Genomic DNA, 52,810 nt, shown 5'->3' with positions numbered 1-52,810 from the left:
AGCAGCGCTCCTCCCGCGCCCGCCAGAGGCACCGCGATGCCGCGCGCGTACATGGCGCCGATGAGCAGGCACCAGCCACCCATGTAGGGCACCGCCACGGCCTTCACCATGAAGTGCCGTGTCTCGGCGGGGAAGAAATAGGTGCCGGCGGCGCTGGCTAGGAAGGTGAGGGTAAAGGCCAGCGACTCGGCGCCGAAGAACCACAGCATCACCTCGGGGGTTTGGAAAGAGAGCGGCAGGAACGGGAACACGCCGCCCCACACGCTGGCGGCGTTGATGGCCAGGAACAGCCCATAGCCGAGCGAGGCCGTATTCGGCCGCAGCAGGCTGAGCAATGCCGATGCCCTCACAGGATTCCCCCTCCCTTTTCGTCTCTGCTTAGTATAGCGCCCTGCGTGGTCGCGCGCTTTGCAGAGCGGGGAAACAGGTGACGCATCCCAAGGCTATGAACAGGCATAACGCGAAATTCACACGGAGTATGTGACACGCTTTCCGCCCACAGCGGGCTATGATGCAGCCCGTCGGCGAGGCCGAGGAGACCCCCGCCGACCGTTCCGCCGACGCTCTGTCGGGCGTTGCCGGAATGCTCCATACTGTTTCGAGAGAAGAGAGGGAGGGACCATGACGAATACGAAGGAGCTTTCGTTGTCCCGTCGCACGTTCATGAAAGGCTCGGCGCTCGCTGGCCTCGGCGCTGCCGCCGTCGGCACGGCCGGTCTGTTCGGTTGCGCGCCTGCCGCCGACACCGGCGCCGATGCCGAACTGGCCGACACCGCCCCGGCCGAGGAGAAGATCTGCTGGGGTCATTGCTCGGTGAACTGCGAGACCCGCTGCGCGCTGCGCTTCCACGTGGTGGACGACGAGGTGAAGTGGGTGGAAACCGACAACACCGGCAACGACGAGTACGGCGACCACCAGCTGCGCGCCTGCCAGCGCGGACGCTCCATTCGCCGTTGGCTCAACCATCCCGACCGCCTGAACACGCCCATGAAGCGCGTGGGCAAGCGCGGCGAGGGCAAGTTCGAGGAGATCAGCTGGGACGAGGCCATCGACACCATTGCCAGCGAGTATCAGCGCATCCTAGGCACCTACGGCCCCGAATCGGTGTATGTGCAGTATGCGTCGGGGGTGAACGCCGGCAACATCGGCGGCTTCCTCAACCGCCTGGTGAACATGAACGGCGGCTGCCTCGGGCGCTACGGCTCCTACAGCTCTGCCCAGATCTCCCAGGCGCTGCCCTTCCTCTACGGCGGGCGCGCGGCCAACGGCAATTCGGATGTGGCCAACTCCAAGCTGGTGGTGCTCTTCGGCGACAACAGCTGCGAGACGAAGATGTCTGGTGGCGGCCCCACCTATCACTACATGCAGGGCCTGGAGAAGTCGGGCGCGAAGGTGATCGTCATCGATCCGCGCTACACCGATACGGCCGCCGTCCACGCCGACCAGTGGATCGCCATTCGCCCCGGTACCGATGCGGCACTCGTGGACGCCTGCGCCTACGTGATGATCACCGAGGATTTGGTGGATCACGACTTCCTGAGCACCTACTGCATCGGCTACGACGACGCTACCATGCCCGAGGAGCTGCGCGGCACGGGTGCCTCCTATGTGGACTACATCACCGGCAAGGGCGTCGATGCCACGCCCAAGACGCCCGAATGGGCCGCCTCCATCACGCTCGTGCCCGCCGCCACCATCGAGGAGCTCGCACGTGAGATTGCCACGGCCAAGCCCTGCGCCATCTACCAGGGAAAAGGCCCCCAGCGTCGCGGCAACGGAGAGCAGACGGCCCGTGCCATCTGCATGCTCGCGGTGCTGACGGGCAACGTGGGCATCAACGGTGGTAACACCGGCAGCGATCTGGACGGCTACTACATGCCCGCCTGGTTCGGCGTGCCGGCCGAGGACAATCCGGTGGAAGTGTCCATCGCCTCGTTCACCTGGACTGATGCGGTCGACCACGGCGAGCAGATGACAGCCGTGCGCGACGGCGTGCGCGGTGCCGACAAACTCTCGGTGCCCATCAAGATGATCTGGAACTACGCCGGAAACTGCATGACCAACCAGCATGGCGACATCAACCACGCCCACGAGGTGCTCTCCGACGAGTCGAAGTGCGAGTTCATCGTGCTGTGGGACACGTTCATGACCGACTCCGCGAAGTACGCCGACATCCTGCTGCCCGACCTTATGGCGGTAGAGCAGCCTAACATCATCCAGAGCGAGTACGCCGGCAATATGGCCTACTACATCGCCGGCGACGCCATCACCTCCCCGAAGTTCGAGCGGCGCACGCTGTACTCGGTGCTCACCGATGTGGCCGACCGGCTCGGCCAGAAGGATGCCTTCACTGAAGGGCTCGACGAGATGGGCTGGCTGCGTCGCATCTACGAGGAGCAGGCCCTTCCCGACGATCCGGACGCTCCCACCTTCGACGAAATGATGGAGCAGCATATCTATAAGAAGCAGTGCCCGGAGGGCGAGCACGTGGCCTTCAAGGACTTCCGCGACGACCCCGAGGCCAACCCGCTGGAGACGCCGTCGGGTAAGATCGAGATCTACTCCCAGGCCCTCATGGACACCGTGGCCGACTGGGAGCTGGCCGAAGGCGATCTCATCCATCCGCTGCCGGTGTACTGCCCCGAGGTGGAGGGCTACGCCGATCCGCTGGCCGAGAAGTACCCGCTGCAGTTGACGGGCTTCCATTTCAAGGGCCGCACCCATTCCTCCTACGGCTGCATTGAGGTGCTGAAGGCGGCAAACCCGCAGGAACTGTGGATGAACCCGCTCGATGCCGAGGAGCGCTCCATCGCCGATGGCGACACGGTGCGCGTGACCAACGATCGCGGCACCGTGGAGATTGTCGTGAAGGTGACTCCGCGCATCATCCCGGGCACGGTGGCCATGGGCCAGGGCGCATGGCACGACGCCGATATGAGCGGTGACAAAGTGGACCGCGGCGGCTGCATCAACACGCTGACGTCCCACCGCCCGTCGCCTTACGCGAAGGCCAACCCGCAGCATACCAACCTCGTCGAAGTGGCCCGCGCCTAAGCGCGTTGTGAACGGAGGAGAGCTATTATGACCTACGGATTCTATTTCAACGGCACGCGCTGCACCGGCTGCAAGACCTGCGTGCTGGCCTGCAAGGACAAAAACGATCTGTCCGAGTCCATTAATTTCCGCAACGTGTACGAGTACGGCGGCGGCACGTGGACGAAGGGCGACGACGGCTGCTGGACGAACGACACCTTCGCCTATAGCGTGTCGGTGGCCTGCAACCATTGCGACATGCCCGTGTGCATGGCGAACTGCCCCCAAGGCGCCATCGAGAAAGACGCCGACACCGGAGAGGTGCGAAGCGACCCCGAGAAGTGCATTGGCTGCGGCACCTGCGCGAACGCGTGCCCCTACGGCGCGCCCAAGGTTGATACCGAGGCCATGAAGAGCGTGAAGTGCAATATGTGCGCTGACAAGGTGGCCGCCGGCGAGAAGCCGGTGTGCGTGGAGGCCTGCCCCCTGCGCGCACTAGACTTCGGCGAAATCGATGAGCTGCGGGCCGCCTACGGCGACGTGTCCGAGCTGGCCCCGTTGCCGGCTGCGAGCGAGACGAGCCCCAACTTGGTGATCACGCCGCCGGCGGCGGCCAAGCCAGCAGGCGACGCGACCGGGGCCGTGCTGAACCCACGCGAAATCATGTAGCGTTTCGCCAGAATACTGGCGGAGGGGAGGGTGGTCGCAAGGCCGCCCTCCGTGGTAGTATGCCGAGGTGAGGTGCCGCTCACAGTGGTCGAGGGGAATGCGGAAGGGAGGCGGCCATGCAGTACGGATTCCATTTCAACGGCACCCGGTGCACGGGCTGCAAGACCTGCATACTGGCCTGCAAGGACTTCCACGACCTGCCGTCTGACATCGCGTTTCGCCAGGTGTACGAGTACGGCGGCGGCACCTGGCGCCGGGCGGCCGACGGCACCGTCTCCCACGATACCTTCGCCTATCATCTGTCGGTAGCCTGCAACCACTGCGGGAACCCCGCCTGCGTGCGCGTGTGCCCTACCGGTGCCATGCACAAGGACGAGCGCGGGCTTGTGCGGGTGGATGCCGACCGCTGCATCGGCTGCGGTTACTGCGCACTGTCGTGTCCCTACCGCGCCCCGAAGGTCGACCGCGTGGCGGGTCGCTCGGCGAAGTGCGACGGCTGCGCCGAGCGCGTGGAAGCGGGGGCTGCCCCCGTCTGCGTGGAAGCGTGCCCCCTGCGTGCGCTCGATTTCGGGCCGGTGGATGAGCTGCGGGCCGCGTGGGGCACGGTAGCCGATGTGCCGCCGCTGCCGGCTGCGACGGCTACGGCGCCGAATCTGGTGGTGTCGCCGCCGCGCGTCTTCAAGAATGACCCCGAGCGAGTGCGCGCCGAAGGCCGTGTGCTGAACGCGCGGGAAATTGTATAGGAGTCTGTCATGACCTACTGTGCTGATGCCGCTTCTGCGACAACGAGGCCAGCTGCCGATCCTGCCACCGAGGAGGCCATCGCCTTCGCGGGTGCGGCCCTGGCTCCGTTCTTCCTGAACGATCCGCGCACCGGCGAGGCCCCCGATGCCTTCGCCGCCCTGGCCGACCTGGATGTGGACGCCGCCGCAGCCGAGTGGCCCTTCGCCTGCGAGGCCGAGGCGCGTGAGGCCCTTGGGCTCATGCGCGCCGGTTTGGCCGCAGGCGCCGACCATGACGATCTGGTCTGGGAGTACCGCCGTCTGTTCGTGGGGCCAGGCCATCTTCCCGCGCCGCCCTGGGGCTCGGTCTACACCGACCACGACTGCGTCATCTTCGGCGAGAGCACCCTGGCGCTGCGGGCCTGGATGCGCGCTCGGGGCATCCAGCGCCTCGGCGACGAGCGCACGCCGGAAGACCACATCGGCCTCATGCTGGCGCTGCTGGCCTTCCTCGCCGCCGAGCGCCCCGAACTGGCCGACGAGTACCTGCGCGACCACCTGCTCACCTGGGCGCCCCATTACTTGGAAGCGCTCGCCGAAGCGGCCGAGCATCCCTTCTACGAAGGCCTTGCCCGTCTGACTCGGGCGACGCTGCTCGGTATGCAGGAAGCGCGCGAGCTGACGGTGAGCGTGCCGCGTTTCTACCGCTAGGGGCGCTCTGTGACCGGCTTCTCCACCGCCTTCAGCGAGATTACCCTGGTGCTGTTCACCACCCTTGCCCCTTCGGGTGCGGTGGCCTACCTCCTCATGAGCCTGCCGGTGCTGCTCGGCCGGGCGACCGGAGATGCGGCGCGCCGCCTGAACCAGCTGACGTGCCTGCCGCTGGTCATTGCCATGGTGGGGCTCGTGGCCTCGGCAACGCATCTGGGCAACCCCTCGAATGCGCTCTATGTGTTCACCGGGGTGGGCCGCAGCCCACTTTCCACCGAGGTGGGATGTGCGGTGGCGTTTTTGGCGCTGGCGGGCATCTACTGGCTGTACTCGTTTGCCGAGCGGCCGCGCACGGGGCTGCAGCGCGGGCTGCTCGCGGCCATCGACGTTGCCATCGTCGCCTTCGTCGCGGCTGTGGCCTTCGCCTATCATGTGGACACCATCGTCACGTGGAGCTTACCCCTCGTGCCGGTGAGCCTCGGGCTGAACGCTCTCGTAGGAGGCCCGCTCATCGCGCTTGTGGGTTTCGCGCTGGCCCAATGGCCCGCATCACGCACCGCGCTGTGCGGCCTGGCCGCTGGAGCGCTCGTGGCGAATACGGTGGTGTACGCCGTGCTGGGCGCATGGCTGCAACCGTTGGCCAACGAGCTTGCGACCGTCGAGCAGCTCGTGCCAGCCTACCCGGCCTTCGTGGCGGCCTTCATCTTGTTGGGCGCGTGCGGCATTGCGCTGTCGTGGCGCGCGGCTGGCGAAGCGGCCGCCGCGCCCGCCGTTGCCGCAGAGCCCCGCCGTGTCGTGGGCCTCTCCGCCGGCGCCCTACTCGCACTCGCCGGCATCTTCGTCATGCGCTTCGTCTTCTACATGACCCACCTCACCGTCGGCCTGGGAGTATAGCGCGGAAGCTGCACTATCCCGTCCTGGCCGCCTAGCACGCCTCCGGGTCGAGCCGGTAGCCGATGCCCCAGACGGTCTCGATGATGCGCGGCTCGGTGGGATCGTCCTCGATCTTCGCCCGCAGCTTCTTGATGAACACGGTGATCGAGCTGGTCTCGCCCACGAACTCCGGGCCCCATGCCGCCTCCACCAGCTGCTCGCGAGAAAACACGGTGCCAGGGCTCGATGCCAGGGTGGCCAGGATCTTGAATTCCTTGGGTGTGAGTGCCACATGCTGGCCGCTCAGGCTGGCGCGGTGCTGGGCCATGTCGAGCTCCAGGCTTCCCACAGCGATGATGCCCGTCGCAGGCGCGCCACTGGTCGGACGCATGGCGGCGCGACGCAGGTGCGCCTCGATGTGCATCATCAGCTCTCGCGGGTCGAAGGGCTTCACCATGTAGTCGTCCCCGCCTGCTGCGAATCCGACGCCCTTGTCCACGATGTCGCCTTTGGCCGACAGGAAGATCACCGGCACCGTTACCCCGCGGGCGCGCAGCTCGCGGCAGGCGGCGAAGCCGTCCATCTTCGGCATCATCACATCCATGATGATGAGGTCGGGCGCCTCGCGGGCTACGACCGCCAGGGCCTCCGCACCGTTCTCAGCGTAGGCAAACGCGAGTCCCGCATCCTGCACCATATCGCGCACGAGCCGCTCGATGCGCGGCTCGTCATCGACAAGCAGAATCTTCGCTGCCATGGGTCTCCTCTCCTCTTCCATTCGCCTTTCTCGGGGCACAGCGCGCTACTCCTCGTCCTCTTCCGGCACGGGAACGGCGGGAATGCGCACGGTGAAGGTGCTACCCTCCTTCACGCGGCTCTCCACGGAGACGGCGCCCCCGTGCAGCTCGGTGAGGTCGCGCACCACCGCCAGCCCGAGTCCCGTGCCCCGGTAACGGCGGTTGGCCGACTGCCCTGCCTGCTTGTACAGGTCGAAAATCTCGTCCACCTCGTCGGACGCGATGCCCATGCCGTCGTCGCTGACCCGCATGACGATGACGCCGTGCTCGCAGTCGCCCTGCCGCTCGATGAAGCCGTCGGCATCGAAGGAGATGGCCAGCTTCACGAAGCCGTCGCGATGGGTGTATTTGACGGCGTTGTCCACGAGGTTCTCCAGCACGCGGCGCAGCTTCTCCCAATCGGCCATGGACAGCGGCACGTCGGGGGCCACCGTGCACGTAAGCGCCACGTCCTTGCCGGCGGCGATGGGGTCGAGCGCCTTCTTCACGAATTGCGCCACATCGACGAAGTCCACCGGCTCGGGCACCAGCTCGTCTTTCTGCGCGGCGTGCTTCGATATGACGAGGATGTTGTTCACCATGTTCAAGAGCAGCGTGGCGTTCGACTCTATCTCGGCCACGGCGTCGCGGGTCTTGGGCGCGAGGCTCGCATCGTCGTTCAGAATGCGCGCGTAGGCCAGGATGGAGGTGAGCGGCGTGCGCAGCTCGTGGCTCACGATGGCGAAGAACTCGTTTTTGTAGGCCACCTCCTCCCCAAGTCGGTCGAGGGCGCATTTCAGCTCGCGCTTCTGGTAGTTCAGCAGATCGTTGAGTAGCATGAGATCGTCGGTCTTGCTGCGCACCTGACCCTCCAGATCCTCGTAGAGGGCCTGCAGGTCGCGGGCCATGCGGTCGAACTCGCCCGACAACTCGGTCAGCTCGTCGGGGCCGCCCCATGTGCGCCGGACCGATGGCGCGATGCGGCCCGCGGGGCTTGTGCCGAGCGCTGCTGCGCCGTCTGCTGCGGCGGCCTTTCCGGTCGGCGCCAGGTAGCTGAAATCGCCCTCGCCCACCGATTTCGCCGCACGGCGCAGCTCGTCGAGGGGGCGCAGCACGAGCCGGCTCGTTACCGCGTACACGGCAGCGAAGGCGGCTACCATCACGAACAGCACCATGATCACCTGCTGCGCCACGCTGGAGCGGATGCCGTCGCCGTAGATGTCCATGGGTTCGGTAATGGACATGGCGCCGCCCACCTGGCCCACCTCCATGCCCTCCTTGGCGTACCCGTACTGGTCGGGTTCGCCTGCCGGGTCGCCGTGGCATTCCAGGCACGACTCGGTTACGTAGAGCGGTTCGGTGTAGCGGAACACCCGCGTCCCGTCGGCGGCCTCCTCCACGCGATAGAACGAGGCAAGGGCGGCATCGGCGTTGAATGCGTCGAGCGCTTCCTGCTCGAAGGCGTCGGGTGCGTTGGCGGCCTGACGCGGGGTATCGTTTGTGAAGCGGATGGAGTAGTCGGTCTCGGTGGTGAACAGCATGGAGATGGACTTCGCCGCCACCACGCACACGAGGTGCTTCGTGCGGAAGCTGCCGTCCTCGGCACGGTTGATGACGTTCTGGTTCATGTCGACGAAGTCCCATGCGGCGCGCATCTCGGCGGCGAGCACCTCGGCCTTCTCGCGGGCCTCGTTCTCGGCTTGGGCGGTTTGCAGCGAGAGGTTCCACGCGATGTCGACGCCCATGAGCGCCACCATGATAATGCCGATGGACACGGCGATCTTAAAGCGTATGCCAAAGCGAATCGATCGTTTGCCTGGTGCGTCCGACATGGCTCCCCCTCGTCGTCAACCTCTCTATTATGCCCGATGACAGCCCCTTTGGGCATCGTCGAGCGGGAAGGTAATTCTTTTTTAATATTTGCCCCGAATTCTTAATGAAAAGTTCCACGGAGCGCCATTGCAATGGCACGGGGGCGGCGGCAGAATACATGGCAGCGAGCGGGGTTTCGGCCGAGGAGGGCCGCCCCGGGCGCCGACCGGCAATGCGACCGGATGCGGCGCGGCTCGCGGAGGAGAACCGTATATGAGGGAGGAGAGTTCTATGACGAAGAACGTCGAATGCGCACGCGATCCCAAGATCAGCCGCCGCGCCTTCGTGGGCGCCGCCGCGGCCACCGCCGCCGTAGCGGGCCTGGCCGGCTGCGCGCCGGCCGGCGAGGGCGAGGGCGGCGCGCCCGCAGCCGAGGAGGGGCTGCCCGTGACCGGCGAGGATCCCTTCGCCGACGCGCAGGTGTTCTATTCCACCTGCCCGCCCGAGTGCCAGCACCACAATCTGAAGGGCTACGTGAAGGACGGCAAGCTCGTGAAGGTGGAGTCCTCCGAGCTGAACGACTGCGCCGCCTGCGCCCGCGGCATCGCTCGCGCCTACATGACCAACGACCCCGAGCGTCTCACCGTGCCGCTTCTGCGCGACGGCGACAAGGGAACGGGGAAGTTCAAGGAGATCACCTGGGATGAGGCCTTCGACCTCATCCAGGAGAAGTTCGACGACGCCATCGCCTCCGACGGCGTGGAGTCCATCTGCTACGTGACCGGCTCCGGCAACTTCGGCGCCATGCACGGCCCGGTGGCCACGGCCTTCTTCGCCCATTTGGGCGGCGCGTCCACTACGGTGGGCAGCCTCTGCTGCGCCGGCACCACGGCGGCCATCACGCCCATCTATGGCCAGCGCTTCCTGGACACGCGCAACCAGATCGAGAACTCCACCTATTGCATCATCTGGGGCAACAACCCGGCCATCTCGAAGCAGGGCTATTTCCAGCGCTTCGAGAAGGTGGTGGAAAACGGTGGCAAGCTCGTGGTGATCGACCCCATCTACACCGAGTCGGCGGCGAAGGCCACCGATCATATCGCCCCGTGGCCGGGCACCGACGCGGCCCTCGGCCTCGCCATGCTGAACACCATCATCAGCGAGAAGCTCTACGACGAGGAGTTCCTGCTCGCGCATACCTGTGCCCCTTGCCTGGTGGACAAGGCGGCTGGCGCGCCGGTGCTTTTGGATGCGGAAGATCCGGCATCCTTCGCTGTGCTCGACACGACCAGCGGCGAGGTGGTGCGCCACGATACCACCGGCATCACGGTGGCCCTCACGCTCGAGGGCACGCCCCAGGCCGAGCAGTACAACACCGAGTTCGAACTCATCGCGGCCAACGCGGCCCCGTGGACGACGGCGGCGGCCGAGGCCGAATGCGGCGTGCCGGCGGCCGACATCGAGCGCATCGCCCGCGAGTACGCCGGCGCCGAGCACGCCATGATCATCCAGAACATGGGCGGCTTCATGCGTACCGAGAACGGCACCTACGCCACGGCCGTGGGCGCGTACCTGGCGGCCTTCTGCGGCCAGGTGGGCCACATCGGCGACGGCGTGTCTGATGCCGGCGGCATGAACGAGGTGAAGACCGGCGCCCCCATTCCCGTGCCCGAGCTCGATCATAAGGTGCCGGCTATCCCGCGCTTCAAGTTCGGCGAGGCCGTGTTGGCCGAGGATCCGCTCAAGGTGAACGTACTGTGGTCCATGACCGGCAGCCCCATGACCCAGTGGCCCAACACCAACATGGTGCGCGAGGCCCTGAAGAAGATCCCCTTCGTCGTCACGGTGGAGCACTATCTCACCTCCACCGCCCTCTACTCCGATCTGGTGCTGCCCTGCACCGGCATGTTCGAGATGGAAGGTGTGCTGGCCAACGCCCGCTCCCACTGGGTGCAGCTCGTGGAGAAGGCCGTGGACGGCCCCGGCGAGTCGAAGAGCGACCTGGAGATCTTCACCGAGCTGGCCCGCCGCTACGGCTTCGGTGAGGCCTTCGACGTGCCCATGGACACGCTCATCTCCAACGTTATCGAGCCGACAGGCGTCACGCTTGAAGAATTGAAGGAGAAGAAGGCCGTCGACGTGGTGGGTCCCGACTACATCCCCTACAAGGACGGCGAGTTCCTCACCCCCTCCAAGAAGGCCGAGTTCTGGGTGGGTGCCTGGAAGGAGGAGGGCTTCGACCCCATCGCCACCTACGCCCGCTCCGAGGAGGACGCCCGCAACGACAACGAGCTGGCTCAGAAGTACCCGCTGTTCAGCGTGCAGCAGAAGACCTATCGCGGCGTGCATTCCACCTTCCATGCGCTGCCCTGGATGGACGAGGTGTGCGACACCGAGCCCCATATCCTCATGCACACCGACGACGCGGCGGCCCGCGGCATTGCCGACGGCGATGCGGTGGTGGTGTTCAACGACCGCGGTGAGCACCGTGGCGTGGCCCGCGTGAACGGCCTCATCAAGCAGGGCGTGATAGGCCTGCAGAACGGCTGGTGGGAGCAGCAGGGCGGCTCTTCCAGCCATGTGACCAACGACAAGTGGAAGACCCTCGGTGGCACCCACTGCTGCAACCAGACCCTCGTCGACGTGAAGAAGGAGGCGTAAACCATGGCCATCGGTTTCTGGATGAACAACAAGAACTGCTACGGATGCAAGACCTGCTCCATTGCCTGCAAGAGCGAGAAGCAGCTGGGTAACGGCGTGCTGCTGCGCGAGGTGACCGCGATCCGCCAGGACGAGCCGAAGGCGTTCTCCTTCATCTCCATGGCCTGCAACCACTGCGAGGAGCCGGCCTGCATGGAGATGTGCCCGGTGGGCGCCTACGTGAAGGCCGAGGACGGCACCGTGGTGCAGGATCACGGGAAGTGCATCGGCTGCCAGACCTGCGTGAGCGCCTGCCCCTACGGCGCGCCGTGCTACGATGAGGAGACGAGCACCACCTTCAAGTGCGACGGCTGCTACGACCGGCGCCAGCGCGGCGAGATGCCGGCCTGCGTGGCGGCGTGCCCCGGCGCGAACTTGGCGCTCGACGAGATGGAAGCCCTCGCCGGCACCCACGCGGCCGACATCGTGTCCGACGAGGCGGCGGGCACCAAGCCGAACTTCGTCATCACGGTGGATGCGGCCCTGACCGAGGAGCCCGACGACGCGGCCGTTGCCGCCGCAGCCGAGAAGGCCTAAGGCTCGAGAGTCTGAGTGCCTCCGGCTGGCGGCACCGGATTAGCCGGCCCCTCGACGAGCCCTCCCGCAAAGCGCCCCGAGCCCTTCGGCCCCGGGGCGCTTTTTCGTTGCCCGTGCCCCAGGGTTCGGGCTCGCGCTGTTGCCCGCGTCTCGGCGCTCCTGGGCTTACGCCGCTGTGCCCGCAGCTCAAGAGTTTGCCAGGCTCCTCACGCCTCCAGCAGTACCTTCCCGTCCAGGCTCTCGATGGTGGTGTGCAGCACGCGGCCGTTTTCCACGACCATCTTGGCGATGGTGCGGCCGAAGTCGCTGCGCGGGCGGAACACCGCGCCCGGACACATGTAGATGCTCGCGGGCCGCGCCTCGGGGCCGACCACCAACTCAGGCACATGGGTGTGCCCGTGCACGATGACGTCGGGGATGGGGTCTCCCGGCCCCAGGCCCCGCGAGGCGCCTCCGCGGTTCACGCGCACGTCGCCGGGCTTGTGTCCCACGAGGAACTTCACGCCGTCGAGCACCGGCCGTGCGAACGGGCCCACCTCGCTTCCGTATTCCGCGAAGTCGTTGTTGCCGAGCACTGCCGTCACGGGCGCGAGGGTTTCCAGCTCGCGCAGAATGGCCGGGCCGCCGATGTCGCCGGCATGGATGATATGGTCGCAGTCGGCCAGCGCCGCGTAGGCCTGGGGGCTTAAGGATCCGTGGGTGTCCGAGATAATGCCGATGCGCATGAGGTCCTCCTTGGCAGTGGGCGGCAGGGCGTCGCGTGGGCGGGCAAGCCGGGCGCGGAATAGCGAATTGGTGGCGCGGGCATCTGCGGCAAGGGCCGTCGCCGCGCTCTGCTATCATAGCCGTAACGGCCCAAGAAGGCCATTGCCCCCACGAGAACAGGAGCATCCATGGGTAAGAAGGACGTTGAGGCGCTGGACATCACCATCGAAGAGTTGCCGACGTACCTGCACACGAATCACGCGGTGTACATGGAGGTGGCCGACGGGCTGTACTACCTCACCGACGTGAACGACCAGTACTGGCGCGCCCAGGATACCAACCAGTTCAACGAGAAGGGCCACTACGTCGATTGCAGCCCGCTCGTGCCCACCATCGCCGAGTTCCTCGACCTGCCCTTCCACGACGGCAAGTCGGTGCGCGCCATGGCGGACGAGGCCACGTTCTACGCATCCGGCGACGGCAAGGACATGCCCGAGGACTTCTAGGGTTTTCTGCCACGCCCATTTTCCCTGGAAATACGTCCGTCTGCAAAGGTCGCCTCCGGCGGCCTTTGTGCTATGATGCCCAGCGAACTACCGAGGCCGCATGTGCGGCCGAACGAGAAGAGAAAGAAGGAACCATGGCAGAAGAATGCACCCACGAGTGCTCCAGCTGCGGTGTGTCCGGCTGCGGCGACCGCACCGCCGAGGCCGGCCCCTCCACCCTGGCGCCCAACAAGCGCTCCAACGTGAAGCACGTCATCGGCGTCGTGTCGGGCAAGGGCGGCGTGGGCAAGTCCCTCGTCACGAGCCTGCTCGCCTCCGAGATGAACAAGCGCGGTCATAAGGTGGCCATCCTGGACGCCGACATCACCGGCCCTTCCATTCCGAAGTCCTTCGGCGTGGATGCCCGCCTGACCGCCGACGCCGACGGCATCAACCCGGCGAAGTCCGCCAGCGGCATCGAGGTCATGTCTGTGAACCTCATGCTGCCCGAGGGCGACATGCCCGTGGCGTGGCGCGGCCCGGTGGTCACCGGCGCCATCAAGCAGTTCTGGCAGGAGGTGAACTGGGGCGATGTGGACTACATGTTCGTCGACATGCCTCCGGGAACCTCCGACGTGTTCCTCACCGTGTTCCAGTCGCTGCCCGTGGACGGCATCGTCACCGTGTCGGCTCCCCAGGAGCTGGTGGCCATGATCGTGGGCAAGGCCGTGAACCTGGCGAAGTCGCTCGAGGTGCCGGTGGTGGGCCTCGTGGAGAACATGGCCTACTTCAAGTGCGACGACTGCGGCAAGGAGCACCACATCTTCGGCGAGCCCCAGGGCGCGGCCGTGGCCGAGAAGTACGGCATCCCCGCGGTGGCCACCCTGCCGATGGATCCCTCCTTCGCCCGCCTGGTGGACGAGGGCCGCGTGGAGGCCTACAACGTGGAAGGCGCCCTGGACGGCATCATCGACGAGGTGGAGAAGGTCGCTGCGGCGTCCGAGGAGGCCGCGGAATAGGCACGGGAAATTTTTTCAAAAAAGTTCTTGCGTCGCCGAGCCGTTGTGTTAATATAGTCCTCGCACTTTTTCGGGGCCTTAGCTCAGCTGGGAGAGCGCATGGCTGGCAGCCATGAGGTCAGGGGTTCGATCCCCCTAGGCTCCACCATAGGAACATTAGCCGAACACCATGGCTCGGCTATTACGTGGCATGGCGCACGCTCGTCATAGTCGCAAAATACAAGAAGACCCCCTGATGCAGGGGGTCTTCCTTTTTCTGGTGTCTGGTGCAGCCTAGACCTTGAGCAGGTAGTCATCCGCAGCGGGGCCGCCTGTAGGCTTGCCGACCGCCACGTACCGCTTCTTGCCGGACGATGCGCCGGTGTAGCGTCCCCACACCCACCCATCGGCGATTTTGTACCAGTCATCCAGCACCACGGTCTGGCCCTTGGAGTAGCTGGCCACAACGTTGCCGCTGAGGCTCGGAGCATCGCGCACGTTCAGAGAGTTGACCTGGCAGCGGTACTTGCCGCCGAATCCCGTTCCGGTCTTCTCGGCCGAGGTTGATGCAGATGGGGCGGCAGGCTGAGCCGCAGGCTTCTGCGCGGTCTGAGAGGGCTGCGGATTGGTGGCCAAGATGCCGATGCCTGCGGCCTCCAAGATGGCATCGGCGATCTCGGTGGTTCGGGAATCGAAGATCGCGCGGTCCTCGGCGTTGGAGATAAAGCCGACCTCCGCGAGGCGGTAGTTGATTCCGCGATTGGCGGCGCGCTTCGGGTTGGCCAAGTCGGTGCGCTTCACGATGGTCTGCGAGCGCCCCGGCAGGATGGCGGCCAGCTTCGAGGCCAGCGCCTTGTCGAAGTCATCGGCATCGAACCCGCCGTAGATGATGACGTGCGCGCCTCGCGCGCTCTCCGCCGCCGAATCGCGGTGAAGTTCCAGCAGCATGGCGCCGCTCGGAAGGGTCAGGCTGTTGATGCCGCCGTCGGCGTACCAGTTGCGGGAGGTGTCCAGTACCTCTACGTCGGAGCCGCCGCGCTCCTTAATGATTTTCGCGAGGTAGCGGACGCGCTCCTCCTCGGTCTGCCCGCCGGCGCATGCGCCTGGGTCGCCAGCGCCGTGGCCGCAGATGATGTACAGCTTTGCCATATCGGCCTCCTATTCGTTCCAGTAGATCGACGGCAGCCCCCAGTCCACGTAGTACATGCCGTCGAACCAGTAGCTTCCGACCCCTGATTCGCGCGCCCACTCCTTCTCCTGTGGGGTAAGGAGGTCGCGGTCTCGCACTTGGTTGGCCAGCGCCGTCACGTCGGGGGTCGGAGGCTTCGGATGCCATTGCGACGTGAGAACCAAGGCGGCGCCGATGCCCACGGTGAGCATGAGCGCCGCGATTGAGTAGAACAGGGCGCGCTTAACCCTCTGCTCCCGTGGCATGGTCTTCCTCCACTTCCACGGTGAGGTCGGGCGCTGCCGGGTCGTGCGGTTTGAGCGATTTGATGACCGGCAGGGCGGCAATATGCGGGTTGAGCGTGCACAGGTTCTCGCACACGCTTACGATCTCTGTGGCCACGATGAAGATGCACGCGCCCGAAACGGCGGGGAGTTCGGGGATGGTCACGCCAAGCCCGACGGCATCTGCCTCGAAGTTCATCCATACGGCGGCCACCTCGTAGATGAACGCCAGGGCGATCAGCCCGAAGAAGCCGGCCTTGTGCCAAAGCCCCTCGCGCATCTTGCCCGATTCGACGGTCTGGTTCTTTGCAGCCCCCGCGAAGCCTGTGACAATATCGAGAATCATCATCACAGAGGCCACGACGATAGGCTGCCATTGGATGGCTAGCTCTTCCATGCTATTCCTCTTTCTGTTCGGGGGTTGCCGGTGCCTCGTCCGCAGGCTCCTCGGTGACGGTCACCACAGGCTCATCGTCCTCGGCCGTCATGGCTTCCAGTTCGTTGATGCGCTTGCGGCAGTCTTTCCGCAGCTTGATGGTGTGGACGATCTCCTGGCCGGCGTTGGCCAAGGCGCTGAGTAGTTCAGCAATGCCCTCCGCCGCGAAGATGTCCTCGATAGCCCGCAGAATCTGGTAGTCGGTCTGGTCGAGGATGTTCTTGTTGGCGTTGATCTCGCCCTCGATTTCCTGGCGCTTCACGTGGGTCCTCCTTTCTGTTCTTCGGATGGACCCACTTTATTGAGGGTGTCGCTTTACGCCGCCAGGGGCAGTTCTCTCACTTCGATTTCAGTGAGACCCCCCCCGGAAAGTGTTTACCGGGTGGAACAATTCGCGGTAGAGCGCGTCCATGCTCTCCACGGTCTTCTGCGCGTCTATGTGCTTCATGCTGCCGCGCCACGATTGATAGGCGGCGTAGGCCTGCTCCTCCGTCATTGCCCCGCGCCCTACCAGCTTGGCCATGGCCTTCAACTTCCGACGCATCTTCGTGATGGAGGAGCGGCATGGCTTCACGACCACCTTGCCGGTCTCGGAGTAGAAGAACCGCTTCTTGAGGAAGGTGAAGCCACGGGACAGCTTCACGATGTGCGTCTTCTTGGTGTTCAGCCTCATGCCCCTGGCGGCGCACAGCGCCTCGATGCAGCCCAGCACCGTCTGCAGGTGCTCCTTGCTCGTGTGGATGGCGTAGAGGTCATCCATGTAGCGGCCATAGGCCTCAACGCCGCAGCACTCGGTGACGAAGTGGTCGATCGGGCTGAGATAGGCCACCGCATGTATCTGGTTCGGCTCGTCTCCGAGGCCGAGGCCAACTTCCCCCTGCCGGTCTACGAAATGGGTGCCCAGCGCCTTGAGGCGCGGGTCATCGAACTGCTCAAGTATCTCCTTGGCATGCTCGTGGTCGATGCTCGCGAAGTATTTGGAGATGTCCACGAGCAGGATGTAGCCGTCGGTTCCGTGCTTTCGGAAGTGCCTGGCCATGTGGTGCTTCACGTGTTGGATGGCGTAGAGGGTGCCGCGCCCCTTCACGTTGGCGTAGTTGTTCGCGATGAGGGTGGGCACCACGGCGGGCACCAGTGCGTTTTGGCAATATGATTTCTTTATCACCCGCTCGTATATCTTCACGGCGGAGATTTCGCGGCGCACGCCCTGCTCGTATATAACGAAGTCGTTGGTCGGCCGGCAGAAGTCCACGCCGTTGAGGATGTCGGCGCGCGCCTTGGTGATGTTCCGCAGGATGTGCACGAGGTAGGTCTGTATGCTCGCCTTCCACTTCACGTTGCGGCCGCACTGCTTGGCGGCGATGTAGAGGGCGTTGGGGTCGGCTATGCGCTCAAGGGTGCAGTTCCTCACGCGCTCGGCTCGCTTCGCCGCGCGTTTCTCCTCGCGCCTCTTGCGCCTTGCCGCACGTCTTTCCTCGGAGTTCATGAGTGCGCCTCGCACGGCTCCCAATGGAGCGTTCTGCCAGCCGCTTGAAGGGTCGGCATGAAACGGCGCGGAACGTCCAACGCACCGCCATGCAAGCAGCGTCCGCCGCCCTCCGCGAGGCGCTTATTGACGGGGGTGACCCCGAAGGTTGCGCATCCCTTCCTCTTTGGCACAGCGTTCGCAAAGCTACTAGGACGGGCCGTAAGTGAATCAGGGCGCCACACCGATCGTGCCATTCGAGCACGTATTGTTGTTGGCATTGCCGTTGGCGTTGGCGTAGCACGCGTTGGTCGAGTTGAGGCCCGACACGCAGCGCAGCCACACGTTAGACGAACTTGCGACGCGCAACCTGCGGCCATTATAGCCGCACCCCGCTCTGCATGGCCACGAGGTCCCGTAGGCGCTGCGCTTCCGCCTCGGCAGCGGCCAACTTGCCCTCAGCGTCTTCCTTTCCGATCAGCTTCACGCCGTTCTTCGCGCCTTGCAGAAGGTCGATCTCCTCGTCAAGGAGTTCCAGCAGGCGGTTGAGCTCGTTGATGTTCACGCCTGCGCCTTTGCGCGGCTTCTGCTCGCCGTCTTCCGTTTCCGCAGGCTTCGCCGGCCCTTGGCGCACCTCGATCAGGCAAGCGATGATGTCATAGAGCGCGTTGGCGTCTCCCATGGCAAGGGCGAGGTGCTTCTTGCGCTCGATCACGCCCCAGGACGTATTGGGGTAGAACGCATCCGACCGCTCGATGTTCTCGACCATCGAGAGGGCTGCGTTGCACATGGGAACGCCGAAGGTGAAGCGGTACGACTTCGGCACCACGCTCTCCTTGTGGGCAAGCCGCGCGGTTTCCGCGTAGATGGCCTGCGCCTTGATGAAGAACTCCATGCGCGAGAGGCTGCGCTTCCTTGCCAGCACTGTCATCGGGGACCTCCAAAAAATGAAAAATTGCAACGACCCGCTTCGCGGGTAAAGACCAGAGGCCGCGCGAGGCGGCCTCTGTAAAGTATAAGGTACGGCTGATTCTCAGCCTATGAGGAAGCAGGGCGCCACACCGATCGTGCCATTCGAGCACGCATAGTTGCTGGCATAGCCGTAGGCGCTGGCGCAGCACGCGTTGGTCGAGGCGAGGCCCGACACGCAGCGCAGCCACACGGTAGACCTTGCTCCGTCGGGGGTGCGGAAGATGCGGTCACTCGGCGTCTCGAAGATGGGCAGCTTCGAGACCATGGCGCTGCCGTATCGGCTGCCCCAGTAGAAGCAGCCGTACATTTCGCCCTCGTCGGGAAGCCACAGGCGTCCGATGTTCTTCCACGACCACGTGGTGGAATCGGTCAGCTTCGAGGATGCGCTGTAGCGGTGCTCCATGAGGGCGATGCGCTCCTTCATCACGGCGCGCACCTCGGCGGGGAACTTGGGGAGCAGCGTGTTGGTGAGGTAGCGGTACACGTTGCTGGCGAGGTAGGGGTTAGGCTCCGCAGCCGTTCCGTTGTTGTCGTTGGTGGTGTTCCACTGGACGCGCTCAGGGAAGGCGAGGTTCGGGACCATGAGGAGGCTTGGGCCTTGCTCAGGGTCGCCGCAGTCGCGGTCGTAGTCGAACGCTCCAATTCTGTAGTTGTAGGTGTTGGATTCGACCTGCAGGGGCACGTAGTCGCGATGGCGGAGGCCTGCGTATGCCTTCTTTCCCACGCTGCCGCTGAGGTCAACGCGGTCGGCAAGGTACTCCCATGCGTTCGCGTAGCCGTTGGCGATCTCGTCCTCGAACAGCACCTCGATATTGCGGCCCTCGAACGTGTTGTTCGCCTGCTGGGTGTTCAGCAGGATGGGGCCGCCACGGAAGTCCTCGTCCACTTCCTCAAGCGCCAGAATCTTGCGCTCCTGCTCGTCAATGAGCGCCCGCGCCTGAGAGTCCACGATCTCTCGCTTCTCGCGAACGCCCTCGGCGTTGATGAATGACAAGCTGTTTACCTGTGCCATGTTGCTACTCTCCAATCATTAGGGTGAAGGTTTCCTCGTCCATGCTGGCCGCCTTGAAGATGGCGGTCTCATCGTCTTCGTAGCCGGCCACGTCGAAGGACGCATACAGCACGTCCATGACCGCCCAGATGTCACCGCTCTCGCGGGTGAGGCGGTTGGTCAGCTGCCCGATGGCCTCCATCACGGAGTCCATATCGAAGCCTGCGGAGTGAATCGCGTCGATGATGGCCTGCGCCTCGCGCGCGAGCACCAGCGCCTGCGCGATGGTCTCGTCAATGTCCCGGCATGCGCTGAGCACCTTCCAGAGAACGTCCTCGGTGACTTCGGGCAGAAGCGTGTCGTACACGTCGCCGCTCTCGTTGATTAGGAAGGGGCGCTCCATCTTCTGGGTGACGATGCGCTGCTCGTCTCCGAGGTAGCCGATGATGGTGACGAAGAGCCGCCCTTGTGTGAGCAGCACGTTGGCCGGAATCTCGCACTGGCCGGATGTGACCTCGATGGGGTTGCTGCGCTCGCCGTCGGCGGCGTTGACGAAGATGGCCACGATGTCGGTCATGTAGTCCCATTCGTCATCCCATGCGACGCGCAGCACGTCGCCGCGCACGCAGTTCTGCACCCATCGGTCGTTGCGCGGGTAGGTTATCTTTCGGTCCACGATGCGCACGTCGTGGGTTCTTGCGTTTCTAGGCATGCCCTTCCTTCCTATAGTCCGAGCATCTTCTCAAGCTGTGCCACCTTGGATGCTAGGGCTGCTGTCGCTTGGGATGACTGCTTCGCTGTGGAATTGCCGAAGTCCACGCTTGAGGCGTGTGGCTCGTTGATGTCGATGGTCTGCTTGATGATCTCAAGAGGCTCATCCAAGCCCACCAGGTGGTTGCGGCACGGGTACCAGTCCAGCAGGCTCAGTTCGTCGGGCGCTTTGTCGATGAGCGAGAGGTCGTAGACGCTCACGGCGGCGGAGTGGGGGAATCGGTTGTTCTCGGCGAGCCACGAGCGCGCGGCGCTCAGCAGGTTGGCCGGCTGGGTCACGTCATCCCAGGTTTGCGTTCCTTCGAGGATGCCGTACTTCGCAAGCGCGTCGGCATCGTCGATGTACTGCCGCCCTCCGTTGACGCTGGCCACCGTGATGCGGTCCTCGCTGTCTTCCAGCTTCGCCCCCAGCGGGTAGAGGCGCGTGATGACCTGGGTGGGGTCCTCGTCCATGGAGACGCTGGCCATGTTGCGCGCTACCTCCACGGGCGTCTCGCGGTCGCGCCCCAGCTTCTTGCTGTAGTCCAGATAGAGCAGGCCGTCTGCCTCGTTGCGGCGCACGCGCATCTCTCCGCCGAACACGTCCACCAGCTTGCCGAACAGGGTCTCGCGCGTGGTATCGCGCTGCAGTCCCTTGTACACGCCGCCGGTGGTCTCGTAGGTCACGAGGTCAACGTTGCCGCGATAGACCCGCTTGTGCGGCTCCACGCGCTCGTTGTGGCGCGCGAGCACGTAGTCGATGAACTCTTGCAGGCCGGTGCGCCCGTTGCCTCCCGACCACTGGCGCTCCGCCAGGTACGGTTGGGTCGAATCGCATAGGTACGCCTCCACGCCCTCGCAGAGCACCGCCTTGGATATGAGGCCGTTGCCGTCCATGGAGCCTGGCGCCTTCACGACGCGCCCGTCGAAGTCCAGGCGGCCGGTTTTGCCGTTGCGCACCTGGATGGTGGTGGTCATGCTATCAAGGAGCGCATAGCCCGGATTGTCCGGGTAGATCGTGAAGGCCATGCTGTCGATGGCGTTGCGCTCCTTCGAGATTTGAGCGCCGGCGATGCGCTCGTAGCGGTCGTGGATGTTGACCGATTCGCTGCCGTTGGTGATGGTGACCGTGTAGAGCATTACATGCGCTCCTCGAACCAGCGGATGAGCGCGGGGCCTCCGTCCACCTCGATCTCCACCATGCCCGCCTCAAGGCAGAGGCTCGTCACCTGCTCCTTGCGGACCGTGGCGCTCTCGCCGCCCACGGTGATCGTCGCCCAGTCGCGCAGCGGCTTGGCGGTCAGGCGCACGGCCCTGCCCTCGTTGATGACGTAGTTGGTGCCGACCTCAAGCGTGGCGGTGCTCTCATCGTCGGCAACCATGAAGGGGTACAGGTCGAAGGTGGCGGTCACCGTCGCGCGCACTCCGCTCTTGGCGTGCTCCCATTTGGTGGATGTGCAGCTGCCGTGGTTGTGGAACTCCTCGAACATGCTGTCGCGGATGTCCGTGTTGCAGATGCCGGAGAGCCATTCGATGAACTCGCGCACGCCCTCCATCAGCTCGCTGATGCCCTTGAAGTCCTTGGCGAAGGTGTACTCGATGGACTTCTCGCCGTAGAACGGCTCGCCGTACACGCCGGTGTAGTCGAGCGCGCCGTTCGCGTAGGGCACCGTCACCTTGGTGGTGCGCAGCTGCGGCGGCGTCTCAACCCTGTCGATGAGCCGCCACCCGAAGTCATCCAGGGAGTGATAGCCCGCTACGCTGATGCCGTGGTTCATATCGCCAGTCCTCTCCTCGCGTTGTTGTATCTGCTGCCGTTGATCTGGTCGAGGTACGGCGCAAGCGCCTCGCCCAGGGTCTTGCCGTCGATCTTGAGCACCGTCTGGCCGAAGCCTGCCGCCATGAGGGCGGCGACGATGGCGGAGGCGAACTCCTCAGGAGACGGGAACGCCATGTTCTCGGAGACCGCCTGCGCAAACGGGAGCATATGCTTGCCGTCGCGCGGAACCACGAACTCGGTGCCCGCCTCGCCCACGCCGATGATGCTGGCGCCGTTGAACATGCCGCCCGTCGCATACCACTCGATCGAGAGCGAGGGAATGGAACCCTTGAGGAGGTCCCCGATCTGCCAGCCCGCCGGCGAGATGGCGAAGTGCGGAAGGTTGATGTGCGGCAGCTGGATGTGGAAGTTCGAGAAGAACCCCTTGATGGTGTCGATGATGCCACCCACTGTGTTCTTCGCCGTCTCGATGGGGTTGGTGATGGCTTCCCTCACGCTGTTGAAGATGCCCAGCACGGTGCCGACTAGGCTGTTGAAGGTGCTGGTGATGTTGTTCCAGATTCCATTGACCACCCCGCCGATGTTTGAGCTGATGGCGTTCCAAATGCTGCTGGCCACGCTGAACACGCTGTTCCAGATGGAGGCCCATACGTTGTAGATGCCCGTGAGCACGCTGCTGATGATCGAGGTGAGCGCGTTGAACACGTTGGCCCCAGCTTGCAGGATGCCGTTCACGATGCTCTCGAATATCTGCTTGATGCCGCTCCATACCGCATCCCAGTCGCCGCTGATGATGCCGGTGACCACTTGGATGATGCCCTGGATTACGCCCATGACCGTGTTCACGGTGTTGCTGATGTTGTCCCAGATGGCCGTGAACACCGAGGAGATAAGCCCCCACGCGCCATCCCACGCAGCTTGGATGACGGGCATGACCGCGCCGATGATTGTCTGGATGACCTGCATGCCGGCCTGCACGATGGGGGCAATCTGCTCCCAGGCGCTCGTCACGTTTGCCACGATGGCATCCCAGAGGCCGGCGAACAGCGTCTGGAACTCTTGGAACTTGCTCACCAGCGGGGTGATGACGTTGGCCATCACCCAGTCGGCCAGGGGCTGGACCGCGGCCTTCACGGCATCCCACACGCCGATCCAGAAGTTGCGGAACTCCTCGGAGGTGTTCCAGAGGTACAGGAACGCCGCCACGAGCGCGCCGATGAGCGTGATGACGATGCCGATGGGGTTCAGCTTCATGGTGCCGTTGAGCAGCTTGGTGGCATTGTCCACCAGAGCGGTGGCCGCTGCCCGCGCCTTCTCTGCCACGGTCACCGCGAGCGAGTAACCCTCGTACGCAAGGAGCGCGCCGCCTGCCGCAGCGAGCACGGGCACCATGCTCTGCACGGTGCTGGCCAGCTGCGAGAGCGGCGAGGCCGTCTCGCCGACCACGTTGCCGAACTCATCGAACTCCTGGGTGCCCGTGGTGAGCCACGCCATGAAGCCCTCGATGCCCGGCACCACCGTCCCGGTGATGAACTGCACGGCGCTGCGCAAGGGTTCCTGCAGCCCGTCGTAGATTTTGAGGCTCAGTTCCTCAAATGCCGAGTTCATAGCTGCCAGGTCTCCGCCAAGGTTGTCCGTCATCGTGGCGGCGGTCTCCTCAGCTGCGCCAGCGCATCCGTAGAGTTCGTCCCTGAATCCGACCATTTCGTCGGCTCCGGCATTGAGGAGGAGGTTAAGGCCCTTGATACTATCGGCCGTGAAGGTGCTCTGGAGGGCTGCTGCCTTCTCAGCGTCGCCCATGCCGTTGGTGGCCTCCTGCACGTCTGCAAGGATGTCCGTGAAGTCGCGGTAGTTGCCCTCTGCGTCCATTACCGCCACGGACTGCTCGCCGATAGCGATGGCACCGTCCTCCATCTTCGCGGTCATATCGCGGAGCACGGCGTTGAGGGCGGTGCCCGCTTCCGAACCCTTCAAGCCCTGGTTGGCCATCATGCTGATGGCGGCCGAGGTGGTCTCCACGTCCATGCCGGCCGCGTTCGCGTTTGCCGCACAGTTTTTGAAGGCCATGCCGAGGCCTTCGACTGTCGTGTTGGCATTGGCTTGCGCGTAGGCGAGAACATCGACCATGCGCGCGGTCTCGCTCGCCTCCATGTTGAAGGCGCTGAGGTAGTCGGTTACGAGGTCGGAGGCCGCCGCCAGTTCCATCTCGCCGGCCTGGGCCAGGGTGAGCACGGATCCGACGCCCGCGAGCATCTGCTCGGTGTCCCATCCTGCGAGCGCCATATAACCGAGTGCATCAGCCGCCTGCGATGCGCTGAACGTGGTGGACGCACCGAGTTCGCGAGCCTTCGCCTCAAGCGTGGCCAGATCGTCGCCGGTCGCGCCGGAGAGCGCGCTCACCTTGCTCATGGAGGTCTCGAAGGTCTGGCCGATCTCCACGACCTCGGAGCAGAAGTCCTTGACCGCGCCGGCAGCCACGGCGATGCCCGCAGTTGCGAGGTTGGCGAGGATTCCCTTGAGTACCGTGAAGCCATCCCCCGACTTCTTGGCGGCGCTCTCGCCGTCCTTCACGCCCTGCCAGTTGAGGGAGCCGTCCGCCTTCTTGATGTCCTCAAGGCTGACGGTGATCTTCTTTGCGCCCGAAACGACGCCCTTCTCGTTCAGCTTTGCGTCGATAGTTACGGTGTTGGCCATGGATTACGCCCCTCTCTGGGCGGCGCGCTTGGCCGCTGCGAACATGTCGGCGGTCGTGTCGTTTGCGCTCAGTTCGGGATCGCGCCCCGATTGGAGGGCGAAATGCTTGCGGCGCGCCTCGAAGGCATCGCACAGGTCTCCGTTGTGCTTGTTGCGCTTCGGGGGTTTGGCCGTGCGGTAGTAGACCGCCTGCGCGAACGGCGTCTCGGCATCGGCTTCCAGCAGCATGCCTAGAAGCGAGCACATGTCGGCGTATGAGAGGGTGCCGGCCACGTCATCCCAATCGAGGCCGAAGCATTGGAGCAGCGAGGCGCGGATTCTCCCCGCGTCCTCTGTGAAGTCGAAGACCGCATCCTCATGCTCCGAGGCGTGGCGGCCGTCGCTCGATATGTCAAGCCCGAAGGCCTCCCACACGATGTCGATGAGGAGGTCCCCAAGGCGCTCGCCTGCGATGGCCAGAGCGTCTTCGGGCTTGGGGAACAGCATGCGAATGAGGAGCGGCGCCTTCTGCTCGGGCGCAAGCTCCTCATCTTGGAACAGCTCTATGACCAGGATGCCGTTGCGTGCTGAATCGCATACGTCAACCCGATGGCCGCCCCATTCGTAGGAACTGACGAGGCGGCCGTTTTCGGCCTTAGTCTTCCGGGTCAGGCTCGGACTGCGCATCATCTACCTCCGCCAGGTAATGCGCAGCCTTCTCGTTGAGGGTGTCTTCCTTACGCTCCTGAACCGTCTGGAAGATAGCGTGGAACACTTTGCCCATGACGATGTTGCAGTCCACCTTGCTGATGGGGTAGCCAGCGCCGCAGGCTTCCACGATCGCGTCGTAGCCTTCCTCGCCGATGCCGGCCTTGACCGCCACCTCAAGAACGTCGGCCGTCTGCTTGTTCAGCTTGCGAAGCTGCGAGACGTTCTTGGACTGCTCGGCCTGGTCCCGCAGCTTTTGGAGCGCGGTCATCTTGCTGTGCGCCTTGTTGCATGCTTCTCCGATGTCGAGCAGGCCGTCCACCGTCACGTTGATGCGGGTCTCCACCACCGCGTTGCCGATCTCGATGGTTAGCGGTTCATAGGGTGCCTTGACTTTGAGTTCCATGGTTTACCTCTTTTCCTTTCGCGCAGTAAAAGGAAAGGCCGGGGAGGCTGCGCTTCCTCCCCGGCCTCATGACCGATATTCCCAAGTGTGTCGCTTGGCTAAGCCTCGGAGACCACCACGTCCACGGTCGCGCGGATGGAGGGCTTGGCGGCGCACTTCACGGAGAGACGCGTCTTGCCCGCCGCGATACCCTCAACGATGCCGTCGGCGGTCACCTTGGCGATGTCGGGGTTCTCGATGGCATACAGGCACCAGTCCGAGGAAGTGGCAGGCTCGACGGTCGGAGTGACCTGCTCGGTCTTTCCCACGGAAACCGTCACGTCCTCCACCGCGATGGTGGCGGGAAGATGGTGCCCCTTGGCCGGCTGGATGAGGGTGGGGGTGTCGTTGCGTGCCATGCCGAAGCTGATGGCCTGCTTGTCGGAGGCTGCGCCGTTCGGGCCGCTCATGTTGATGTCCTTGAGCGTGACCTCCTCCTCGATGATCTCGCCGGTGGGGGACACGCAGCGGTACTGGGTTTCGCGCTCGTCCCCGAAGCACTCCTCAAGGCTGGCCAAGTAGTCCTGCAGAGGGTCGCCGATGCGGCGCTTGCCGGTGACGCTCGTGGTCTTGGTCACGCCCGTCACGGTGGTGACGGTGTTGCCGCCGGTGGAGTAGTCCTCGGTCTCGTCGGTCTTCTCGGAGCGGTCGGGGCTGATGTCCTCGATGCCCGGCCCCATGTAGGCCCAGGTCGGCTCATCCTCCTCCGGGGTGATGTTCAGGAGGTTCGCGTACTGGTAGTTCAGCGCGAACCCGATGTCCACGGTCTTCGCCATTAGAAAAAGTCCTTTCTCGTGTCGATGTAGGCATCGAAAGCCCACACGAACCGCCCGGATTCGTCCCAAGGGAGCGGCTGGGGGTCGGTGGTCTCGAAGCTCTCAAGTTCGTAGCTGCCGTTCTCGGAATCGAGCGGGGAGGTGGCCAAGATGCTCTCGGCGAGCTGAGCCGTGGCCATGGCCTCGTACTCGCTCACCCTCATCACGATCACGGTCACGCGCAGCGGCGAGGTGGTGGTGCCGTCGTAGTAGACGATCTTGCGGTCGGGCACGCCGAAGGCGATGGTCACCGATTCGGGGAAGCGTCTGCCGTCTGGCATGGTGGTGAATACGTCGGTGATGCCGCCCTCGTTGAGGCGGCGGCGCATCACGTCCAGAAGGTCAAGGGCTGCCATCAGTCACCTCCATAGAGGGATTCGGCGTACTTGATGAGCGCGGGCATATCGTTGCGCGCGCACGCCTCGTCCCAATGGTCGCAGGTTCCCGACGTGGTGTGCCTCATGGGGATGCTGTACTGCCTTGCGGCATACGGGGTGCTCCAGATCAGCAAACCCTCGGCGTACTTGGAGTTCAGCTGCTCGGAAGCCCTGAGCGTGTTCTCGTCGCGGGGCACGTACTTGCGCATGACGAAGGCCACGCGCATGGCGTACTCCTCCTGGCGCTTCTTCGCCTCGGCCGGGTCCGCCAGCTTCTCGATGTCCTTGATGTTGAGGATGACCGTCATTTGAGCAGCACCTCCCAATGGTGCAGGTCGCCGAGGTTCGGGACGGCTTGGCACTCATGCACCGTGGCATCGGAGACCTCCCCGTCAATGCTCACCAGGGACCCCGCAGGGATAGCGAAGGCGCCAGTGCTCACCTTGGGGTCTATGTAGAGCGTGCCCTTCAAGGGCGCCTGCAGTTGGTAATCCGTGCGCCTGATCGAGGCGGTAGGCTCGAAGCAGACGCGCTCGATGGTCACAGGCTCCTCGAACTCGCCGCCGTAGGGCGTTCCTGTCTTCGGAACCTTGACCTTCGCAGTGGAGCGCAGCAGCCTGCGCGGCAGGGGCATCATTGCAGCCCCTGGTAGAGGAGGGTGGAGCCGACGAGCTCACGGCGCACGGCGCGCCTCATGTCAACGTCGTAGAGCGATGACGAGCCGGATGCCTGCCCCATGGTCGCGGAGAACTTGCCGAGCGTGACCGATGCCACGCCCTCGCCGATGCCGCCGGATGCCCCGTAGGCCTCGTCCACGTCCACGGCGGCGCACACCGCGCGGGTGTATGCCTCCACGTCATCATCGTCCTGCGGCTCGTTGTAGCCGATCACGTCGCGCACCGCAGATACCGCCGCCCGAAGGGATGCCGCGAAGGCATCCGCTTCGAGCGTTCCGCCCTGAGCCTTGTATTGCTCGTATGTGACGGATGGCAGCGGCATCTACTCGCCCGCCTCCTCTCCGGCCTTGGCGTTGTCAGCCTTGGCCTCTGCCGGCTTCTCAGCGGCAGCCTCGTCCTTGGCAGCGTCTTCGGCCTTCTCGGCCTTCTCCGCGCCCTTGTTCTCGGCCTTGGCGTTGTCAGCCTTGGTCGTGGTCTTGGTGGTCTTCGCCTTGGAGGTCTTGGCCTCCTTCTTCTGGACGGCCTTGCCGTCGATGAGCAGACCCACGGTCTTCATGTTGCTCCTCCTTCTTACTGGTGGCTCAGGTAGATGCCTGCGCGCTTGTTCTCGTAGCCGTCAACCACGCCGTACTTGCGGTACTTCACGATGTCCGCATCCGCATCGGGGTTCTGGTCCGCGCTGATGACGGTGGGGCCGGCGATGTGGCGGTCGAACTTGATGAGCGCGGGCTTGTGCACGATAAGGAAGTTGATCGGCTTAGAGAGCTCCGAGGGCTTCCAGCCGCCCGCGATCTCGTCGCCGTCGCGCCCGCTGAGCAGGTCGATGGCGGTGTTGAAGCGGCCACGGGGCACCTTGATGATGCCGGCGAAGCCGTCAAGCGCCTCGCGGGACTTGGTGGTGTCCAGGGCCTTCACGGACTTGAGCAGCGTGGAGGTGGTGAACAGGTAACGCTGCTCGTCGGGCACCTCGTTCTCGTCCATTTCCGTGGTGGCCGTGAGGATGGCCTCAAGGAACTGGGCGCCGCCCTCGATGGAGTCCGTGTTGTTGGTGATGCCGGTGAGCGCGGCGATCTTGGCGAAGGTGAAGGCATCGCCCTCAGGTGCCACATGCTCGCGCATCAGGATGTTCGCGGCCTGCCCGAAGGCGAGGTCGAAGGATTCCTGGTTGTCCATGGCATCGACCATGATCTTGGTGCCACGGTCGTAGTCGGCCTCCACGGTCTTCCACACGAGGGATACGCCGCTGTTGGAGGTGTAGCCGCTGGCGCGGTCGTAGTCTCCGAGGCCGCCGACCTCCATCTGCGGATAGCAGAACTCGTGGACGTTCTGGGTGGGGCGCACCTGGGAGGGGGCGCTGTCCAGCACGGAGGTGCAGGCCGCCTGGCGGTACACCTCGTCCAAGATGGTCTGGATGCCCTGGGGCAGGGTGATCTGGTTGGGCATTGGTTTACTCCTTTTCGTTGGTCAGCCCGAAGGTCTCGCGCATCTTCTTCGTGCGCTCGTCTTCGGGGTCGGGGGTCCCCTTGGGCTTGCCCCCTGTGGACTTGCTGTTATCGGTGGACGTGAACAGGTAGGGCGCGGCCTCTTTCAGCTTCTCGATGTCGCCATCGAACTCGCCGAGGCGTGCGCTCGCCGCCACCACGTCATGGCATCCGGCCGCCTTGAGCGCGCTCTCGGTCTTCGCAGTTTCCTGCTCGGCCTTCCACTGCTCGAACTCGTCCTTGAGGGCCTTGTACCCTTCGGCCTCGGCCTTCGCAGCGTCGCGCTCTGCCTCCACCTTCGCGATGTCGCGCTGGTACTTGTGGGCGTTCACGGTGCTGCCGGCAGGTGCAGCAGGCTGCGGTGTCGGCTCGGCTGCTGGTGCAGGCTCTGCGGCAGGTGCAGCAGGCTGCGGGGCGGGTGCCGGTTCCGCCGCAGGGGTCGGTGCCGGCGTAGGCTCGGGCGTGGGCGTGGGCGTCGGTTCTGTTCCTGTCATTGCTTCCAACCTTTCCTTCCGGGGTTTGGTTTCCGCGCTTCTCTGCGCGCTTCGGTACCTGATTGCCGCTCAGGCGGGCGATTGAGACCGTTGCCGCCGTCTCTCGCGCAGTTGGAAGTTTCCCCAAGGTGTCGCCTGGGCATGAAAAAGCCCCGCGCTCGGCGGGGCTTCACGGTTTCGCTAGACTATCGCGTCATCCGGCAGGCCGGGGTCGAACGGCTGCCCTGTGTCGAGGCACTGGCGTATTGCCGCAACGACCTCCTCGTCCGGCGCGCTCATCATCATCATACGGGGGAAGATGTCCCCGAACTTCGCCTTGTACTCGTCCATGAGTTCGTAGATCAGGTCATCCATCAGATAGCCCCTTTCTCAATCGCTTCGATTATATCCTCGAATATCTCCGCCGACTTCGGCAGGTACTGCTTGAGCACCGCAAGGCTCTCAGGGTTGCCGATGTGCGCGCTGTAGAACTCCGCGAACGCCTCGCGTGCGAGCGCGCCGCCGCCTTTGTCCCAGTACGATGTGCGATGCCCCCAGCCGCCGTCCACCTTGTTGCCGGTCGCGCCGCCGAAGATGTCAGAGAGGTCGGCCTTCTGGGCATCTGTCATGCCCCTGATCTCCTTGCCAACGGCCTCGTAGGCGCGCTGCTTCTTGACGGCCTCCTTGTACTGCGGGTCTTTCTTGACGGTGGCCACGATGCTCTTCTTGCTGGCCTTGATGGCCTTGACCTCCTCTGGCGTGTAGCCGTAGTCCTCCGGCTTGAAGCCTGGGGATGTCACGCGCTGGTACGCGCGGGCATCGTGCCGCAGCGCGGAGAACGTTGCCTCGGACAGCATACCTGCGTCGCGCATCCCCCTCAGGTCCATGGCGTCGATGAAGGCGGCGGCTTCCGCCTTGATGCGCGCGTGCACCGCATCGACGTAGGCGGTCGCCTCCTCCTTGAGCATCTTGCCGAAGGCGTTTCCCCTGTACTTCGTGGAGGCGTACATATCGCCATAGGGAACGCCTGCGGCACGCTTGGCCGCATAGCCCTGCGCCCCCGTGCTGATGTAGTCGATATGGTGGCCGAACTCGTGGAACCACGTGTTCATGGACGGCCTGCGCGCGTCGGCGTAGGTGTTGGCCACGTTGATGCGCACGCCCACGTCGCTGGGCGAGAAGTGGGCGGTGCTGCGGTAGGCGTGGTCGATGAGGCTCAGCTGGTCCTCGTATCGCAGATATAGCCGCGCCGCCGGCGTGGTGCCCTTGCCGACTAGCTTGGCCACCTTGTCCACGTGTTTGCCTTCCAGCTTCGCATATACGGGGGCGGACCTGTCCACGGCGGTCTTGGCCGCGTGCTGCGCGCCCTTGATCTTGCCGGGGTTTCGCAGCGTGCTCACGATGCTCTTGAAGATGCCCTGCTGGTCGGAGGCTGAAAGCGATGCGAAGTCTGCGGCGGTGCCCCCACGGCTGGCCATTTCCTTGGCTATGGCGGCGCGTGCCGCGCTCTTGGTGATTCCGTTGGCCTTGAGCGTCGCGGATGCGCCCGAGCCTCCCAGGAACTCGTCAACCTTGCGCCCGCTGGCCTTGATGGCGGTGCCCTTCGGCATGTCGCCAGCCCATTCTCTGTTCGGCCTCCTGGTGAGCACGGTGGTGCCGGGCTTCGCCTTGGCGTTGGCGTCGCTGATGAGGTCGCGCATGGCGCTCTGCCGATCTTTCAGCGTGCTCTGGGCCTTGAGCAGGTTGGTGCGGCTCTCAAGGCTGCCCGTCTTATCGTAGACCTGCTGCGCGCCCCTCAGTTCTCGCTTGGCCTCGCGGATGCGCCGCTCAAGGTACCGCTGCTGCTGTTCCAGTTCGTACACCTCCGAGCCTTCCAGCCCGCTGGGGTGCTGCGGGTTCTGCTCGTATGCCCTCGGCGCTCCGTGTCGGTACGGCCCGAAGCTGTGGCGGCAGTTCGCGCCCAGGAGGCCGTCCACGCTTCCGTAGCGCGTGGCCTCGTAGAAGTCGGCGTACTTGTGGCCGTCTATCTCCACCTCGCCGTGCAGGCTGTAGACCTGCCCCTGCCATGCGGCATGGCTCGGCCTGCTGTCCTCGTGGCTCGATACCTCCACAAGCGTGACCTCGCCGCGCTCCATCCGCTCCAAGGTCATGCGCGCGCCGTCCTGCGCGATCTGTGTGCGGATGTGACGGCGCACGGCCACGTCCACCTTGTTGGCCACGGTGACGATGCCGGTGCTGGCGTTCTGGTATGTGATGATCGGGATGCCCTCGCGTTCCAGCTTCCTCACGGCGGAGTGCAGTGCCCGCTCCGTGGTCATGGTGCCGGTGTTCACGCGCGTGATGGCCTCCACTGAGGCCGAGAGGAAGGCCTGCTTGGCGCCCTCCACCATCTGGATGTTGTCGCGTGCCAAGATTCTGGCCACGCCGTCAACGGTCGCGGTGACCTGTTGAGGCCATAGCGGCGTGCCCTTGCCCATCCGCCTGATGTCATCGGCATCGGATGCCTCTATCAGGCGCTCGGCGGTCTCGCGCACCCCGGCCGCGATGACCTCGCGCTCGTCGTTGATGTAGTCGCGAAGCTGTTGGGTGTGGGACTGGGCGAGGAGGTTGAGCTCCGTCATGGTCATCTGGTCAAGTTCCTCCACGTTGATGAGGGCGATGACCAGGTGGTCGAGCATCTTGGCCTCTATGTCGTTGTAGACGGCGGCAACCGCGTCGCCAGCCGTCTCGATCTGCTCAGGGGACAGCATTAGAAGCCCGGATCTATTGCTGCGGCCTGGTCGGGCACGGCGGCCGCTGCATCCTCCTCGTTGAATCCGCAGTAGTCCACGAGGTACTTGCGCTTGAGGGCGGGGATGCCCAGCATGCTGATCTCGGTGAGCGCCATGTTCTTGTCCGTCTGCGTGTCGGTGATGACGCTGTCATCGAAGTCGATGGAGACCGCTGCCTGCGTGTCCACCGCTGTGCCGCAGATGCCCTTGCAAACGCCCGCCACGCCGCGCACCAGCGTGGTGATGGAGCCGCTGAGGGCGTTCTGGTGCTTCCTGAGCGTTCTGGCCAGCATGCTGGAATCGCTCACCACCTCGGTGGCCGTTTTCAGGCCGTCCTTGTGGTCCCATGCCCAGTAGTTGTCCCCAAGCCCGCAGGTGAGGGAGAGCATCTTGAGGCCGGCGTTGATGGCTGCCTCGTTGTCGGCCACGCGCATTTCGGGATGCACCACCTTCATCGGGTCAGTGCCCTCCTCGCCGGGAGGCGTGCGGAACACGGTGTCATCGGCCTCACCGAATGCGGCGTACTCGGTGACCTTGTTGCCGTTCGCGTCCTTCTTGGTCTTCTTCTCGATCATGGTGTCGGTCACGAACATCTTGGGGCGGCCGACTCGCATGTGCACCAGCAGGCTGGTGAGCGCCTCGTCGGTGGCTTTGATGGCGCTGATGCCCTTCTCGAAGATGCTGGCGCCCATTGCGCAATAGCTGAAATGGGGATTCGGGACGGCGGGTTTCACGAGCGCGAAGGTCTGCTCGGTGCTCTTGGTGTCGAGGTCTGCGATAACGCTCTCAGGGAACACCATGCGGTGGCTCTTGATGTCGAACAGCTGCGTGAGGATGTGGTAGGTGCCGTCCAGCAGCACGTGGGCTTGGCATTGGTCATAGTCGCGGCCGTCCAGCTCCACCCGTGTCACGAACGCGCACTGCGTGCAGCTGTCAGCAGACCACGTGAGGGGGAGGCACTGGTGCGCCTCGTAGTCCTCGATCTCCACGCGCGCATCGGGGTGGAGCATGCCATCGTCCGAAACGTCATAGACCCCGCAGGCCCATCCCCCTGTGCCGAGGGCGAAGGAGCGGGTAACGAAGTCGGCCTGGTTCACGCCGAAGCCGCCGAAGTGGGCGGCTATGACTTTCTGCATCCCCTCGTCCTCGGCGGTGATGCCCAGCTTCTCGTTCATCAGCAGGTCGCTCCACGCTTCCGCCGCCAGTGCCGCAGGGTGCAGCGTCTCGCGGTCAACGCGGAAGCGGCGCATATTCCTGCTCACGCTGTAGTGATACCAGTTGTTGTCGGCCGTGTACCAGCCCCAGTATTTCCCGATGATTCCGCTCATGCGGGTGTCGGGATGGTAGCCCATCATCTTGAGCCATTCGATTGCGAAGGCGAAAGTGCCGCGCTCCTCTGCCATGCTATAACCCCTGCCTAATCCATACGGATGCCGCGTAGCCCGCAGCGTCCAGCGTGTCATCGTCTACCTTTGGCAGTGTCTCCGTAATGTCGCCCGACGGGGTTATGACGTACTCAAGGGCGGGAATCTGCTCAGCCGCGAGCGGGCAGGTGTTCGGGTCGATGACGATCTTGGTGAGGCGGTTGAACCACCGCACGCGCTCGCTTGGGGAGTTCACGCCCTGCTTGTAGGCCTTGCGCGCGTGAAGCCCCTGCTGCTGGTAGTACAGGATCATGCCCTTGGCCGCGCTGTCGCACCAGAGGTCTGCATCCTCCTCGTCCCATTCCTCAAGCCTCTCGGCCAGAAGCGGCGCGGTCTTCGTGTCGTGCGCCTCGCTGCCCGTGGCGCTGTCCTCATCGAGGAACCACAGCACGTGCTCGTCCACGTCATAGGCCACGCGCTCGTGAACCCACGGGTGGACGCTGCCGGCATCTACCCCGTGGGCTATGTTGTCCAGCGCCTCGCGCTCCTCGTCAGTGATGGGGCGCACCTCGATGATCTCAGGGTCGATGACGTTGGCTCCCGTGCCCGTGGCCTCGCCGTCGTACTCGTGACGGTACGCCTTGGGGTTGCGCGCCTTGAGTGCTTCGGCCACGGCGATGAACGCCTCGCCCAGCCACGCCCTCGGCGCATCCGTCCAGTGCGATCGGTGCACGGTGCGGCCCTCCTGGGGCTGCTTGCTCTCGCGGTTGACCCATGCGTTGGCTGATATGGGCGGGTTGTAGCTGAGGAAGGTCCACGTGGGCAGGTCGCCGCCGCCGCGCAGCACCGTCTGCTTCACGTTGCGGACGTAGCGGTAGCCGGGGAACTGGCTGGCCTCCTCGAACCACACATATGCGATATAGCCCTCCTCGGGCGCCAGGCCCTTGAGAGGGGAGTCCTCAGGGTTCACGTTGTCCGCCCCGAAGAAGTAGATCACGTTGCCCGTCGGCCTGTGCACGGCCTGCAGGGGCGACTTGCCCCATGTGAACTCGTCGGCCACGCCCATCCTCCGGGCGGCCTTCTTGATCTCCGCATAGACGGAGGTGCGCAGCTTGTTCGTCCGGTTGCGCATGCAGAGGGCATTGCGCCCCTGCACGGTGGTCACGCCGTTCACGATCTCGGTGGCGATGTGGCTGGTCTTGAGCGAGCCGCGCCCGCCTTCCTCCCATATCTCCTCGAACTCGTGGGCGATGATGGAGCGGTGCAGGTCGATGAAGGCGCGCCCGATGAGCAGCCCGAAGTCGTACACCCTCAGGATGCCGTCAGCCTTGCCCGTATCGTCGGGCAGCACGTCCAGCAGCTTGGAGCCTGTGGCCATCATTGCATCGGTGGCCGCCTTGTCGATGAAGCCCTCTCGCGCCCTCTCCACGGCTATCTTGGATGCATGGGCGTTCAGGGCCGCCATTCGGTTGATGACGGCCGCACGCGACGCGACAGCCTGCTCTGCGGCCGCATCCTGCAATTCCTTGACCCTTGCGGAAACCTTGGGCAGCTTCTCAAGGCGGCAAGCCTGCGAGTCCACCGCCGAGTCCTTCCACTTGACAGACTTCGGGTAGGCCTCGCGGTACGCTTGGCGCTGTGAAAGCCCACGGGCGCGGGCCTGGCAGTATTTCTCCTGGGGGGCGGTGAGCACTAGAAGCGTTCCCTGTGCTGTGTGACGCGCTTGCACCAAGGGCACCACATGGTCTTGATGTGGTTGCGCTTGCGCAGGTGGCCGCGCCTGCGGCGCACCGGCATCATGCCCCCGCACTTGCAGCACTTCATCTGGCTGAGCGGCATGGCGGTCCTCCTATCTTGGCGGTGATTCTCTTGGATGTGTCGCAAAACGTAAGGGAGCCGCCCTAGGGAAGGCGGCTCCGGTAGAGGAGGGTCGCGGCGCGACCGGGGAAGAAGGAAAGATTCAAGAAGCCCGATCGGCCGCATTGGCATGTTCCGCCATGTGTCGCCGGTACTCCTCCCGCCTGCGCTTGCGGGTCTGGGCGTGGTGCTCCTTGTCCGCGCGCAGGTGGCAGGGGGCGCACAGGGCGACGAGGTTGGACCTCTCGCAGTTCTCAGGCGTGTGGTCGATGTGGTGCACGGTGAGCGTCCTGCGGTGCGTGTCCAGCGGCTCTCCCGGCCTGCGGCACTGCTTCCCGCACTCCTCGCACTTCCACCCCGCCTCCTCCTTCACCTGGGCTGCTATCTGCTTCCAGTCCTTCGGGTAGCGGTGGCGCTCCATGGGCATCGCGTCCGCCCCCTAGCAGCACGGTGCCAGCAGCGGCTGGGGTGCGGGCGCGTTCGCCATCGTGGCTGCGGGCGCTGCGGGGCTGAGCCATTCCCTCCACGGGCGGCAGGGCATGCCCAGCGCCTCGGCGATGTCGTGCTCGATCTTCGCGCCACGGCTCCGCTCCCATCCGTCCAGCATGGCGATGCCGTCGTACAGCGGGATGGTGCTCTGGCCGTCGTTCGCGAGCATCTGGCGGATGCTGGTGCGCATAGCCTTGCCCCATTCGGTTCCCTGCTCGATGTAGTGGTGCGGGCAGTCGCACTCGTAGCCGTCCTTGCGCAGGATGGCGCGGACTGCCCTGAAGGTCTCCCTGTTGTCGTTCGGCTTACCCGTGACAGGCCCGATGAGGTAGAGGCGGGGGATGTCTCCGTAGGCCACCACCCTCTCGCATCCTCCGCATTCCCTCACGGTGTTGGGGTTGGTGCCGGCTGGCACCTCCCACCCGCATTTGGAGCAGACGATGCGCGTCATGTCCGTGTTGAGCTCAAGCATACACACGCGGTCGCTGGTTCGGCTAGTCATCAGTGAACCCCCCCCCGACGATTATGGCCGCGCGGGTGCACTTGGCTGCGGTTTCCAGCAGTTCGGCTCGAATCTCCCCAAGTTCTTCCTTGGTGTCGAACTTCTCACGTCCCTCGGCTCCCGCCATGAATGCGCGCTTGGCAAGATCGGTCACCACGGCCTGCACGGCTGTGTCGCGGTAGCCTCTCGCCACCTCGTACCGCTCAAGGTACTCATGCGCGCGGTCTTGGTAGCTTTTGTCCTCTCGGTAGCAGAATGCCTCGTCTATGTCGGCTTGAACCCCTACGGGCAGCGTGATCTCTTCCATCAATTTCCTCCTAGAAGATCGAGTCCACCGCTTCGATGCGGCGGCCTATGTGGTTGATTACGGGCACGGCCATGGAGTTGCCGCATGCCTTGTAGCGGGGAGCGTCGGGGGTGCCTCCCAAATCGGTCCATCCGTCGGGGAAGCCTTGCAGGCGCTCGCACTCCACGGGCATGAGTCGGCGCACTATGTAGCCGCTCGGTGTTTCGGCTGTGATGACCTTGCCCTCGTTTACGTATTGCGAGCCGATGCCCTTGTAGTCTCTTGCGCACAGCGTTCCGACTACATCGTCGCCGTTCGACAGGCTCACGATGGGCGGGTCCTTGTACTGCCTCGACGCTTGGCAGGGTGCAAGTTCCTCCTCGATCTCCGCATGTGCCTGACCTGATGCCATGCACACGGCGTGGCGGTCGGCGGTCGTGAGGGTGAACATCGCCCCATCGTCCTCGATGCCCAGGTGGTGGCCGCCATTCTTCTCCTCGCGGCCGATGATGTTGCCGCTTATGGCGTAGGCAACGCTCGGCACCTGGTTCGTTCCCGATTCGGCCGCCCTCAGGGTGGGGGCCACCTCGTCCTGCGCGGCAACGGATCCCGCCGTGGCTGACTGCCCCGCGCTGAATCCGATGCACACCGCAGGGGTGTGCCCCTGGGCGCTCATGGTGTGGCAGGGGTCTCCCCACTGGGGGTTGCTGCCGTTCCTGGGGTCGGTCACCTGGGTGGTGTCGATCGGCAGCACGTTGGACTGGAACAGCACCTGGTCTTGGCTAGTGGCAAGCGTCGCGCTCAGATCGTCCTGAATCAGAGGCCCAGAACCCCCCCCTGGGCAAGGCGATCCGGTATGGCGCAGCTTGAGCGTATAGCTTCCTGCAGGGCGGTCTTGAGCACCGGCGGCAAGGAGCGCCCGCGCCTCTCGGCTCGACGGATTATCCCCTCGCATGCAGTCGGGCTCAAAAAGTACTCCTGCGGCGCATCCGGGCACAGGATGTCCGACAAGAAACACACGGCGCCTTCTCTGGGGTACTCCGAAGAACTGAGCGTCCAGCACTCGCCACGCGAGAGCATACCCGCAGTCTTCCAACTCCCCGAGGAGGGTGCCAAAGGCTCGCCCTTCGTCCTGTGACAGAACTCCGGGGACGTTCTCCCAGATGACCCAGCGGGGCTTAGCTTCTCTAACACAGCGGACGAACTCAAGCATGAGCTGACCTCGCTCGTCCATAAGTCCAAGTCTTCGCCCTGCCATGCTGAACGCTTGGCACGGGCTTCCTCCGATGACAACATCGACGCTCCCTTCGTATTCGGTCCAGTCAACCCCGGCCACGTCTCCCAAGTTGGGCACGTCCGGGAATCGCTTTGCTAGCAGGTCGCAGCAGAACGGCTCGATCTCCGAGAAGGCCACGGGGTTCCAACCGAGGGAAGCCCAGGCCACGGAGGCGGCCTCTATGCCGCTGAAAAGGCTGATGTAGTTCATTCCTCCTCCATTTGCAGGTCTCGCATGAGGTCATAGGCTTGGTCGGCCGCCTCCCAGACCTCCCAATCGGGATCGAAGCTGGCCGCAGCGTCGAAGGCATCGCAGTCATTCCCGACGGTCACGACGCTATCGGGTTCAACGAACTCGCCGATCTCGTCACAGAAGCCATGGGCGCCGCAGGGGCACTCGTGGAAGTGGTTGCAGTCTCCGCAGTGGGCGCGGAACGTGGGCGGTTCGGGCGGGTCGACCCAGTCTCGGTCTCTCATTCCGAAGCTCATAGCGGCCTCCATCCGTCCATCCTGAGGGCGGTGAGGTAGTCGCACGCCTCGTCCAGGCGGATGTACTCCCAATGGCCCGCGCAGGCTATCGCGTCATCATCGACCCAGCGGAAGTAGAGCCGTCGATGGTGGGCGAGGCCGTGGCAGTATTCGCGGCCGTCCGCGTCTTGCAGGTTGTTGCCGAAGCCGCAGAGCGTGATGGTCGGCTTCTCGATCTCGCGCCCCTCCACGAACATCTTGCCGGCGCTTCGGAACACCACATGGTGCTGCTCAAGCGGCCACGTGCGGCCGCACACCGCGCACCGCGCCATCCTCACGGACGGCTTGCCCATCATCGGCTGGTACATGGCCGGCAGAGTAGTGACCTTAGCCATTTAAGCCACCCCCCCCCGCAGATTTCGCGCGGGCGACGCGCTCATTGGCCAGGGCGCAGTATTCCGGGCTGAGTTCGTACCCGATGAAGTGCCGCCCCGTCTCGATGGCCGCCACCGCCGTGGTTCCCGACCCCATGAAGGGATCCAGCACTATCGCGCCCTCGTCGGCGATCTCCATGAGCGCCTTGATGAGGTTCAGCGGCTTCTGGGTGGAGTGGATGCGCCCTTCGCCTGAGGGGGCTGCGAACTTGTACGCGCCGGGCAGGTACTTGGCACCGGCCACGGGCGTGCGGTCTATCGCCCCCTTGGTCGCCCAGACCGCGTACTCGCACTCGTTGCGGAAGCTGTTGGGCTGAGGCCGCGCGGCGGTCTTGCGCCACGGGATGATGCCACGAAAGACGAAGCCCGCAGCCTGAATCGCGTCGGTGACGTTGGCCAGCTGCCTCCAATCCGAGAAGACGATGGCGCTGGCACCGTCGGCCATCGCCCTGTAGCACTCGCCCATCCAGAGCACCGACCACAGCACGAAGCTGCGCTCGTCACGGCTGTCCCCGTAGAACTCCGGCTTCTTGGCCGCATCGTTGGTCTGGTACTTCTCGGACGTTGCGCCCGACCGGTCGCCCCGGAACATGCCGCCGCTCGAATAGGGCGGGTCGGTGAGCAGCATCCCCACCATGCCGTCGGGGATGTCGGAGAGCGCCGGCAGCATGTCGCGGCACTCGATGATGTCAATCTTGGCCATTGAGCCTCCTATCCGGCCCCTCAAGGGGGACCTGCTTGCATGAGGAGGCGAGGCGGGACGCTATGGCCACGCCGACCGCCCCCTCGGTGATGTTCTTGGCTATCTCGCTGAGGCGGTAGTTGGACGTGACGATGGTGGGCAGCATGGCCTTGTCGCGCTTGTCGATGATGGCGAACAGGCGCTCGCAGGCGTAGGCCGTGTTTGAGGCCTCCTTGCCCAGATCGTCCAGGATGAGCACGTCGCAGCCGGCCGCCCGCTCGAAGAGGGCGCGGTCCTCGTCCTTGCGGCTCCGCATCGCGTCCATGAGGTCGTAGGTGGCCACGGCCATGACCCTGCGCCCCGTCTCGATGAGTTGCAGCGCCGCAGCCATGGCCAGCGTGGTCTTGCACGTTCCGTTTGGGCCGAAGATGTAGAAGCCCTGCCCCTCGGAGGCCAGGGCGGCCATCTTCGCGGCGTAAGGGTGCGCGGCATCGCGGTAGCGGAGGGGTATGCCCGCCCTCTCGATGGCGCGCTCTTTCGCCTCGGCCTGCTCCTTGGCGGCCTTGTGCCGCTCGGCCTCGGCGATTGCCTCCCGCTCGGCCACAGCCCCTGGGCAGCCGCAGTCCTCGTGCCCCCAGAAGGCGGGGATGCCGTTGAACTCGACGGGCGTTCCGTCTTCGAGGACCACCTTGCGGGGAGGCCTCATCGCGCCGCAGTGCTCGCAGCGGATGGGCTTCTCGGCCTCGAAGGCCCCGAGCCTAGAACTGGTCGTAAGCGGCATACGCCTCGGCCTCCTTCTCCTCGCCCTTGGCCTCGTGCATGTACTGCTCGAAGTGATCGGGGCTGAACAGCGTGTTGGGCGTGAGCCGCTTGCTGAACTTCGTGCCCTGCCACTCGTCGCGCTTGTAGGCGATCATCGAGCGCACCTGCTCGACGGTGTAGCCGCCTGCGCAGCGTTCCAGCATGTGCCGGCACTTCTCCGGCATCGTGGTGTACGTGGTCCCGAGGAACTCGTTGAGAGCGCCGAGGCATTGGAGCCAGAACGGCGCATCTTGCAGGCTGCTCAGCATTGGGGGGATATAGGGGGGTATCTCTACCTCTATCTCAACCTCATCCTCAGCATCCGAGTTGTTCGATGCCTGTGCATATGCCTGCGCATCTGCTTGTGCATATGCTTGAGCATCCTGCTTGGCACTTGCTTCGGCATCCTGCTTGGCAGGTGCCTGCGCTTGCTTCTTGCCCCATCTGGCCTGCGCCATCTTGCGTCCGCGCTCACTAGCCTCGTCACCCATGTCGATGCGCTGCTTGAGGGCGATGAAGGTGGGCAGCCACGGAGGGCTGCCCTTCGGCTCCTCTTTGGTGAAGCGGTAGTTCGCAAGGGCGTACAGGAACGGGGCGCGCTGCTTCTCAGGCATTGCTTGGCATGCCGCCCAGAAGTCATCGTGTATAACCATTCCCATGCCGCGCCTCCTTAGAACGGGATGTCTTCGGGGGCGTAGTCAGGCTCGGCGCATTCCTCATACTCGGCATCCGCCGCATAGCCGTCCTGCTCGGCCTGTTGTGCCGTGAGTTCCTGGTGGTTGCGGATGTTCACGGCAAGGAAGTCGCTGAGCTTCACGATGTCCTCGGCCGTGTACATGTTGATCGCTTTGGGGCTTCCGTCGGGGTTGAGGATGCTGGCAGCCATCCAGCTGGTGATGCCCTCCTCTTTGGTGCCGAGTTCGATGGCCTGCCGCTTCTGATCTGCAACCTGCTGCCAGAGCGCCTTGCGCGGGTCTTCCTGAGGCTGGGGGGCGGCCTGTTCCTCGACCACGTCTTCAACGATGTACTCCACGGCCTCCTCTTCCTGAGGCTGTGGGGCGGCCTGTTCCTGCTGCCGCACCTGGTCCATTTCCTCAGCGCCGTAGAGGCCGCCGAGGTCTTCGGGGAACGCCTCGCGCAGGGCATGGCAGAGCGCCACCTTGCGAATCATGGTCGCGGGCATCTTGCTCCAGCCGTTCTTGCCGTAGCGGTCGGGCGCGGCGTACTCGGAGAGGGCAACCTCCTCGAAGATGGGGCAGGCGTACCCGTCCAGGTATACCTTCGCCCAGCCGCCTATCAGTTCCTCGCCTTCCAGCAGCATGGAACCCTCGCGGCGCTCGATGATCTTCCTTATGCCGCCGTTTTCCTTGACCCTGCGTATGAAGGTGATGCCGGCCTCGTGGCCTCTGTACTTCTTGTTGCGCGTCGCGCGCTTGACGAACGCATCCTTGCCGGCGATGACCGACGCGGGCTGGTTGCCGTACTTGACGATGTAGGCATCGCGGGTGAACGGGTTGAGGCGCTGGGACTGACAGAGCCGCAGGAACATCTTGACCTCCTGGGAGGTGACGTTCTCCATGGCGTTGCCGTTGGCTGCCATGAGGTCGCGCACGTCCTGCTCGGTAACGCGGATGTCCTGGCCGTTGTCGGCCTTGTACTCCACGATCTCGCTACTCATCGGTGACCACCCCCGCGAACTTGATGGAGGCGCCCGTGATGCCCATTCCCTTCAACGTCGCGGCAACTTGCTGCGCGAACGCCTCGGTGCCCTGGAACTCCATGGCCAGAGACCAGCGGCAGACCGGCGGAGCGGCCGCTGTGGGCTGATCTGGGACGGGTTCAGGCTCCGGTGCGGGTTCGGGTGCCGTGCGCTCGGCCTTGACGGCCTCGGCGGCTTCCTGCGCCGCCTTGAACTCGGCCATCTGGCGGTCGCGCTCGTTCAGCTGGTCTTCCAACTCAAGCGCGCCGATGAGGTCCAGGGTGTCAGCGTAGTGCTTGACCACCTCGTCCTTGTGAGCGAGTTCCTTGGTCTGCAGCGTGTTGTAGCCCTTGAGCGCCTTCTCGACCTTCTCGTAGAGTTCATTGACGGCCTTGACCTCGTTGGTGGAGCGGTTCAGCCACTTGTCCTCCAAGATGGCGGCGAAGGGGATAACGTCTGCGATGGGGCCGGCGCATCCCGCGTACTCCTCGGCCAGCGTTTCCCGACGCTGCGCCTTGAAGTTGGCATCGGCCTCATCAACCTGCTCCTTGATGTTTGCGCGTGCGCTGTCGATCTTTGCGGTGATGGCCTTGACCCTCGCCTCGAACTCCTTGAGCGGAGCCTCGTATATCTTCTTGACGCGCTTGCGCTCCGCCTCGATGGGCGCTTTCAGCTTGTTGAGGTCGGCCATGCAGGTGCTCCCCATCTTGATGGTCTCGTAGTCGTTGGGGTCAAGCTGCGCGCCGATGTACGGCTCGATCTGCTGGTCCACGTAGGCATCCAGCGCGGCGAGGTTGTCGGAGAACACGGCGGGGGTGTAGGTCACCTCCAGCGCGTCGGTCGGCTCGATCACCTCGGCCGTCACCTCGATGGTTCCTTCTTCTGTCATTTGGTTGCCTCCATGCAATCGGTTGCTTTCTGGTAGATGGCCTGCTCGTCCTCATCAGGCTCGTAGCCGTCGGCCTCCATCGCGTCCATAAGGGCGATGTACCGCTCGCACGCCTTTGGGCGCGGCTTGCCGGTGCCGTCGAGGATTCCGCAGCCCGGCGCGTCGTTCATGCTCTCGAACAGCAGGACGATCTCCGAGTGCCCGACGTTGAGGCGCTTGGTGCCGGTCGCTTCGAGGAACGTCTTGACCAGCGGGGCGTGGCGGTTATCGCTCTCGGCCACGAGGCGGGAGAGGTTCGGCAGGAGGCTCTGGGCGGCCAGCTGCTCGGCGAGCCAGGCGCGGCGGTTGCCCGTGCCCTCGGCGTAGAGTTCGGCCATGGCCTCGGCCTCCGCGCGGGCGCTGTCTTCCTCCACCTGCTCAGGCGCGGGCGGCTCCTCCTCAGGGGCAGGGGCCAAGATCATGAAGAATCCGGGAATGCTGTGGCGCATGGCCACGCAGCCATCGGGCAGGTCTTCGGGAAGCTGGGCGATCTTGTTGAGGTTGCACACCATGGCCATGCCCTGCGCGTCATCCACGACGGCGATGCCGCGCGCCGCCAGTTCCGCCGCGAGGTCCGTGGCCGCGCTCTCCTTCTTGCGGCGAGCCTCGAAACGCTTGGCCACCGTCTGGTACTCGCGCTCCGAGCAGTTGGTGAGCGCCTTCACGGCCTCAGGGTCATCGGCGAACTCGCCGATCGCGATGAGGCGCATGAGGCTCATATCGTCGGCGGCATCCTCCACGACCTTGGCCGCGCGGCGCACCTTGGCGGCCTTCTCGACGGTGAGGCCCGACACCTCCGCCACGTACTCATCGGTGCCGAACATGGCCAGCTGGCGGACGAAGCGGCTCTCCTCCACGGCCTCGTACTTCTTCTTGGTGTTCGTGCGCACCACGGTCTCGATGACGGCCTGCAGGGTGCTCTCGTCTTCCACAATGGCGGGGAAGGTCTTGGTGCCCAGCTCCTTCATGGCCATGATGCGGCTGTTGCCGGCCTTGATGCGGTAGATGCCGCCGTCGCGCACGAGGGTGACCATTTCGTCGGGGATGCCCTTGGAGCGCATCGAGCGGGCGAGTTCCTGGACGTAGGCCTGGTTCTCTTTCAGCGTGTAGTCGCGGCGCGCCAGATCGTTGCCGAACTCATCGACCAGCGGGTACACGTCCTCGATGCTGACGGTTTCGATTACGGCGCTCATTAGCGGTCACCCCGCACGATGAAGGCATCCACTACCTCCACGCCGTTGGCCTTGAGGAGTTCGATGACTTCGCGGGCTGCGCTCATCACCTCGGCGGGAGGCTCTGCCTCCAAGGCGAGGAGGCCGTTGTCCAGGTACTTGGGGAACTCGGCTCCGTGCATGTCGCTGCCTTCGGGGCAGGTGAGGTACGAGAGGACGCACGCGGCACCCTCGATGAACTCAGGCTCAAGGTCGTAGTCCTCAAGCGTCCCCACGATCTCGTCGGCGAACTCGCGGGGGATGTAGCGCCCCGCACGGTTGCGCTTCATCTTCTCAAGTTTCATTTTGTTGCTCCTAACTGGCAAAATGCCAAAAGTGTCATTGATTTACTTTTTTGCTGATGCGCTCTTTGCGCTTCTGCGCCGCCTTGATCTCGCGGCGAAGGTTCCCTGCTAGGCACTCCTCGCAGGCAAGGGCATAGGCCTCATCGGCCTTCGCCCTCTCGTAGTAGGAAAGCCCCTCAGTGTTGGGCGCCTTCGGCATCGGGTCGCGGCGCGATTCGGTCTCCGCCTCTGTCTTCTCGTAGGTGTCCCGCTCGTCAAGGGGGAGGCGCGGCAGCAGTTCCGCGATTCCTGCATGGATGTTGGCCAGCTGCTCGCGCCTGCGGCACGGCTCGCAGATGCCGTCGCGGCCTAGGTGGCCTGAGAGGCATCCGCACGAGGGGCACGGCTCAAGCTTTGGGCGGTAGTGCCTGAGGCTCACGGGAATGCCTTGCATCCTCAGCGCCTTGGCCTTCTGCTTGACCGATTCGCTCGACCTTCTGAGGTGCTGGCATATCTCCCGCCTGGGGATGCGGCCGGCGTTCTCGATCAGGTATCGCTCATCGGCGACCTTCCAGTCGTTGCGCCTTCCGCCCTTACGCACCCGGCACCTCGCAATAGGTCACCTCGATCTCAAGCCAGTCGAAGTCCCCGACGCGCGGGGCCTTGAGCGGGATGCTCGTCACGATCTGGCTGTCATCCTTGTAGGCGATGCCGTTGAGGGCATCCTCCACCAGCTTCACGATGTTGGAGGCGTCGGGCTTCATGGTGTCCTGCTCGCCCCTGCGGCGCTTCGGCCATGAGACCGGCACGTGGCGGTGGCTCACCACCGTCATCACCACGGGGCCGTCGAAGCCTGAGCGGATGAGGCCGCGAGCCGCCTTGTAGCGGTCGGCGATGCAGTCCATTGCCTTCTGGTGCTTCCGGGCGTTGTGGATGCGGGGTCGGCCGCCTCTGGTGTCCACGCGGGGGCGCATCCACGCAACCACCTCAGGGAGGTCGGCGCAGTCGCACTTGATGCGGGTGCACACCGTCTCGATCTCCTCAAGGCCGAGGTAGGCGAGGATGGGCTTGCGGGCTTGCGCCAGGTAGGGGTTCATGCCGCCTCCCCTCGGTACAGGCCCACCGCGTCCTGCCAGCACTTGACCGGGAAGAACGTGTTGCGGGCGACGTTGTCGTGCCAGACGTTCTCGAAGTCGATGCCGTGGCGGTCGATTTCCGCAGAGTTCGGGAAGATGACCGTGGCCAGTTCCGGCCTGAACATGAGCAGGTAGCGGCTGAGCACCGACCAGAGGTTGTTGTCGAAGCGGAACTCCATGCACTCGGTGATGGCCATACCCTGTTGCTGGGCGAGGATGAACAGGTCGCCGCGCCGGATGCGGGGCAGCCCGTCGGCCTTGGCCTGCTCGCAGAGGTTCACGAGCCTGAGCCACTTGCGGGGGTAGTCATCGGCTATCCAGCAGCAGGCCTCCTCGACGCGCATGAGGGGGGTGCGTAGCACCCCGTCGTACAGCTGCTTACATACCTCAGCCATGGCGCACCTCCGTGAAGAAGTGCTCGGCGGCCCCGTAGCCGACCTGGTAGGCGCATCCGTAGCCCCAGAGAACCGAGGCGACGCAGAACGCCGTGACGATCACGAGGAAAACGTCCGCGATGCGGTAAGATTTGCGGTGAGCCGCTTTCCTGCGAGTTGGCGGCATCCGGAAGGGGCGGCAGGCATCAAGTCCGTGGCGGGGTTGTTCCTTCGCTCCTTCCATTCCCTGAATCGGCGCTCGTTTTCGGGGTTCTCGTAGAACCTGCCCATGTGCTGCATCAGCACGCTGCACATGGACCGCTGCGCCGGTGTCATCACGCCGCCTCATCTTGGATGTCCTCGTACTCGTAGGCGGCAGGCGGCAGCTGGTAGGAGCCGTCCTCATCCTCGTCATCGTCGGCGAAGGCCTCCTCCTGGCCGTCGATCACCTCGCCGCTGCCCGTGTCCACGAACATGACGGTCTGGTCGCTGGTGAGCTCAAGGGTGACGAACGTGCCGGTCATGATGGCCAGCTGCGGCAGGGCGCCCTTGTGCTCGGGGTCCAACTCGAACTGCATGACAGTCTTGCCGCTCTTGATGTTGCAGCCTGTGAAGCAGGCGCGCACTTTGACGATGTTCTCCATGGTTAGCCCTCCTCGGCCATGACGATGACGGATCCGAACTCGGCCTTGAGGTAGTAGCCGTTGTCGGTGATGGCATCCAGCACGTAGCTGGGCGCGTTCGTGATGCTCAGGCGGTTCTCGCCCGTGAGGCTTCCGATGGTGAGGCTCACCATGTCCCCCTCTTGGCGGCTCTCGCAGATGAGGCCGACCACTTCCTTGATGGCGTTGTCGTTCATGTTGGTCCTCCTCTACAGGCCCTTGATTTCCTCGATCAGCTTGGTGCCGAGGTTCGCGGCGTTCTCCTTGGCCTCTGCCTCCAAGATGGCGGCGTAGGCGGTGCCGAGTTCGGCCACGGCATACATGCCTTCGGGGTTGCTCGCGGCCTTCTCGATCGTGTTGGCCACCGCTTCCTTGACGCGGTAGGTGAGGGACTTGATCTCTTCCATGTCTTTCCTTTCTTGATTGCTAGCTTGCTGCTTTCTGCTCGCGCAGATCGTCCAACGATTTGCCGAACACTTCGGCGATGGCGCAGGCCTGCGGGAAGCTGATGCCCCGCTGCCCGTAAATCCACGCCTTGAGGGTGCCGACGGGCACGCCGATGCGCTCGGCAAGTTCGTCATACGTGATGCCCGAATCGACGCACCAGGCTCGCACGCGGCGGCCGTTGAACGTGAACTGGTCGGCCATATGGTTCCTCCTTCCTGTTGCTCGCAGTGACCTGGGGGATGCAATGCCGTGGCGGGGATTGCATCTGCCAACTCAATGGGGAGGGGTGCCCCGCCTTGTTAACGTCGTGACGGGTAACCTGACGGATGAGTTTTTGGGGTCTGCTCAAGACCCGCTGCCTAGCGGCTGAGGATGACGCGCGCGAGGTCTTCGTGGATGCGCTCATCGGAGACGCCGAACAGGTGGGCGATGAGTTCCTGCTGGGCGCATGCGCACTGCGCGGCGGGTATGACCTCCATCTGCTGGTGCTTCTCGCACAGCGTGCGGTCATCCTTGAAGGACTTGTTGGCCTCGACGGCGCTGAGGAAACGCTCCTCGGCATCTGCGGCGAACTTGATGGCCTCGCGGTACAGCTGCTCGTTCTTCATGGCTGCCCCCCTCTATTCCTGGCCCACGATGCTGAGGCGGTAGTCGTGCACCTCGTAGGTGACGCGGCAGACGGTGAAGCGGCAGTAGTCCCAAGGGTCGGCCGCGCAGTCCTCAGGCGCCACGTTGCCGCGATTGAATCCGAACTCGGTGGCCACGTCGCGGACCCACTGGGCGGCGGCCTCGTCCATGGTTCCCACGAACACGGCCTCAAGAGCCGCGACGATCTGGAGGGCGGCTTCCAGCCCCTCGTCCGTAGCGAGGTCCTGCCCACGGTCGAATGCGTAGACTTCCTGGCCGAACTGATCGCGGACGCACAGCTTGGAGACGTTGCCGCCGTCTTGGAAGCGCGGGGTGGGGATTCCGAACTGGCTGGGGGCCTTGAAGACCTTGGCCTCGTAGGTGTAGCCCTCGTGCTCGCCGTGCACCCAATTGGAGCGGCCAGCATCGAACTTCTTGCGGTTGATTTCCATGGTTGTTCCTTCCTTCTTTATGTACACGCTGTGTATCTGCTCCTCTGAAAACAGATACATAACGCATCGACTGAGAAGAAGAATAGACACTCAGAGTATCTATGTCAACCCTAGAGTGTCTAAAAGTTGAAAAAAGGAGGCGGAGCGTGTACTATTCGGGTTGTCTGAAATATCCCGAAAGGCGCAAAAATGGAACTTAAACTGATGCAGTTGCGCAAGGCTGCGGGATACAAAAGCCGCGATGCTTTTGCCGCAGTTATCGGCGTTAAGCCACTGACCTACAAGACCTGGGAAACGGGTGAGCGCAATATGAACTTCGCGCAGGCGTGCATGGTGGCCGATGCGCTCGGCTGCTCGCTTGACGAGTTGGCAGGGCGCCCCCAGTACGCCGGCAGCTATTCCGATCGGCGGCAGGCCGTCCTGAACGATGACTACGCCCACCTCTCCGATGCGGGCAAGGATGCGGCAGCCGGAGCGGTTCGGGGAATCCGCGCTTCCGAGGGCGTGCGCCGGACTGAGGAAAAAAATGCGGGCGAAGGGGATGCGCCTGATACTGAATCCCAGGTATCGGTAGCGTAGGGAACCCCATGGAGTACAGCCTCTGCAAAAAGCCAAGGCCTGGGCGCCGCGCCGCATCCTACGCGCGCTTCTCCTCCCACAACCAGAGAAGCGAGAGCATCGAGATACAGCACGACAACAACCTGGCGTACTGCGCCATCGAAGACCTCGACGTGGTGGCCATCTACTCGGACGAGGCGAGGTCCGGGCGCAACACCAACCGGGCGGACTTCCAGCGCATGGTCGCCGATGCCAAGGCGGGGCTGTTCGATTACGTGGTCATATATAAGGTCGCCCGAATCATGCGCAACCGCGACGAGATGGCGCTGCTGCGCATCACGCTCAGGAAGCACGGTGTCGAGGTGCTGTATTCAGGCGAGAGCATAGGCACCGGCTCGGATGCCATCCTGCAGCTTGGCTTGAAGGAGGTTCTGGCCGAGTGGGAGAGCGCCCAGCTGGCCGAGCGCATAGTGGACGGCATCCAGAAGAACGCCGAGAGGTGCATGGCCAACGGCCAGCAGCTGTACGGCTGGGATATTGTGGAGGGCTATTATGAGATAAACGAGGCCGAGGCGGGGGTGCTGAGGCGCGCGAAGGGCATGCTTTTCAACGGCAAGACCGTGGCGGAGATTGTGAGAGCGTTGGAAGGCCATACCACCAAGCGCGGAAAGCCCATCACCCACAACGCCCTGACCAAGATGCTCAAGCGGAAGCAGAACGCCGGGGTGTTCAGCTACGCGGGGCACGAGAAGGAGGGCGGCATGCCCGCCCTGTGGTCCATGGAGGAGCAGCGTATGATCTGGAAGATGCTGGGGGACGAGACGCGGCCGCGCAGGAAGGCCGGCAACGCCGACTTCCTTCTCACGGGCAAGCTGTGGTGCGGCAAGTGCGACACGCCCATGACGGGCACCAGCGGCACCGGCAAGTCGGGCAAGGTGTACTACTACTATCAGGACAAGAAGGGCTGCGGGCGCAAGGTGCGCAAGGAGGCCATCGAGGAGAACGTGGCCGAGGCCGTGCGCGCCGCCCTGTCGGTGGAGGCCAACCGCGAGAAGATCGCCGACCTCATGTGCGAGTTCGAGAACGAGCGCGACGATACGCCGCAGAGCGCCATCATCGAGGGCGAACTCAAGGAGATAACGCTGGCATACGACCGCATATGGAAGGCCATCGAGCAGGGCATCGCGCCGCCGGGCGGCAAGGAGCGCGTGGACGAGCTCAAGGCGCGCGAGGAACTGCTGCAGGAGGAACTGGCGACGGCCAAGGCCATCGAGGCGGTGAAGCTGGACCGCGATCGTGTGCTGTTCCTATTGGAGAGCATGGCCGAGATAGATGACCCCAAGGCGCTCATCGACGTGTTCGTGTCGAAGGTGGTGCTCACCGGCGACGATGATTTGCATATATTCCACTACTTCGATGATAATGGCGGGGCACCTTCGCCAGGTGACGATGGAGGGGGCGGTGTTCTCCCAAATGTGAACATGCTCCACCAATAACTTCAGAAGCCGGGTCGCCTGACCCGGCTTCTTGCATGTAAAGCCCGAGGCGCGAATCGGAGATCGTGCCGCCATGACCTCCGATTCGCGGCCGCCCGCACGAGCTGGCCCCGCCCGCGCGCTAGCCTCGGCCCTTGTCTCCTTCCAACGTTGAAACCCGTAGGCAACAGAGGGCGCCTACAATGGGCGAAAACCTCGAGAAGGGAAGGGTATGGCCCGCATCAACGAGAACTACCAGAAACTGCCCGGGAGCTATCTGTTCTCGGAAATCGCCCGGCGCACCGACGCCTTTGCCGCCGAGCATCCCGATGTCGACCTCATCCGCATGGGCATTGGCGATGTGACCCGTCCGCTGGTGCCGGCGGTCACCGAGGCCATGCACCGCGCCGTGGACGACCTGGCGGCGGCCGAGACATTCCACGGCTACGGCCCTGAGCAGGGCTACGCCTTCCTGCGCGAGGCCATCGCTCGGGAGGACTTCGCAGCCCGCGGAGTCGATATCAACGCCGACGAGATATTCATCTCCGACGGCGCGAAGTCGGATTGCGGCAACATCGGCGACATCTTCGCCACCGACAACGTTGTTGCCGTGTGCGATCCGGTGTATCCCGTCTACGTGGACTCCAACGCCATGGCCGGCCGCGCTGGCGACTACGACGAGGCCTCCCAGCGCTGGGAGAACATCGTCTACATGCCCACCACGGCCGAGAACGGCTTTTGCCCGGCGCTGCCCGAGGTGCCGGTGGACATCATCTACCTGTGCAGCCCGAACAACCCCACGGGCACCGTGCTCACGCGCGATCAGCTCCAGGCCTGGGTGGACTACGCCAACGCGTGCGGAGCGGTCATCATGTTCGACGCGGCCTACGAGCGCTTCATCGTGGACGCGGACGTGCCCCACTCCATCTACGAGGTGCCCGGCGCCACAACCTGTGCCATCGAGTTCCGTTCCTTCTCGAAGACGGCCGGCTTCACGGGCGCGCGCTGCGGCTACACCGTGGTGCCCCGAGCCCTCGTGCGCGACGGGCAGAGCCTGCGCGATATGTGGAACCGCCGCCAGTGCACCAAGTTCAACGGCGCCTCCTACGTCATCCAGCGCGGCGCCGAGGCTGTCTACACGCCGGAGGGCGCACGCCAGGTGGACGAGACCATCGCCTACTACCAGGACAACGCCCGTCTCATCAAGGAGGGTCTGGAAGCGGCCGGCTACACCGTGTACGGTGCGGTGAACAGCCCCTACATCTGGTGCAAGACGCCCGACGGCATGGGATCATGGGAGTTCTTCGATTTGCTGCTGAACGAGGCGGGCATCATCACCACGCCCGGTGCCGGCTTCGGGCCGGCTGGCGAGGGCTACGTGCGCCTGACCGCTTTTGGCGAGCGCGCCGATGCCGAGCGCGCCATGGAGCGCATCCGCGCCCTCGGCTAGCGGCGGCGCTTCGGGCTACAGCTCCACTTCGCCGGTGAAGGCCTCGGTGGCCGGGCCGGTCATGATGACGTGGTCGGTCTCGTCCCACAGGATGTGCAGGGTGCCGCCGCGCAGGTGCACGTCGTTCTCGCGATCGGAGCGCCCGGTGAGGGCTGCGGCCACCAGCGTTGCGCAAGCGCCGGTACCGCAGGCCATGGTCTCGCCGCAGCCGCGCTCGAAGACGCGCATGGCGATGCCGTCGTCGCCGACGCAGGCGAATTCGACGTTGGTCTTCTCGGGGAAGGCGGGGTGGCTCTCGAAGTAGGCGCCCACGGCATCCACGTCGAAGGTGTCGAGGGAGGGCGCGCCTCCCTTGAACAGGTGGGCGGGCAGCGCCTCCCAGTCGTCGATGAAGCACACGGCATGGGGGTTGCCCATGGACACGCCCACGAAGGTGAACTCGGGTCCGGTGGGGTAGGCCAGCGTGAGCGCCGTGGCGGAAGAGCGCGCCTGCCCATCGCACGGGCGCACCGCCCGCTCTTCTGCCACCACCGCGCAGGCCTCATCGGCCGCAGCGGTGTTCAGGGGAACCTCGGTCGCCTCCAGAATCGGGGCGCCCATGTCCACCTGGGCCATGGTAAGCTTGCCGTCCTCGTCCACCGTGAAGCGGATGGCACGCGGCCCGGCCAAGGTCTCCACGGTCAGGCTTCCACGCGCGGCGTCCACGATGCCGCGGTCCACCACGTACTTCGCGAAGCAGCGCACGCCGTTGCCGCACATCTGGGCTAAGGTGCCGTCGGCGTTGATGTAGTACATGAGCCCGTCGCAGCCCTCAAGGCGCGCCGGCCGCACGAGGATGACCCCGTCGGCCCCGATGCCGAACCGCCGGTCGCACAAGTGCTTCACCTGGTCAACCGACACGTCCATCGTCTCGTCGCGGTCGTCGAAGAACACGAAGTCGTTGCCGAGCCCGTGCAGCTTCGCGAAGGGGTAGCGACCCGCAACGCCTGCTCCCGTTATCTCCATGGCCATCACCTTTCCCTGAATATCTCGTCGCGCGCGCCTAGGCATAGAAGAGGATCT

Annotated in this window: 67 protein-coding genes, 1 tRNA gene and 1 pseudogene (2 of these 69 only partly in view); 14 read left to right on the top strand and 55 right to left on the bottom strand. The window is 64.4% G+C overall.

Translation table 11 applies throughout. The annotated features are described in order from the left end of the window. Window positions 1-350, bottom strand: partial view of a LuxR family transcriptional regulator gene (locus tag Q5064_RS01435; protein WP_302961645.1) — the start only. The gene continues 1,354 nt to the left of window position 1, outside the view; 350 of the gene's 1,704 nt are visible here — the first part of the coding sequence; the start codon lies at window positions 348-350; the stop codon falls past the left edge of the window. A 271-nt stretch (window positions 351-621) separates the two neighbouring features. On the opposite strand from Q5064_RS01435, the gene Q5064_RS01430 reads away from it, so the two are divergent. The 5 genes from Q5064_RS01430 to Q5064_RS01410 all read left to right on the top strand — a co-directional run bounded on the left by Q5064_RS01430 (window position 622) and on the right by Q5064_RS01410 (window position 6,029). Further along, on the top strand, window positions 622-3,054 hold the full coding sequence (locus Q5064_RS01430; protein ID WP_302961644.1) for a DMSO/selenate family reductase complex A subunit: 2,433 nt from the start codon (window positions 622-624) through the stop codon (window positions 3,052-3,054). Window positions 3,055-3,078: 24 nt separating this feature from the next. Further along, window positions 3,079-3,702 carry a DMSO/selenate family reductase complex B subunit gene (locus Q5064_RS01425; protein ID WP_302961689.1) on the top strand — a complete coding sequence of 208 codons (624 nt, stop codon included), beginning with the start codon at window positions 3,079-3,081 and terminating at the stop codon, window positions 3,700-3,702. A gap of 116 nt (window positions 3,703-3,818) precedes the next feature. Then, window positions 3,819-4,445 carry a DMSO/selenate family reductase complex B subunit gene (locus tag Q5064_RS01420; RefSeq protein ID WP_302961643.1) on the top strand — a complete coding sequence of 209 codons (627 nt, stop codon included), beginning with the start codon at window positions 3,819-3,821 and terminating at the stop codon, window positions 4,443-4,445. 9 nt (window positions 4,446-4,454) lie between these two features. Further along, window positions 4,455-5,135, top strand: coding sequence for a Tat proofreading chaperone DmsD (dmsD, locus tag Q5064_RS01415; RefSeq protein ID WP_302961641.1), 681 nt, complete (start codon window positions 4,455-4,457; stop codon window positions 5,133-5,135). A gap of 9 nt (window positions 5,136-5,144) precedes the next feature. After that, window positions 5,145-6,029, top strand: a complete 885-nt coding sequence (locus tag Q5064_RS01410) for a DmsC/YnfH family molybdoenzyme membrane anchor subunit (protein ID WP_302961639.1) — start codon at window positions 5,145-5,147, stop codon at window positions 6,027-6,029. Window positions 6,030-6,060: 31 nt separating this feature from the next. Here the strand turns inward: Q5064_RS01410 and Q5064_RS01405 are convergent, their stop codons facing one another. Both Q5064_RS01405 and Q5064_RS01400 read right to left on the bottom strand, forming a co-directional pair. Further along, complete coding sequence (locus Q5064_RS01405; RefSeq protein ID WP_302961637.1) at window positions 6,061-6,765, bottom strand: response regulator transcription factor; 705 nt, start codon at window positions 6,763-6,765, stop codon at window positions 6,061-6,063. A gap of 45 nt (window positions 6,766-6,810) precedes the next feature. Beyond that, a complete protein-coding gene (locus Q5064_RS01400) occupies window positions 6,811-8,559 on the bottom strand; it encodes a DUF3365 domain-containing protein (RefSeq protein WP_302961636.1) in 1,749 nt (582 codons plus the stop codon). A 328-nt stretch (window positions 8,560-8,887) separates the two neighbouring features. Here Q5064_RS01400 and Q5064_RS01395 point away from each other — a divergent pair, with 328 nt between their 5' ends. After that, complete coding sequence (locus Q5064_RS01395) at window positions 8,888-11,257, top strand: molybdopterin-dependent oxidoreductase (protein ID WP_302961635.1); 2,370 nt, start codon at window positions 8,888-8,890, stop codon at window positions 11,255-11,257. A gap of 3 nt (window positions 11,258-11,260) precedes the next feature. Then, window positions 11,261-11,833, top strand: coding sequence for a 4Fe-4S dicluster domain-containing protein (locus tag Q5064_RS01390; protein ID WP_302961634.1), 573 nt, complete (start codon window positions 11,261-11,263; stop codon window positions 11,831-11,833). A 206-nt stretch (window positions 11,834-12,039) separates the two neighbouring features. On the opposite strand, the gene Q5064_RS01385 is transcribed toward Q5064_RS01390, so the two are convergent. After that, window positions 12,040-12,558, bottom strand: coding sequence for a metallophosphoesterase family protein (locus Q5064_RS01385; RefSeq protein WP_302961633.1), 519 nt, complete (start codon window positions 12,556-12,558; stop codon window positions 12,040-12,042). A gap of 168 nt (window positions 12,559-12,726) precedes the next feature. On the opposite strand from Q5064_RS01385, the gene Q5064_RS01380 reads away from it, so the two are divergent. The 3 genes from Q5064_RS01380 to Q5064_RS01370 all read left to right on the top strand — a co-directional run bounded on the left by Q5064_RS01380 (window position 12,727) and on the right by Q5064_RS01370 (window position 14,190). Continuing rightward, entirely contained in the window at window positions 12,727-13,044 is a 318-nt protein-coding gene (locus tag Q5064_RS01380) for a CDP-alcohol phosphatidyltransferase (RefSeq protein ID WP_302961631.1), read from the top strand. A gap of 134 nt (window positions 13,045-13,178) precedes the next feature. Beyond that, window positions 13,179-14,042, top strand: a complete 864-nt coding sequence (locus tag Q5064_RS01375; protein WP_302961628.1) for an Mrp/NBP35 family ATP-binding protein — start codon at window positions 13,179-13,181, stop codon at window positions 14,040-14,042. A 72-nt stretch (window positions 14,043-14,114) separates the two neighbouring features. Beyond that, a tRNA-Ala gene (locus tag Q5064_RS01370) sits at window positions 14,115-14,190 on the top strand. Window positions 14,191-14,315: 125 nt separating this feature from the next. Here Q5064_RS01370 and Q5064_RS01365 read toward each other — a convergent pair. The 30 genes from Q5064_RS01365 to Q5064_RS01220 all read right to left on the bottom strand — a co-directional run bounded on the left by Q5064_RS01365 (window position 14,316) and on the right by Q5064_RS01220 (window position 37,557). Continuing rightward, window positions 14,316-15,170, bottom strand: a complete 855-nt coding sequence (locus Q5064_RS01365) for an N-acetylmuramoyl-L-alanine amidase (RefSeq protein WP_302961625.1) — start codon at window positions 15,168-15,170, stop codon at window positions 14,316-14,318. 9 nt (window positions 15,171-15,179) lie between these two features. After that, entirely contained in the window at window positions 15,180-15,455 is a 276-nt protein-coding gene (locus Q5064_RS01360; protein ID WP_160345505.1) for a hypothetical protein, read from the bottom strand. After that, the gene (locus Q5064_RS01355) at window positions 15,433-15,870 is read right to left on the bottom strand and encodes a phage holin family protein (protein ID WP_160345507.1); all 438 of its coding nucleotides are present in this window, start codon (window positions 15,868-15,870) and stop codon (window positions 15,433-15,435) included. Before Q5064_RS01355 ends, Q5064_RS01360 begins: the two co-directional genes overlap by 23 nt. Before the next feature lies 1 nt (window position 15,871). Continuing rightward, window positions 15,872-16,171 carry a hypothetical protein gene (locus Q5064_RS01350; RefSeq protein WP_160345509.1) on the bottom strand — a complete coding sequence of 100 codons (300 nt, stop codon included), beginning with the start codon at window positions 16,169-16,171 and terminating at the stop codon, window positions 15,872-15,874. A gap of 87 nt (window positions 16,172-16,258) precedes the next feature. Further along, the gene (locus Q5064_RS01345) at window positions 16,259-17,320 is read right to left on the bottom strand and encodes an RNA-directed DNA polymerase (protein WP_302961621.1); all 1,062 of its coding nucleotides are present in this window, start codon (window positions 17,318-17,320) and stop codon (window positions 16,259-16,261) included. A gap of 433 nt (window positions 17,321-17,753) precedes the next feature. Beyond that, complete coding sequence (locus Q5064_RS01340; RefSeq protein WP_302961617.1) at window positions 17,754-18,305, bottom strand: hypothetical protein; 552 nt, start codon at window positions 18,303-18,305, stop codon at window positions 17,754-17,756. Between the two features lie 102 nt (window positions 18,306-18,407). Beyond that, window positions 18,408-19,358 (bottom strand): DUF6273 domain-containing protein, encoded by a 951-nt coding sequence (locus Q5064_RS01335; protein ID WP_302961615.1) that lies wholly within the window; start codon window positions 19,356-19,358, stop codon window positions 18,408-18,410. Window positions 19,359-19,362: 4 nt separating this feature from the next. After that, complete coding sequence (locus Q5064_RS01330; RefSeq protein WP_160345517.1) at window positions 19,363-20,049, bottom strand: hypothetical protein; 687 nt, start codon at window positions 20,047-20,049, stop codon at window positions 19,363-19,365. 11 nt (window positions 20,050-20,060) lie between these two features. Next, window positions 20,061-21,227 (bottom strand): phage tail spike protein, encoded by a 1,167-nt coding sequence (locus Q5064_RS01325; protein ID WP_160345519.1) that lies wholly within the window; start codon window positions 21,225-21,227, stop codon window positions 20,061-20,063. Next, complete coding sequence (locus tag Q5064_RS01320) at window positions 21,227-21,865, bottom strand: hypothetical protein (protein WP_160345521.1); 639 nt, start codon at window positions 21,863-21,865, stop codon at window positions 21,227-21,229. The genes Q5064_RS01325 and Q5064_RS01320 overlap by 1 nt, the downstream gene beginning before the upstream one ends. Next, window positions 21,862-24,561, bottom strand: a complete 2,700-nt coding sequence (locus Q5064_RS01315) for a phage tail tape measure protein (protein ID WP_302961612.1) — start codon at window positions 24,559-24,561, stop codon at window positions 21,862-21,864. The genes Q5064_RS01320 and Q5064_RS01315 overlap by 4 nt, the downstream gene beginning before the upstream one ends. 3 nt (window positions 24,562-24,564) lie before the next feature. Next, window positions 24,565-25,230 carry a Gp15 family bacteriophage protein gene (locus tag Q5064_RS01310; RefSeq protein ID WP_160345525.1) on the bottom strand — a complete coding sequence of 222 codons (666 nt, stop codon included), beginning with the start codon at window positions 25,228-25,230 and terminating at the stop codon, window positions 24,565-24,567. Continuing rightward, the gene (locus tag Q5064_RS01305) at window positions 25,196-25,654 is read right to left on the bottom strand and encodes a hypothetical protein (protein ID WP_242166499.1); all 459 of its coding nucleotides are present in this window, start codon (window positions 25,652-25,654) and stop codon (window positions 25,196-25,198) included. Before Q5064_RS01305 ends, Q5064_RS01310 begins: the two co-directional genes overlap by 35 nt. Before the next feature lie 98 nt (window positions 25,655-25,752). Next, on the bottom strand, window positions 25,753-26,469 hold the full coding sequence (locus Q5064_RS01300) for a phage tail tube protein (RefSeq protein WP_160345529.1): 717 nt from the start codon (window positions 26,467-26,469) through the stop codon (window positions 25,753-25,755). Further along, the gene (locus Q5064_RS01295; protein ID WP_160345531.1) at window positions 26,469-26,864 is read right to left on the bottom strand and encodes a minor capsid protein; all 396 of its coding nucleotides are present in this window, start codon (window positions 26,862-26,864) and stop codon (window positions 26,469-26,471) included. The genes Q5064_RS01300 and Q5064_RS01295 overlap by 1 nt, the downstream gene beginning before the upstream one ends. Further along, complete coding sequence (locus tag Q5064_RS01290; RefSeq protein ID WP_302961608.1) at window positions 26,864-27,193, bottom strand: minor capsid protein; 330 nt, start codon at window positions 27,191-27,193, stop codon at window positions 26,864-26,866. Before Q5064_RS01290 ends, Q5064_RS01295 begins: the two co-directional genes overlap by 1 nt. Continuing rightward, window positions 27,190-27,522 (bottom strand): putative minor capsid protein, encoded by a 333-nt coding sequence (locus Q5064_RS01285; protein WP_160345536.1) that lies wholly within the window; start codon window positions 27,520-27,522, stop codon window positions 27,190-27,192. Before Q5064_RS01285 ends, Q5064_RS01290 begins: the two co-directional genes overlap by 4 nt. After that, on the bottom strand, window positions 27,519-27,884 hold the full coding sequence (locus Q5064_RS01280) for a hypothetical protein (RefSeq protein WP_202095574.1): 366 nt from the start codon (window positions 27,882-27,884) through the stop codon (window positions 27,519-27,521). Before Q5064_RS01280 ends, Q5064_RS01285 begins: the two co-directional genes overlap by 4 nt. Next, window positions 27,885-28,118 (bottom strand): hypothetical protein, encoded by a 234-nt coding sequence (locus Q5064_RS01275; protein WP_242166503.1) that lies wholly within the window; start codon window positions 28,116-28,118, stop codon window positions 27,885-27,887. A 14-nt stretch (window positions 28,119-28,132) separates the two neighbouring features. After that, the gene (locus Q5064_RS01270) at window positions 28,133-29,005 is read right to left on the bottom strand and encodes a hypothetical protein (protein ID WP_242166506.1); all 873 of its coding nucleotides are present in this window, start codon (window positions 29,003-29,005) and stop codon (window positions 28,133-28,135) included. Window positions 29,006-29,009: 4 nt separating this feature from the next. Then, the gene (locus Q5064_RS01265; protein ID WP_302961601.1) at window positions 29,010-29,537 is read right to left on the bottom strand and encodes a hypothetical protein; all 528 of its coding nucleotides are present in this window, start codon (window positions 29,535-29,537) and stop codon (window positions 29,010-29,012) included. Between the two features lie 180 nt (window positions 29,538-29,717). Further along, window positions 29,718-29,891 carry a hypothetical protein gene (locus Q5064_RS01260; RefSeq protein WP_160345547.1) on the bottom strand — a complete coding sequence of 58 codons (174 nt, stop codon included), beginning with the start codon at window positions 29,889-29,891 and terminating at the stop codon, window positions 29,718-29,720. Next, a complete protein-coding gene (locus tag Q5064_RS01255) occupies window positions 29,891-32,266 on the bottom strand; it encodes a phage minor capsid protein (protein WP_302961599.1) in 2,376 nt (791 codons plus the stop codon). The genes Q5064_RS01260 and Q5064_RS01255 overlap by 1 nt, the downstream gene beginning before the upstream one ends. Beyond that, a complete protein-coding gene (locus Q5064_RS01250; RefSeq protein ID WP_302961597.1) occupies window positions 32,266-33,690 on the bottom strand; it encodes a phage portal protein in 1,425 nt (474 codons plus the stop codon). Before Q5064_RS01250 ends, Q5064_RS01255 begins: the two co-directional genes overlap by 1 nt. Window position 33,691: 1 nt before the next feature. Then, window positions 33,692-35,344 carry a PBSX family phage terminase large subunit gene (locus Q5064_RS01245; RefSeq protein WP_302961595.1) on the bottom strand — a complete coding sequence of 551 codons (1,653 nt, stop codon included), beginning with the start codon at window positions 35,342-35,344 and terminating at the stop codon, window positions 33,692-33,694. Next, entirely contained in the window at window positions 35,344-35,490 is a 147-nt protein-coding gene (locus tag Q5064_RS01240; protein WP_160345556.1) for a hypothetical protein, read from the bottom strand. Before Q5064_RS01240 ends, Q5064_RS01245 begins: the two co-directional genes overlap by 1 nt. Window positions 35,491-35,611: 121 nt before the next feature. After that, a complete protein-coding gene (locus tag Q5064_RS01235; RefSeq protein ID WP_302961592.1) occupies window positions 35,612-35,935 on the bottom strand; it encodes an HNH endonuclease in 324 nt (107 codons plus the stop codon). A 12-nt stretch (window positions 35,936-35,947) separates the two neighbouring features. Beyond that, window positions 35,948-36,469, bottom strand: a complete 522-nt coding sequence (locus Q5064_RS01230) for a DUF4406 domain-containing protein (protein WP_302961591.1) — start codon at window positions 36,467-36,469, stop codon at window positions 35,948-35,950. A 22-nt stretch (window positions 36,470-36,491) separates the two neighbouring features. Then, the gene (locus Q5064_RS01225; protein WP_302961590.1) at window positions 36,492-36,806 is read right to left on the bottom strand and encodes a hypothetical protein; all 315 of its coding nucleotides are present in this window, start codon (window positions 36,804-36,806) and stop codon (window positions 36,492-36,494) included. A gap of 10 nt (window positions 36,807-36,816) precedes the next feature. Continuing rightward, on the bottom strand, window positions 36,817-37,557 hold the full coding sequence (locus Q5064_RS01220; RefSeq protein ID WP_302961687.1) for a DNA cytosine methyltransferase: 741 nt from the start codon (window positions 37,555-37,557) through the stop codon (window positions 36,817-36,819). 84 nt (window positions 37,558-37,641) lie between these two features. Between Q5064_RS01220 and Q5064_RS01215 the strand changes: the two genes are divergently transcribed. After that, window positions 37,642-37,923 carry a hypothetical protein gene (locus tag Q5064_RS01215; RefSeq protein WP_302961691.1) on the top strand — a complete coding sequence of 94 codons (282 nt, stop codon included), beginning with the start codon at window positions 37,642-37,644 and terminating at the stop codon, window positions 37,921-37,923. Here the strand turns inward: Q5064_RS01215 and Q5064_RS01210 are convergent. From Q5064_RS01210 to Q5064_RS01120, 19 genes and pseudogenes are all read right to left on the bottom strand, one after another. Then, window positions 37,846-38,271: pseudogene (locus tag Q5064_RS01210) on the bottom strand (DNA cytosine methyltransferase); the annotation flags it as partial. The gene Q5064_RS01215 and the pseudogene Q5064_RS01210 overlap by 78 nt on opposite strands. Continuing rightward, complete coding sequence (locus Q5064_RS01205) at window positions 38,268-38,549, bottom strand: hypothetical protein (RefSeq protein WP_302961588.1); 282 nt, start codon at window positions 38,547-38,549, stop codon at window positions 38,268-38,270. The gene Q5064_RS01205 and the pseudogene Q5064_RS01210, both read right to left, overlap by 4 nt. Then, window positions 38,546-38,923 (bottom strand): hypothetical protein, encoded by a 378-nt coding sequence (locus Q5064_RS01200; RefSeq protein WP_302961586.1) that lies wholly within the window; start codon window positions 38,921-38,923, stop codon window positions 38,546-38,548. The genes Q5064_RS01205 and Q5064_RS01200 overlap by 4 nt, the downstream gene beginning before the upstream one ends. Continuing rightward, the gene (locus Q5064_RS01195) at window positions 38,916-39,665 is read right to left on the bottom strand and encodes a site-specific DNA-methyltransferase (protein WP_242166519.1); all 750 of its coding nucleotides are present in this window, start codon (window positions 39,663-39,665) and stop codon (window positions 38,916-38,918) included. The genes Q5064_RS01200 and Q5064_RS01195 overlap by 8 nt, the downstream gene beginning before the upstream one ends. Beyond that, complete coding sequence (locus tag Q5064_RS01190; RefSeq protein ID WP_302961584.1) at window positions 39,652-40,425, bottom strand: ATP-binding protein; 774 nt, start codon at window positions 40,423-40,425, stop codon at window positions 39,652-39,654. Before Q5064_RS01190 ends, Q5064_RS01195 begins: the two co-directional genes overlap by 14 nt. Beyond that, a complete protein-coding gene (locus tag Q5064_RS01185; RefSeq protein ID WP_242166521.1) occupies window positions 40,403-41,104 on the bottom strand; it encodes a conserved phage C-terminal domain-containing protein in 702 nt (233 codons plus the stop codon). The genes Q5064_RS01190 and Q5064_RS01185 overlap by 23 nt, the downstream gene beginning before the upstream one ends. Window positions 41,105-41,115: 11 nt before the next feature. After that, window positions 41,116-42,123 (bottom strand): phage recombination protein Bet, encoded by a 1,008-nt coding sequence (gene bet, locus Q5064_RS01180; protein WP_302961581.1) that lies wholly within the window; start codon window positions 42,121-42,123, stop codon window positions 41,116-41,118. Next, on the bottom strand, window positions 42,116-43,033 hold the full coding sequence (locus tag Q5064_RS01175; protein ID WP_302961579.1) for a DUF1351 domain-containing protein: 918 nt from the start codon (window positions 43,031-43,033) through the stop codon (window positions 42,116-42,118). The genes bet and Q5064_RS01175 overlap by 8 nt, the downstream gene beginning before the upstream one ends. After that, window positions 43,030-44,265, bottom strand: coding sequence for a ParB N-terminal domain-containing protein (locus Q5064_RS01170; protein WP_302961577.1), 1,236 nt, complete (start codon window positions 44,263-44,265; stop codon window positions 43,030-43,032). Before Q5064_RS01170 ends, Q5064_RS01175 begins: the two co-directional genes overlap by 4 nt. Further along, complete coding sequence (locus Q5064_RS01165) at window positions 44,265-44,588, bottom strand: hypothetical protein (protein ID WP_302961575.1); 324 nt, start codon at window positions 44,586-44,588, stop codon at window positions 44,265-44,267. The genes Q5064_RS01170 and Q5064_RS01165 overlap by 1 nt, the downstream gene beginning before the upstream one ends. Before the next feature lie 34 nt (window positions 44,589-44,622). Continuing rightward, window positions 44,623-45,168 carry a hypothetical protein gene (locus Q5064_RS01160; RefSeq protein WP_302961573.1) on the bottom strand — a complete coding sequence of 182 codons (546 nt, stop codon included), beginning with the start codon at window positions 45,166-45,168 and terminating at the stop codon, window positions 44,623-44,625. Beyond that, on the bottom strand, window positions 45,161-45,664 hold the full coding sequence (locus Q5064_RS01155) for a RusA family crossover junction endodeoxyribonuclease (RefSeq protein WP_181965276.1): 504 nt from the start codon (window positions 45,662-45,664) through the stop codon (window positions 45,161-45,163). The genes Q5064_RS01160 and Q5064_RS01155 overlap by 8 nt, the downstream gene beginning before the upstream one ends. Further along, window positions 45,661-46,098, bottom strand: coding sequence for a hypothetical protein (locus tag Q5064_RS01150; protein WP_302961571.1), 438 nt, complete (start codon window positions 46,096-46,098; stop codon window positions 45,661-45,663). Before Q5064_RS01150 ends, Q5064_RS01155 begins: the two co-directional genes overlap by 4 nt. Before the next feature lie 314 nt (window positions 46,099-46,412). Continuing rightward, window positions 46,413-46,721 carry a hypothetical protein gene (locus Q5064_RS01145; RefSeq protein ID WP_302961569.1) on the bottom strand — a complete coding sequence of 103 codons (309 nt, stop codon included), beginning with the start codon at window positions 46,719-46,721 and terminating at the stop codon, window positions 46,413-46,415. Between the two features lie 2 nt (window positions 46,722-46,723). After that, window positions 46,724-46,936: a hypothetical protein gene (locus tag Q5064_RS01140; protein WP_242166528.1), complete on the bottom strand. Its 213-nt coding sequence runs from the start codon at window positions 46,934-46,936 to the stop codon at window positions 46,724-46,726. Window positions 46,937-46,948: 12 nt separating this feature from the next. Then, entirely contained in the window at window positions 46,949-47,146 is a 198-nt protein-coding gene (locus tag Q5064_RS01135) for a hypothetical protein (protein WP_302961564.1), read from the bottom strand. Window positions 47,147-47,165: 19 nt separating this feature from the next. Next, window positions 47,166-47,387, bottom strand: a complete 222-nt coding sequence (locus Q5064_RS01130) for a helix-turn-helix transcriptional regulator (protein ID WP_117284152.1) — start codon at window positions 47,385-47,387, stop codon at window positions 47,166-47,168. 158 nt (window positions 47,388-47,545) lie between these two features. Continuing rightward, on the bottom strand, window positions 47,546-47,794 hold the full coding sequence (locus Q5064_RS01125; protein WP_302961561.1) for a hypothetical protein: 249 nt from the start codon (window positions 47,792-47,794) through the stop codon (window positions 47,546-47,548). A gap of 12 nt (window positions 47,795-47,806) precedes the next feature. Beyond that, entirely contained in the window at window positions 47,807-48,265 is a 459-nt protein-coding gene (locus Q5064_RS01120) for a hypothetical protein (RefSeq protein ID WP_302961559.1), read from the bottom strand. A 189-nt stretch (window positions 48,266-48,454) separates the two neighbouring features. On the opposite strand from Q5064_RS01120, the gene Q5064_RS01115 reads away from it, so the two are divergent. From Q5064_RS01115 to Q5064_RS01105, 3 genes are all read left to right on the top strand, one after another. Beyond that, window positions 48,455-48,844, top strand: a complete 390-nt coding sequence (locus tag Q5064_RS01115) for a helix-turn-helix transcriptional regulator (RefSeq protein WP_117284155.1) — start codon at window positions 48,455-48,457, stop codon at window positions 48,842-48,844. An 8-nt stretch (window positions 48,845-48,852) separates the two neighbouring features. Continuing rightward, a complete protein-coding gene (locus Q5064_RS01110) occupies window positions 48,853-50,319 on the top strand; it encodes a recombinase family protein (RefSeq protein ID WP_302961555.1) in 1,467 nt (488 codons plus the stop codon). Between the two features lie 211 nt (window positions 50,320-50,530). Next, the gene (locus Q5064_RS01105) at window positions 50,531-51,748 is read left to right on the top strand and encodes an LL-diaminopimelate aminotransferase (protein ID WP_302961553.1); all 1,218 of its coding nucleotides are present in this window, start codon (window positions 50,531-50,533) and stop codon (window positions 51,746-51,748) included. A 15-nt stretch (window positions 51,749-51,763) separates the two neighbouring features. Here the strand turns inward: Q5064_RS01105 and dapF are convergent, their stop codons facing one another. Further along, window positions 51,764-52,753, bottom strand: a complete 990-nt coding sequence (gene dapF / locus Q5064_RS01100; protein WP_302961551.1) for a diaminopimelate epimerase — start codon at window positions 52,751-52,753, stop codon at window positions 51,764-51,766. Between the two features lie 37 nt (window positions 52,754-52,790). Next, window positions 52,791-52,810, bottom strand: partial view of a glutamine synthetase III gene (locus Q5064_RS01095; RefSeq protein WP_302961549.1) — the 3' portion only. The gene runs 2,074 nt beyond the window's last position; 20 of the gene's 2,094 nt are visible here — the last part of the coding sequence; its start codon lies beyond the right edge, outside the window; it ends in the stop codon at window positions 52,791-52,793.

This window comes from uncultured Adlercreutzia sp., assembly GCF_958431955.1.
In the GTDB taxonomy this organism is placed as follows: domain Bacteria; phylum Actinomycetota; class Coriobacteriia; order Coriobacteriales; family Eggerthellaceae; genus Adlercreutzia.
This window is presented reverse-complemented; position numbering and strand designations above follow the sequence as displayed.

Bases quoted from the DNA above. Each gene is read 5' to 3' on its own strand.
- Q5064_RS01315 (WP_302961612.1), bottom strand. From the start codon at position 24,561: ATGGCCAACACCGTAACTATCGACGCAAAGCTGAACGAGAAGGGCGTC.
- Q5064_RS01420 (WP_302961643.1), top strand. From the start codon at position 3,819: ATGCAGTACGGATTCCATTTCAACGGCACCCGGTGCACGGGCTGCAAG.
- Q5064_RS01430 (WP_302961644.1), top strand. From the start codon at position 622: ATGACGAATACGAAGGAGCTTTCGTTGTCCCGTCGCACGTTCATGAAA.
- Q5064_RS01295 (WP_160345531.1), bottom strand. From the start codon at position 26,864: ATGGCAGCCCTTGACCTTCTGGACGTGATGCGCCGCCGCCTCAACGAG.
- Q5064_RS01230 (WP_302961591.1), bottom strand. From the start codon at position 36,469: ATGCTTGAGCTCAACACGGACATGACGCGCATCGTCTGCTCCAAATGC.
- Q5064_RS01170 (WP_302961577.1), bottom strand. From the start codon at position 44,265: ATGAGCGCCGTAATCGAAACCGTCAGCATCGAGGACGTGTACCCGCTG.
- Q5064_RS01120 (WP_302961559.1), bottom strand. From the start codon at position 48,265: ATGGAAATCAACCGCAAGAAGTTCGATGCTGGCCGCTCCAATTGGGTG.
- Q5064_RS01140 (WP_242166528.1), bottom strand. From the start codon at position 46,936: ATGAACGACAACGCCATCAAGGAAGTGGTCGGCCTCATCTGCGAGAGC.
- Q5064_RS01360 (WP_160345505.1), bottom strand. From the start codon at position 15,455: ATGCCACGGGAGCAGAGGGTTAAGCGCGCCCTGTTCTACTCAATCGCG.
- Q5064_RS01280 (WP_202095574.1), bottom strand. From the start codon at position 27,884: ATGCCGCTGCCATCCGTCACATACGAGCAATACAAGGCTCAGGGCGGA.
- Q5064_RS01195 (WP_242166519.1), bottom strand. From the start codon at position 39,665: ATGGCCAAGATTGACATCATCGAGTGCCGCGACATGCTGCCGGCGCTC.
- Q5064_RS01105 (WP_302961553.1), top strand. From the start codon at position 50,531: ATGGCCCGCATCAACGAGAACTACCAGAAACTGCCCGGGAGCTATCTG.
- Q5064_RS01310 (WP_160345525.1), bottom strand. From the start codon at position 25,230: ATGATGCGCAGTCCGAGCCTGACCCGGAAGACTAAGGCCGAAAACGGC.
- Q5064_RS01145 (WP_302961569.1), bottom strand. From the start codon at position 46,721: ATGGAGAACATCGTCAAAGTGCGCGCCTGCTTCACAGGCTGCAACATC.
- Q5064_RS01110 (WP_302961555.1), top strand. From the start codon at position 48,853: ATGGAGTACAGCCTCTGCAAAAAGCCAAGGCCTGGGCGCCGCGCCGCA.
- Q5064_RS01130 (WP_117284152.1), bottom strand. From the start codon at position 47,387: ATGGCCGACCAGTTCACGTTCAACGGCCGCCGCGTGCGAGCCTGGTGC.
- Q5064_RS01340 (WP_302961617.1), bottom strand. From the start codon at position 18,305: ATGACAGTGCTGGCAAGGAAGCGCAGCCTCTCGCGCATGGAGTTCTTC.
- dmsD (WP_302961641.1), top strand. From the start codon at position 4,455: ATGACCTACTGTGCTGATGCCGCTTCTGCGACAACGAGGCCAGCTGCC.
- Q5064_RS01165 (WP_302961575.1), bottom strand. From the start codon at position 44,588: ATGAAACTTGAGAAGATGAAGCGCAACCGTGCGGGGCGCTACATCCCC.
- Q5064_RS01185 (WP_242166521.1), bottom strand. From the start codon at position 41,104: ATGGGAATGGTTATACACGATGACTTCTGGGCGGCATGCCAAGCAATG.
- Q5064_RS01330 (WP_160345517.1), bottom strand. From the start codon at position 20,049: ATGCCTAGAAACGCAAGAACCCACGACGTGCGCATCGTGGACCGAAAG.
- Q5064_RS01270 (WP_242166506.1), bottom strand. From the start codon at position 29,005: ATGCCCAACCAGATCACCCTGCCCCAGGGCATCCAGACCATCTTGGAC.
- Q5064_RS01175 (WP_302961579.1), bottom strand. From the start codon at position 43,033: ATGACAGAAGAAGGAACCATCGAGGTGACGGCCGAGGTGATCGAGCCG.
- Q5064_RS01250 (WP_302961597.1), bottom strand. From the start codon at position 33,690: ATGGCAGAGGAGCGCGGCACTTTCGCCTTCGCAATCGAATGGCTCAAG.
- Q5064_RS01215 (WP_302961691.1), top strand. From the start codon at position 37,642: ATGGCGCAGCTTGAGCGTATAGCTTCCTGCAGGGCGGTCTTGAGCACC.
- Q5064_RS01155 (WP_181965276.1), bottom strand. From the start codon at position 45,664: ATGAACCCCTACCTGGCGCAAGCCCGCAAGCCCATCCTCGCCTACCTC.
- Q5064_RS01380 (WP_302961631.1), top strand. From the start codon at position 12,727: ATGGGTAAGAAGGACGTTGAGGCGCTGGACATCACCATCGAAGAGTTG.
- Q5064_RS01135 (WP_302961564.1), bottom strand. From the start codon at position 47,146: ATGGAAGAGATCAAGTCCCTCACCTACCGCGTCAAGGAAGCGGTGGCC.
- Q5064_RS01115 (WP_117284155.1), top strand. From the start codon at position 48,455: ATGGAACTTAAACTGATGCAGTTGCGCAAGGCTGCGGGATACAAAAGC.
- Q5064_RS01385 (WP_302961633.1), bottom strand. From the start codon at position 12,558: ATGCGCATCGGCATTATCTCGGACACCCACGGATCCTTAAGCCCCCAG.
- Q5064_RS01275 (WP_242166503.1), bottom strand. From the start codon at position 28,118: ATGAAGACCGTGGGTCTGCTCATCGACGGCAAGGCCGTCCAGAAGAAG.
- Q5064_RS01290 (WP_302961608.1), bottom strand. From the start codon at position 27,193: ATGACGGTCATCCTCAACATCAAGGACATCGAGAAGCTGGCGGACCCG.
- Q5064_RS01200 (WP_302961586.1), bottom strand. From the start codon at position 38,923: ATGGCTAAGGTCACTACTCTGCCGGCCATGTACCAGCCGATGATGGGC.
- Q5064_RS01320 (WP_160345521.1), bottom strand. From the start codon at position 21,865: ATGAACCACGGCATCAGCGTAGCGGGCTATCACTCCCTGGATGACTTC.
- Q5064_RS01395 (WP_302961635.1), top strand. From the start codon at position 8,888: ATGACGAAGAACGTCGAATGCGCACGCGATCCCAAGATCAGCCGCCGC.
- Q5064_RS01225 (WP_302961590.1), bottom strand. From the start codon at position 36,806: ATGGAAGAGATCACGCTGCCCGTAGGGGTTCAAGCCGACATAGACGAG.
- dapF (WP_302961551.1), bottom strand. From the start codon at position 52,753: ATGGAGATAACGGGAGCAGGCGTTGCGGGTCGCTACCCCTTCGCGAAG.
- Q5064_RS01240 (WP_160345556.1), bottom strand. From the start codon at position 35,490: ATGCCGCTCAGCCAGATGAAGTGCTGCAAGTGCGGGGGCATGATGCCG.
- Q5064_RS01305 (WP_242166499.1), bottom strand. From the start codon at position 25,654: ATGGAACTCAAAGTCAAGGCACCCTATGAACCGCTAACCATCGAGATC.
- Q5064_RS01150 (WP_302961571.1), bottom strand. From the start codon at position 46,098: ATGGCTGAGGTATGTAAGCAGCTGTACGACGGGGTGCTACGCACCCCC.
- bet (WP_302961581.1), bottom strand. From the start codon at position 42,123: ATGAGTAGCGAGATCGTGGAGTACAAGGCCGACAACGGCCAGGACATC.
- Q5064_RS01285 (WP_160345536.1), bottom strand. From the start codon at position 27,522: ATGATGCCCCTGCCGCGCAGGCTGCTGCGCTCCACTGCGAAGGTCAAG.
- Q5064_RS01190 (WP_302961584.1), bottom strand. From the start codon at position 40,425: ATGCCGCTTACGACCAGTTCTAGGCTCGGGGCCTTCGAGGCCGAGAAG.
- Q5064_RS01125 (WP_302961561.1), bottom strand. From the start codon at position 47,794: ATGAAGAACGAGCAGCTGTACCGCGAGGCCATCAAGTTCGCCGCAGAT.
- Q5064_RS01235 (WP_302961592.1), bottom strand. From the start codon at position 35,935: ATGCCCATGGAGCGCCACCGCTACCCGAAGGACTGGAAGCAGATAGCA.
- Q5064_RS01355 (WP_160345507.1), bottom strand. From the start codon at position 15,870: ATGGAAGAGCTAGCCATCCAATGGCAGCCTATCGTCGTGGCCTCTGTG.
- Q5064_RS01390 (WP_302961634.1), top strand. From the start codon at position 11,261: ATGGCCATCGGTTTCTGGATGAACAACAAGAACTGCTACGGATGCAAG.
- Q5064_RS01205 (WP_302961588.1), bottom strand. From the start codon at position 38,549: ATGAGCTTCGGAATGAGAGACCGAGACTGGGTCGACCCGCCCGAACCG.
- Q5064_RS01260 (WP_160345547.1), bottom strand. From the start codon at position 29,891: ATGGATGACCTGATCTACGAACTCATGGACGAGTACAAGGCGAAGTTC.
- Q5064_RS01255 (WP_302961599.1), bottom strand. From the start codon at position 32,266: ATGCTGTCCCCTGAGCAGATCGAGACGGCTGGCGACGCGGTTGCCGCC.
- Q5064_RS01365 (WP_302961625.1), bottom strand. From the start codon at position 15,170: ATGGCAAAGCTGTACATCATCTGCGGCCACGGCGCTGGCGACCCAGGC.
- Q5064_RS01325 (WP_160345519.1), bottom strand. From the start codon at position 21,227: ATGCTCTACACGGTCACCATCACCAACGGCAGCGAATCGGTCAACATC.
- Q5064_RS01335 (WP_302961615.1), bottom strand. From the start codon at position 19,358: ATGGCACAGGTAAACAGCTTGTCATTCATCAACGCCGAGGGCGTTCGC.
- Q5064_RS01375 (WP_302961628.1), top strand. From the start codon at position 13,179: ATGGCAGAAGAATGCACCCACGAGTGCTCCAGCTGCGGTGTGTCCGGC.
- Q5064_RS01300 (WP_160345529.1), bottom strand. From the start codon at position 26,469: ATGGCGAAGACCGTGGACATCGGGTTCGCGCTGAACTACCAGTACGCG.
- Q5064_RS01265 (WP_302961601.1), bottom strand. From the start codon at position 29,537: ATGACAGGAACAGAACCGACGCCCACGCCCACGCCCGAGCCTACGCCG.
- Q5064_RS01405 (WP_302961637.1), bottom strand. From the start codon at position 6,765: ATGGCAGCGAAGATTCTGCTTGTCGATGACGAGCCGCGCATCGAGCGG.